A 55,515-nucleotide genomic window follows, 5' to 3' on the forward strand; every position below is an offset into this window, starting at 1 on the left:
TTCCTCGGTCGGCGGGGCCTCCGGCCCCCTGTACGGCAGCTTCTTCATGCGCATGGGCGCTTCCCAGGCGGGTGCCACCGAGCTCGGCGCCACCGAGCTCTCGGATGCCTTCGACGCCGGGGTCGCCGGCATCGTGGCCCGCGGCAAGGCGAGAGCTGGGGAGAAGACCATGCTCGACGCCTGGTACCCCGCCCTGGAGGCCCTGCGCGCCCAGGGCGATGACCTGGTCGCGGCGACGGCCGCCGCCGCGAGCGCCGCCGCCGAGGGCCGCGAGGCCACCAAGCCGATGATCGCCACGAAGGGCCGCGCCTCCTATCTGGGCGAGCGCTCGCAGGGGCATATCGACCCGGGCGCCGCCTCGACGGCGATCATCCTGGGGGCGCTGGCCGACGTCGTCGCCGGGACTGCCGAGGCCCCCGGGGCTGAGGCCACGGCCCCAGTGGTGCAGCCGGTCCCCGCTCCCGCCGCTGAGGAGGGGGGCGGCGCCGTCGGCGCCGGTACGGCGGGCGCCGTCGGCATCGTCCTGGTCTCGCACTCCCGAGCCCTGGCCGAGGCCGCCCGCGACCTGGCCACCGGGCTCATGGCCTCGGTGAGCGCGCCGATCGGGATCGCCGCTGGCCTGGAGGACGGAGGGCTTGGAACCGACGCCGCGGTCGTCGTCGCCGCCATCGAGCGCTTGGCCGCCCAGCCGGGCAATCAGGGCGTGCTCGTCATCGCGGATCTCGGCAGCGGCATCATGAGCGCCGAGGCCGCCCTGGAACGGCTCGGCCCGGATACGGCATCCCGCGCCCGCCTGAGCCCGGCGCCCTTCGTCGAGGGGCTCATCGGCGCCTACGGCGCCGCCGGGATCGGCCTCGACCTGGAGGCGGTGGCCGCTGAAGCCGCCAAGGCCGCCCCCGCCAAGGCCGCTCAGATCTCCTGAGCCCCGCCTGGATCATGGCCCGCCCCGGCAGTGCCTGTGTCTCCGTCTACGGACCCGACCCGCCAGCATCTGCGGCGTGCGCCTTCAAGCCGCAGAAACCGTCTCAGCCCGCCCTTGCGCCCTCATTCTCGTAGTTTGAGGGCGCAAGGGCGGGCTGAGACGGTATATCGGGGGTGAGGGCGCAAGGGGGTGAGACGGTGGGGAACGGACGAGACCCCTGCTCGCGCGCCGACGACTGCATGATCCTGCGTAGGATGGGAGGCGACCGGCGCGCGGAATGCAGCGGCACATGCGGGGAGGAACACCGATGATCAACGGAGAGCTCATCGACGTGCGGGCGGGCGATTACACCGCGCGCATCGCCACCGCGGGGGCCACCCTCGTCAACGCGCGCCGTGGAGGCCGCGACCTCGTCCTCCCCTTCGACGCGGCCTCCGAGCTCCCCCCGGGCTGGCAGGGCAAGACCCTCGCCCCGTGGCCCAATCGGACTGCCGGCGCCGCTTACGCCTACGGGGGCACCGACTACCTCCTGCCCCGCAACGAGCCGGGGACGGACTCCGCCCTCCACGGGCTGGTCGGCTGGCTCGACTGGCAGGTGGCAGGGATCGCCGAGGACTGCGTCACCCTCGAGGTGCTGCTGCCCGCCTCCTACGCCTACCCCTGGGCCCTCGAGCTCTCCAGCCGCTGGGAGCTCGACGCCGAGGCCGGCCTCACGATGACGCTCACCACCACCTGCGTCGGCGCGGCGCGGCCCTCCGACGCCGTCGTCGGCGCCCCGCTGGCCGACGGCGCCCTCCTCCCCGCCCCCTACGGCGCTGCCTTCCACCCCTACCTCCTGCGCGGCGCGGGCGCCGACGACTGCACTCTCACGGTCCCGGCCGCCGCGGTGCTCATGGCCGATGAGCGGATGGTGCCCAGCGCCCTCGCGGACGTGGCCGGCACCGACTGGGACTTCCGCGCCGGGCGCCCCATGGCCGGCGTAAGCGTGGACAACGCCTTCACCGGCCTTCCCGAGGGCACCTGGCAGGCGCGCGTCGAAGGGGAGGGGGGCGCCGTCGTGCTGACCTCCGACGCCCCCTGGGCGCAGGTCTACACCGACGACGGCCTCGGCCGCCGCGCGATCGCCGTGGAGCCGATGACCTGCCCGCCCAACGCCCTCAACTCCGGCGACGGCCTCCTCACCCTGGCCGTCGGCCAGTCCCACGCCCTCGCCTGCTCCCTGCGCGAGGAGCGCTGAGGGGCGCGCTCGGAGATCGCGCGGGGGCGCCGCGCTCAGGAGCGCGGGCTCGCCGGTGGAAGCACCCGCATGCCGGAGCGGCGGCGCACCACGGGACCGGTGGGGATGAGGACGGCGAGCGCGGCCGGGGCGAGCAGCGTCCGCCCCGGCGCCCGCTGTCAGGCCCGGTTGGCGAAGCGCTCCAGGAGGCTGGCGTCCCCGCCGACCACGAGCACGTCATCGGCGGAGACGAGGGTATCGGTGCGGGCGTATTCGAAGGGCTCGCCGGGGCTCATGAGGCCGAAGACCGTCACCCCGTAGCGGGAGCGGATGCGGGCCTCGCCGATGGTGAAGCCGTGCAGCTCGGCCGGTGGGCGCATCTTGACGATCGTGAAGCCGTTCTTCTCCATCTCGATGTAGTCGAGCATCCGGCCCGAGACGAGGTGCGCGGCGCGCTGCCCGGCGTCGAACTCGGGGTAGACCACGTGGTGCGCGCCGATGCGGCGCAGGATGCGGCCGTGCGCCCGGGAGATCGCCTTGGCCCAGATCTGGGGGGTCTCGAGGTCGACGAGGTTGCCGGCGATGAGCACGGAGGTCTCCACTGAGGAGCCGACGCCGACGACGGCCGTGCCGAACTCGGTGGCGCCCAGCTGCTCGAGGGCCTCGGCATCGGTGGCGTCGGCCTCGACCAGGGGAATGCGGCCGGTCCACTGGCGCACGATGCCCGGGTCGCTCTCCACGGCCAGGACCTCGCGGCCCAGACGATCGAGGGTGGCGGCGACGGCCGAGCCGAATCGGCCCAGGCCGATGACGAGGGTTGAGTCCGTTCGTGAGGCGGCGGGTGCCATGTCTGCTCCTGAGGAAGATCGTCGGCGGGATGCCCTGCCCGCGTCCCACGTTAGCGGCTCAGCCGATGAGGGGGCGCTCCTCGGGCATGCGGATGACGCGCCTCCGCTCGCGCATGGCCAGGGCGGAGGCCGCCGTCATCGTCCCGACGCGCCCCACGAACATGAGCGCGATGATGACGTACTTCCCGCTCGGCGGCAGGATCGGCGTGATGCCCGTGGACAGCCCCACCGTCGCGAAGGCACTGATGACCTCGAACAGCACCCGATCCAGCGACAGCCCCGTGATCTCCAGCAGCAGCAGGCAGGCCAGGCCCACCACGCACGAGCCTATGAAGGCCACGGCCACGGACAGGCGCACGGCCTGCGGGGCGATCCGCCGGCCGAAGATCTCGATGTCCTCATCGCCCCGGGCCTCGGCGACGATCGCCATGAGCAGGATAGCGAAGGTGGTCACCTTGATGCCGCCCGCCGTTGACGCCGAGCCCCCGCCGATGAACATGAGCGCGTCCTGGAGGAACCAGGTGGCCTCGCGCATGTGGTCGGTGCTGACGAGGCTGAGCCCCGAGGAGCGCGAGTCCACCCCCATGACCAGGCCGTTGAGGATCTTGCTCCCGATGGGCAAGGGCCCGAGCGTACGGGGATTGGCCCACTCGAGGGCGGTGAGCGTGATCGCCGATCCAGCGGTCAGCAAGGAGTAGGTGGCGAGGGTGAGCTTGGTGTGCAGCGTCCACTGCCGCGGGCGACGGCGGCGCCGGACCATGTCGAGCACCACGGGGAAGCCGAGCGCGCCGACGAAGGTGCCCACCACGATCGGCAGTCCCATCCACCAGTCCGAGGCGTAGGGCGCCAGTCCCTCGGGCATGATGACGAATCCGGCGTTGTTGAAGATCGACAGGGACATGAACACCGAGTGCCACAGCGCCCTGGGGAGGGGCTCTCCCAGCGTGAGGAACCGGGGGAGCAGCACGATGGCGAGGACCGCCTCGGCCCCCAAAGCTGTGATGATGACGGCGCGCAGCAGCGCGGCGACGTCGCCCAGCCGGGACTGGTTCTCGTTGGCGGCGAGCATGCGCTGGGTCAGGCCCACGTGGCGGTTGACGGCGAAGGACAGCAGCGAGGCCAGGGTCATGACGCCCAGGCCGCCGATGGCCGCGCCCAGGATGATGACCGCCTGGCCGAAGGTGGACCAGTAGGTGGCGGTGTCCACGGTGGTCAGTCCGGTGACGCAGACCGCCGACGTCGCCGTGAACAGCGAGTCGACGAAGCTGGCCGCGCGCCCCGATGCCGTCGAGATCGGCAGGGTGAGGAGGGCTGCGACCGCGCCGATGATCGCGGCGAAGATGATGACGGCGAGCCGCGCGGGGGAGAACCGGGCCGCTCGCGCCAGGCGGTCGTAGAGCCCCAGGCGCACCAGCAGGCCCCGCAGTCCGGTGGTGGGACCGCGGTCGGGGGGCATGAGGGCCGCGTCCTCGGGCGCGGTGCTCAGCGCGGAGAGGGGGCCCTGGGGCTGCCGGGGCGACTTGCTGGATGAGGGCACGGGCACATTGTGTCCCCTTCGGCGGGTCTCGCGCGCGATCGCGGCGTCGCTCCCCCGCCCGCGACCCCCGGCGTCATTGTGACCGAAATGTGATCTACAACGAGTGGTGCGTTTGAGAATGCGATGGACGTGTGCGTCTGGTGGGACAGGCGTTATATTGAGCTCAGTCCTGCGCGGCGCCGACCGTCCGAGCGGGAGGGCGCATGCCTCGCGAGTCCTCAGCGCTTTCCGTCGTCCGGGACCGATCGCTGCGCACATATCCGAACCTGACTGACGGGATCCGCATCCATGGCACCTGCCCTTCCCAGTCCTGCCGCCTCCGGCGCCCCCTCCTTCCTCACGGTCGCGGAGGTCGCCGCCATGCTGCGGGTCTCCAAGATGACCGTCTACCGCATGGTCCACTCCGGCGATCTGCCCGCCATGCAGGTGGGGCGCTCTTTCCGGGTCCCCGAGCGCGCGGTGGCCGAGTACCTCTCCGCCGGCCTGGGTGACTGGGGCCACGAGGAGACGGAGGCCTCGGGGTCCTGAGACCCGCTAGACTCGCCGGGTCACATGAGTGGCCGGGTCGAGACATCCCATGAGGGCCCGTTACCGCCCTCGTCATCGCCCGACCATCAGGCCCGTCCGGCCGCGCGCCGGCCCGTCTCCGGATCCCGGGGCGCGGTCGGGCCCCGGCAAGTAAGACTGTGAGGAATGCCCATGGGTTCTGTCATCAAGAAGCGCCGCAAGCGCATGGCCAAGAAGAAGCACCGCAAGCTGCTCCGCAAGACGCGTCACCAGCGCCGCAACAAGAAGTGATGCGCTCCCCGGAGCCCAGTGAGGCTCCCGCCCCGGGCGTGCCCGCGCGCGCCCGGGCGCTGGGCGGCCAGGCGCCGTCCTCCCTCGCCGAGCTCACCACCCTGCGCATCGGCGGCCCCCTGGGCCACTATCTCGAGGCCTCCACGGAGGAGGAGCTGATCGAGGCGGTCCGCCGGGCCGATGCCTCGGGGACGCCTCTGCTCGTGGTTGGAGGCGGCTCGAACATCGTGGCCTCCGACGCCGGTTTCGACGGCCTCGTCCTGCGCGACGGCCGCGAGGAGGTCCGCGTCGTCTCCGAATCCGCCTGCGGCGGCGTCGAGATCACTGCCACCGGTGGCGTCGCCTGGGACGATCTTGTCAGCCGGGCGGTGGCCAGCGACTGGGCCGGATTCGCCCCCCTGTCCGGCATCCCCGGCAGCGTCGGGGCCGCCCCCGTGCAGAACATCGGGGCCTATGGCGCCGAGGTCGCCGAGCTCCTCGCCTCCGTGCGCGCCTGGGACCGCCTCACCGGCCGCATCGTCCACTTGCCGCTGGCGGACCTGCGCCTGTCCTACCGCGACTCCGCGATCAAGCGCTCGCTCACGGACGCCGCCACCGGCGGCGGGCGCATCTGGGGCCCGACGGGCCGCTGGGTGGTGCTCGCCGTGGGCTTCCACGTCCGCCTCGCCAGCCTCGCCGCCCCCATTGCCTACAGCCAGCTCGCCTCCGCGCTCGGGACCGAGCTCGGCGCGCGCGTCCCCGCGGTCGACGTCCGCCAGGCCGTCCTCGGCCTGCGCCGCTCCAAGGGAATGGTCCTCGACGACACCGATCACGACACGTGGTCCGCCGGCTCGTTCTTCACCAACCCGATCCTCACCGCCGAGCAGGCCGCGGGCCTGCCCGACGACGCCCCCCGCTTCCCTGTCGCCGACCACTCCCGCCCCACCGACACGGTGCTGGGCGCCCCCGTCATCGAGGGCATGGTCAAGACGAGCGCCGCCTGGCTCATCGACCACGCCGGTTTCCCCAAGGGCTTCGCCCTGCCCGGCGCGCCGCGCGCCTCACTGTCCACCAAGCATGTCCTGGCCCTGACCAACAGGGGTGGGGCCAGCGCCGCCGATCTCGTCGCCCTGCGCGACGCGGTGGTCGACGGCGTGCGCGAGCGCTACGGCGTCACGCTCGTTCCCGAGCCCGTCCACGTCGGCTGGTGAGCCAGCCAGTCGTCCACCTCGGCCAGCCAGCGCCGCTTGGATGACTCCTCGGCCAGGCTCGCCCGGATCGAGCCGCGCGCCAGTTCCGCCAATGCGTCGTCGTCGAGCCCCTGCGAGCGGGCGATCTCGTACTGGTCCGTCAAGCGCGAGGAGAACAGCAACGGGTCGTCCGCGCCCAGCGCGACCTGCGCCCCGTGGTCGATAAGCGCCCCCAGCGGCACATCCTCGGTGCGGTGGTAGACCCCGAGGCACACATTCGAGGCCGGGCACACCTCCAAGCTGATGCCCGCCGCCACGATCGCGTCCAGCAGGGCCGGGTCCTCGCCGGCCCTGACGCCGTGGCCCAGGCGGTGGGGGCGCAGGGCGGAGACGACGTCGCGCACGTGCTCCGGCCCCAGCAGCTCCCCGCCGTGGGGGAGGGAGGCCAGGCCCGCGCGCCGCGCGATGGCGAAGGCGGGGGCGAAGGCGGAGGTCTCCCCGGCCCTCTCGTCATTGGACAATCCGAAGCCGACCACCTGGCCCGGCCCATCGCCCGCATGCCGTGCGGCCAGTCTGGCCAGGGCTCGGGCATCGAGGGGGTGGCGGATGCGGGAGGCGGCCACGATGATCGCCACCTCCACGCCGGTCAGGGCGGTGGCCTGCGCCGCGGCGTCGAGGATGATCTCCAGGGCCGGCGTGATCCCGCCGACGAAGGGCGCGTAGGAGGTGGGGTCCACCTGCATCTCCAGGCGCCGCGAGCCCTCCGCGGCGTCGTCGAGCGCGGCCTCCAGCACGAGGCGGCGCATGACCCCCTCGGAGTCCACGAGGTGGCGGGCGGTGTCGTAGGCGCGCTGGAAACGGAACCAGCCCCGGTGGTCCGCCGGGACGCGCAGGGGATCGCCGTCCAGGAGCGAGGAGGGCAGGCGCGTGCGCGACGTCGAGGCCAGCTCGGTCAAGGTGCCCAGGCGCATGGAGCCCGTGAAATGCAGGTGGAGGTGCGCCTTGGGCAGGGCGGCGAGATCGCGCTGGCCGGTACCGGGGGGCCGGGCGCCGGTCGGCCCCCCGGTGGAGGCGGGCGCCCCCATCGCAGCGGATGCGGTGGGCACGGTGGGCGCGGTGGGCGCGCTCGGCCCGGGGATCGCTGTGGGCACGGCGGCGATTCTCTCACGAGGACCGCCCGGTGATCGGATGTGCGCCGGTGCTGAGTGCGGCAGACTTATCGGCATGAGTCCATCGTCGGCATCCCGCGAGCCCGAGGAGGTCGCGCTCCTCACCGGGCCCCGAGCGGCCTCCGTCCTGTCCGCGGCCCTCGCCCCCGCGGGCAGGCGCTTGGACTCCTGGGAGGTCCATTCCGTCCACCACCGCCCCGGTGCGGGCGTGTCCGTGGGCTACACCGCCGTCGTGCTATCCGCGGATGGGCGACGCTCCACCGAGTACCTGTGCGCGACGACGGCGCGACTGACCAATCCGCAGGCGCCGGGCCTGACCCGCGTGGCGCCCACCGGCGGGGACGGGCCGGCCGTCCACGTGTGGCGCCACCCCGGGGACCCCGAGCTCCCCGCCCTCCCCGTGGCCTGCACGCCCTCCCTGCTCTCCCAGCGCTTGGGATCCCCGGTCAAGGCGATGATGGTGGCTTACCGGCCCACGCGCCGCGCGGTGGTCAAGGTGACCTTCGCCGATTCCTCCACCGCCTACGCCAAGGTGCTGCGCCCCTCCCAGTCGAGGGCCCTCGCCCACCGGCACCGGATGCTCACCGTGGCCGGGGTCCCCGCCCCCGAGGTGCTGCGGGATGACCCCGATGGCCTTGTTCTGCTGTCCACCGGCAAGGGGAGGTCCCTGTCCGGGCTGCTCAGCCGAGGTATGGATCCCGAGCAGGCCACCCGTGTCTTCAACAACCTCACCGGCCTGCTCGACGCTCTTCCGCGGGCCTGCCTGGACCTGCCGGTACATCCGGCCTGGTCCGACCGCGCCCGCCACTACGCCCACGCCGCCGCCACCGTGCTGCCCGAGCACGCCTCGCGCGCCCGGGCCATCGCCGACGGCGTCGCCCAGCTCATGGCCACCTCGGACCCGGGCCCGGTGGCGCCGGTTCACGGCGACTTCTACGAGGCCAACGTGCTCATGGATGGCGAGTCCGTCTCCTGCCTGCTCGACGTGGACTCCCTCGGGCCCGGGCGGCGCGTGGACGACCTCGCCTGCCTGCTCGGGCACGTCAGCGTCCTCGACCACCTCGCCCCCGCCTCCTACCCTCGCCTGCGCCCGGCCCTGGAGACCTGGACTCGCCTGGCCGAGAAGCGGGTGGATCCCGTAGCGCTGCGGGCGCGGGCCGCCGGCGTGGTGCTGTCCCTCGTGGCAGGCGCCCGGCGCGAGGATGGCGGCCCATGGCGCTCCGACGCCGAGGGACGCCTGGCCCGCGCCGAGACCTGGCTCGCCCAGGCCCGCGAGCTCCAAGCCCGCCGCGGCCCCCACTGACACCGCCCCTCCCTCCCCCCTCACCGAGACCGGTCGAAAACAGCGCCAAGACCGGTTCACATGGCGCACAGGAGCGTGCGCTCATTCCGGCTCGGGCGCCTCCGAGGGATGATCGGGCGGCGCCGGCGGCCTGCTGCCTTCCGCGCAGGGAAACCCGTCCGGCGGACGGGTGCTCAGGCGACCTCGGCCAGAAGCGCCTGGAGGCGCCCCACGCCCTCAGTGATCGCGTCGTCGCTCGTGGCGTAGGACAGGCGCAGGAATCCGGACGGGCCGAAGGCCTCACCCGGCACCACCGCGACCTCGGCGTGCTCGAGGGCGAGCGAGGCCAGCGTGGCGGAGGAGTCGATGACCGTCCCGCGCAGGGACTTCCCGATCAGCGCCTCGATGCTCGGGTAGGCGTAGAAGGCGCCCTGCGGCGTCGGGACGGCGAGTCCGTCGATGGCCGAGAGCATCTCCACCATGACCTTCCGACGACGGTCGAAAGCCTCCCGCATCCGCGCCACGGCGGACAGGTCCCCGGCCACCGCCGCGAGCGCGGCCCGCTGGGACACATTGGCGACGTTGGAGGACAGGTGCGACTGGAAGTTCGTGGCGGCCTTGATGACGTCGCTCGGGCCGATCATCCAGCCCACGCGCCAGCCCGTCATGGCGTAGGTCTTGGCCACGCCGTTGAGGACGATGGTCTGATCGGCCAGCTCGGGGACGAGCGCCACGATGTGGGCGGGCTCGGCGTCGTCGTAGAGGAGGTGCTCGTAGATCTCATCGGTGATGACCCAGATGCCGTGCTCGAGGGCCCACTGCCCGATGGCGGTGAGCTCAGCGGGCGTGTAGACCGAGCCGGTGGGGTTCGACGGCGAGCACAGGAGCAGGAGCTTCGTCCGCTCGGTGCGGGCGGCCTCCAGCTGCTCGACGGTGACCTTGTACTCCTGGTCCGCGCCGGCGAAGACCTCCACCGCGATGCCGCCAGCCAGGGCGATGACCTCGGGGTAGGTGGTCCAGTAGGGGGCGGGCAGGAGGGCCTCGTCGCCTGGGTCGAGGATGGAGGCGAAGGCCTGGAAGACGGCCTGCTTGCCACCGTTGGTGACGAGGATGTCGTCGGGGGAGACCTCGTATCCGGAGTCGCGCAGAGTCTTGGCGGCGATGGCCTCGCGCAGCGCGGGCAGGCCCTTGGCGGGGGAGTACTTGTGGTTGGCCGGGTCCTTGGCGGCGGCGATCGCGGCTTCGACGATGTAGTCGGGGGTGGCGAAGTCGGGCTCGCCGGCGCCGAAGCCGATGACCGGCCGGCCGGCGGCCGTGAGGGCCTTGGCCTTGGCATCGACGGCGAGGGTGGCGGAGGGGGCGATGGCGGACAGGCGCGCGGAGACGCGGCGCGCGGAGGAGGTGCTCACTGTGCTCACAGCACCCATGCTCCCATGGGCCGTGTTATCCGCATGTCACGCGCTCCCTCCCGCCCTCTCGCGAGACCGGTCGATATTAGGAACGAGACCGGTCGATCAGCACGGCAAGATTTGCGCTCGAGATGCCGCCAACCCGCCCCGCGCCTTCATGCCAGGGACATGAAGAGCTTCTCCAGGCGCGTGGCGTCCAAGGTCTGGCCGGACGGGTCCTCCGCGAGGCAGGCGCGCATCCCGGAGGCGATGATGGCAAGCCCCGCGCGGTCCACCGTTTTGCTCACAGCCGCGACCTGCACGACGACATCCTCGCAGTCACGGCCCTCCTCCAACCATGCGGATGGCGGCGTCGAGCTGCCCGCGCGCCCGCTTGAGGCGGGTCAGCGCGGGACGCAGGTCCGTGGGGTCGAGCGCGATGCCCATGGTCATTCCTCCTTCATCGAGGGCGCTGCGGCGTCGTCCCGAGTGCCGGCCCCGCCAGCCGCGGACCAGGTGCGGTAGCCGCCGTCGAGATTGCGCGCCTCACGCCCCTCTTGAAGGAGGATACGGGTCGCGACGCGGCCGCGCAGGTCACCCCGCAACCTGCCGCCGGTTCCCCCATCGAGACCGGTCCGAGAACCGGTTTCGGCCATGATTTCGACCGGTCTCGCTCCTATTTTCGACCGGTCTCGGCGATAAGAAGGGGTGATCGGTTAGATGCGGGTGGCGTCGAGGATGTGGGTGAGGAACGACAGGCGCTGCTCGGGGGCGGCCTCGGTTGGGACCTGGCACTTGGCTCCGAGGTAGGAGACCGGGGCGATGTTCTCCTCGGGGCCCTCGATGGGCTCCAGTGCGGCCAGCGCGCAGGCGCGCACATCCTCAGCGCTCATCACCGAGCCCGGCTCGTCGACATCGAGGGGCAGATGCCCATCCATCCAGGCCTTCGCGTAGCGGGTATCCGCAGGGCCGGCCCCGGAGAACATGACCCCCTCCAGCACCCCGGCGGCGCGGGCGAGGCGCACATGCTCCAGGGCGGTGGCAGCGTCGCGAGCCTCGAGGGCCGAGCGGCCCCAATTGAGGGACATGCGCGCGCGGGGGTGGTTGAGGACGTGCAGGACCTCCAGCTCCTCGTCGATCCCGAGCAGCCGCTTCTCTCCCAGGTCGGGCGCCACGAAGGCGTCGCAGTGCTCCACCAGGAGGAGCGCGCCGCCCCAGTCGTAGTCGATGATCTGCGACAGCGACTCCCCGAAGGCCTCGGCGCTGTGCGCCACCCCGGGCTCGCCCGAGGGCGCGGAGTGGACCTCGACGGCGGCCACGACGTCGCGACCGGCCGCCTCCCGCAGCGCCTCGACGCCGTCGCGTACCGAGCGGGTGAAGGCGAGGGCTGCGGCGCGGCCCTGGCGATCGGTCGAGGCCAGGCCGAAGGTGCCGGTGGTCCACACGCGCATCATGGTCCCGGGAATCGCGGTGATGATGTTGCGGTCCCAGTGGGGTGCGAGCTGGGAGGCCAACCAGGGCAGGCCGGCCGTCCCGCCGAGGTCGTCCCTGAAGGGGATCTCGAGCCCGCGGACGCCCGGGATCCGCGCCAGGAGCCGGTAGTACTCCTCCTGATCCTCCTGGGGCTCGGGCAGTGAGGCGTAGGCGCCGAGGATCGCGTCTGGGGCGGGATGCGATTCGCCGGGCGTTCCGGCGTCCGATCCCGGCTTCCGGGCGGGGCCGTCGGCGTCGGCGCCGTCGCCGGTGGGGCCGGGCGCCCCGGCTATCGGGAGGGTTGTGGCGGTGTTCCGGGCGGTGGTCATGGCGGCTTCCTCTTGCGAGGTCGAGTGGGGCCGGGGCGGTTCGGGCGCGGTGCGCGGGGGTGTGCGGTCACGAGCTGCCAGCGGTACCTATCGTCGGATATCAGACAACGGTGGCTATAGTACCGGATTTCTCCAGGTTGTATCGCGTTGTCCCAGGTTTTGGAGAGGTGGCAGTGGTGCAGCCCACCTCCGCGCTGTTTCCACTCCCGAGGGAACCTGTGGCAGGATGGGTCACCGCTGAAGGGCAGTGGCGCAATTGGTAGCGCACCGGTCTCCAAAACCGGCGGTTGTGGGTTCGAGTCCCGCCTGCCCTGCTGAGAACGGCGGATCTGTCGGGAGATCCCGTCGGTTCGTCTTCTCATCCCGTCAGGGATGGTAAGGATTCGGACCGTCGAGCCCCCGAGGATCGTGAGAATGAGCGAGAGTGCCGCCAAGGATGCATCCACGCGCAGTGGCAACCCTATCAAGCGTGTCATGCGATTCATCCGCCAGGTCATCGACGAGATGCGCAAGGTCATCTGGCCCACGAAGAACGAGCTGTGGACCTACTTCGTCGTCGTCGTGGTCTTCATCGTCGCGATCATGGCCTTCACCGGTATCCTCGACACCATCTTCGACCGCCTGGTCCTGTGGGGCCTCGGCTGAGTCCCGCCGCGCCCAGCGCCCACCCGTCAGCCTGAAGAAGCCAGTGGAAAGCAGGTACACCGTGTCCGAAGAGACGCTCGAGGAAACCGCTGTCGAGGAGAGCGGTGGGGCCGCCAGCGCCGCCGCCCGGGAGGCCGCCGAGGGGTCCGCCGCCGCGCCCGGGGCCGTCGACGACGCCCCTGTCGTCGACCCTTTGGAGGACTTCCGCAAGGAGATGTCCTCCCTGCCCGGCCAGTGGTACGTGCTGCACACCTACTCCGGCTACGAGCGCCGCGTGGCCGCGGACATCAAGGCCCGCGCTGAGAACTTCGAGATCGAGGACTACGTCTTCGACGCCGTCGTCCCCATGGAGACGGTCATCGAGATCAAGGCCTCCAACAAGAAGAAGGAGGTGTCCCGGGTCCGCATCCCCGGCTACGTGTTCGTGCGGATGGACCTGGACGACCCGGAGACCTCCGACCACGTCTGGCGCACCATCAAGGACACCCCGGCCGTCACCGGCTTCGTGGGGGACCGCTACAACCCGGTGCCGCTGACCTTCGAGGAGGCCGTCTCCCAGCTCGGCCCCACCCCGGAGGAGGTCGCCGCCAAGCGGGCCGCCAGCTCGAATGCGAACCCCGAGGAGGGCGCTGCCGCGCAGGTTGTCGCCGGCGGCCAGGTCTACGAGGTCGCCTTCTCCGTGGGCGAGTCGGTCATCGTCACTGACGGCCCCTTCGAGTCGCTGCCGGCCACGATCTCCGAGATCCACCCGGACACCCAGAAGCTCCAGGTGCTCATCTCCCTGTTCGGCCGCGACACCCCGGCCGAGCTCTCCTTCACGCAGGTCTCCAAGATCTGAGGCAGGCCGCCTCGCCGCCCCCGCGGCGAGCAGCGCCGGTGCCCGGTATCACAGCGCGAATGCTTGTGATGCCGGGCACCGGGCGTGATCGGGGTGCCGCGCGGGAGCTAGGATAGGCCCTCGTGCGCCCTCCTGCGCACCGCCGTGCGGCAGGCGCGCGGCATCCGGACAAGAAAGACCCATACACATGGCACCCAAGAAGAAGGTCTCTGGGCTCATCAAGCTCCAGATCCAGGCCGGCGCCGCGAACCCCGCGCCGCCGATCGGCCCCGCGCTCGGCCAGCACGGCGTCAACATCATGGAGTTCTGCAAGGCGTACAACGCCGCCACGGAGTCCCAGCGCGGCAACGTCATCCCCGTTGAGATCACCGTCTACGAGGACCGCTCCTTCACCTTCGCCCTCAAGACCCCTCCGGCCGCCGAGCTCATCAAGAAGGCCGCCGGCGTGGCCAAGGGCTCCTCGACGCCGCACTCCGCGAAGGTCGGCTCGATGACCGCCGCTCAGGTGCGCGAGATCGCCGAGGCGAAGATGGCCGATCTCAACGCCAATGACGTCGAGGCGGCCTCCAAGATCATCGCCGGCACCGCCCGCTCGATGGGCATCACCGTCGAGGCCTGAGGCCCCGGCACCCCGATCAAGACCCCGTGGAAGGGCCATGCGCGGCCCGTTCACCACGACTGCCAAGGAGAATGCAGATGACCAAGCGCAGTAAGGCCTACCGCGCCGCCGCCGAGAAGATCCAGTCCGGGATCCTCTACACTCCGGCCGAGGCCGTGAAGCTGGCCAAGGCCACGTCCGTGACGAAGTTCGACTCCACCGTGGACGTCGTCCTCCGCCTGGGCGTCGACCCCCGCAAGGCCGACCAGATGGTGCGTGGCACCGTGTCCCTGCCGCACGGTACCGGTAAGACCGCCCGCGTCATCGTCTTCGCCCAGGGCGAGCGGGCCGAGCAGGCGCTCGCCGCGGGCGCCGACGAGGTCGGCGGCGACGAGCTCATCGAGAAGGTCGCCAAGGGCTGGACGGACTTCGACGCCGCCGTCGCCACCCCGGACCTCATGGGCAAGGTCGGCCGCCTGGGCCGGGTGCTGGGCCCTCGCGGCCTCATGCCCAACCCCAAGACCGGCACTGTGACGATGGACGTGGCCAAGGCCGTCACCGACATCAAGGGCGGGCGCATCGAGTTCCGGGTCGACCGCGCCGCGAACCTCAACTTCATCATCGGCAAGTCCTCGTTCACCGAGGCCCAACTCGAGGACAACTTCAAGGCCGCCCTCGAGGAGGTCCTGCGCCTCAAGCCGTCCACCTCCAAGGGCCGCTACATCCTCAAGGCCACCATGGCCACGACGATGGGCCCCGGCATCCCGATGGATATCACCAAGGCCTGAGCGCCTGACCGACCGCGTACGCCGGCCGTCCCCCACCGGGGCGGCCGGCGTCGTCGTCGGTACGCGCGCCGGGACCCCGGGGTAGCCTTGCGACGCCGCCGCCCCGAAGGACCCCCCATGAGCGAGGCACCCCGCAATGACGCCCGCAGGCTGGGCAGCTCCTACGTCCTGGACTCGCGCATCGGCTCCGGGGCGCAGGGGGAGGTCTGGCGTGCGCACGCGGTCACCGCCCCCACACGAGCCCCTGGCCGTCAAGCTCCTGCGTGCGGACCTCGCCGCCGACGAGCGGGTCCTCGAGCGCTTCCTCAAGGAGCGCGCGACCCTCATGCGCGTGCGCTCTCCTCACGTCGTCGGTGTGCGGGACATGGTCGTCGAGGGAGCCACCTTCGCCATCGTCATGAGCTACGTCGGCGGCGGGATCTGCGGGGCTGCTGTCCACCACCGGACCGCTCGTGCCGGCTGACACGGCGCGCGTGGGCGCGCCCGCTTCGTGCCGCGCCTGGCCGACTTCGGCGTCGCCCGCCTCTCGCAGACCGTCGGCTCCTCCCACACGACCGCGGCGGTCGGCACACCCTTGTACATGGCGCCGGGGGTCCTCGGACCGCAGGCGCCGACCTCGGCGGCCGACGTCTACTCGCTGGGCGTCGTTCTGTACGAGATGTCCTGCGGCATCACCCCTTTCGTCGGCTCGCCCGGCCAGGTGCTGGCCCAGCACGCACGCCGCGACCCCGGCCGCCCGGACGGGCTGCCCGAGCCGTTGTGGGCCCTGCTCACGGCGGTGCTCGCCAAGGACCCGGCGGCCAGGCAGAGCGCCGCCGCCGAGCGTGAGGGACCGCATAGCGGCAAAGGCGGCGGAGTCCTTCAGCGTGCCGGCCGGCGCATAGGCTGTGACGCGCGGGTCCTGGTCGCCCGCCTCCTCCCAGGTGAAGGGGTTGACGACGACATCGAGGAGGCCGAAGTCGTCGTCCTTGTAGTACAGCCAACGGGTCTGACCGTTCTTGGTGCTGGCGGCGGCGACGGCGGCGTTGGGGCGCTTCCCCTCCGGTGGTGCGTTGGCGATTACGGGTCATACGGATGATGTGGATTCTGAAGCGCATAATCAGCAGTTGTCTGAGCGTCGTGCTCAGGCTGTGGGTGACCGGTTGGCGCAGTTGGCTGATCTGTCGGGGTGGCAGGTGTCGCTTGCGGGTAAGGGTGAGTCTGAGCCTCGTGTTGCTAATGACTCGGATGAGAAGCGGGCGGTCAACATGCCGCCCAGGTGGCAGAGATACTGGGGCATCGGCGCTACGAACGCCTGCTCCCTGTCCCTGCTCAACGGGGCGACTCGTTACCTGCCGATGCAGAGAGTTGGTGGCTCGGGTGTGGTGTGGCCGATGACCAACCGGTCCGTGTTCCCCGTGCGGGGCCGGACGCCCCTGTCCTCGTGCCCGTCGTGTGGCCCGATACCGGTCAGGACACGGCGACGCTCGACCTGCCCGGCAACGGCAAGGACGAGAAGGCCATCGTCCTGCGCCTCACCGACATCCCCGTGATCGAGGAGTGAGAGACGCCGGACGCAGGACCCGCTCCTGCCTGCTCACGCTCTGTCACCGCGCACGTGACGAGGACGGCGCCGCCATGACCAGCGTCATCGTCACGATGATCATCGGCCTGCGGCTCACACGACCGCGAGAGCCCACACGGTGAGGGCGCCGCCGATGAGATAGGGGCCCATCGCGATCATCGTGTCTCGGCGCGCCCGGCGCACCGCCATGAGCACGATCGCCACCGTGCCCGCGAGGAACAGGCCGAGGACGGTGCCGACGACGGGCACCGCCCAGCCGAACCGTCCGAGCCACAGGCCGACGAGTGCGAGCAGCTTGACGTCCCCCATGCCGAAACCGGAGGGCACGAGGGACAGCAGCAGCCCCACCCCTCCCAGAGCGGCGGCGGCGCCCAACGAACCGACGACTGGGGCCAGCACCCGCGCGCCCTGGCCGCCGGCGGCCAGGGCGAGGCCGACGGCGGCGGCGATACCGACGCCGGCCCCCACCGCCGCCAGGCCCAGCAGGACATTGGGCAGACGATGGCAGACGGCGTCCGTGCTCCCCGCGACCGTCAGCGCCGCCACCACCGGCAGGGCGAGGGCCGCCTCAAACCACTGTCCGGCCACGAGCGCGACCGCGCAGGCCAGGCCCCCGACGACGAGGAACAGGACCGTCTGCGGTGCGCTGAGCAGGAGATGTTGCCGGCGCACGGCACCGGGCACGATGGGGTCCACCGGCTGCCCGCTGCCCGTCACCGCCTCGGTCAGCAGCTCGCCGACGTAGTGGCGAGCGATCCGGGAGACAGGGCCGTGGACGGCGACGGCGCACACGGCGAGGGCGGCGAGGACGACGACGGACGTGAGAACCACGCACGACACTGTCTCACGACCCCGCCGCGCAGCACCGGCACGGGCGCCCCGTCGTGCGGGGCGAACGCCCCTGGTCGCAGGTGCGGAGCCGCCGGTAGCGCGCTGTGCGCCCAGACTGTCCCTCGGCAGCCCTACCGTGCCCCCACAGTCCTGTGAGGAGCCCCTATGCCACTGTCGCGACGTCTCCTGCTGTGGTCCTGCGGCAGCCGCCGCGCTCACCGCGGCCGGTGCGTACGTCCTCGCCGGCTGCTCCGACGACGGCTCGGGCGGCGGTGGGCAGGCCCAGGTCCCCGAGGACTGGGCGCAGGAGGTCATGGAGCCGCTGACGATCCCGCTGCCGGCCGCGATGAGCCTCTTCGCCCAGGAGAGCAGGTCCACCGACTTCTACTGGGACCGCTGCTGGACCACCTCCGCGACCGAGATCCCCACCTCCGACCTCGTCCTCGCCCGCCTGTGGGGGCCCGGCGCTGAGGACAACGCCTCCGTCACCCTCGGCGTCGCCTCGCTCGGCCAGATCGTCGGCGGGGATGTCACGGTCGGTGAGGTCAAGGAGAACGACGGCGGCTCGCGTCAGTCGCTGACGTCCTCCGCGGGCGCGGGCAGCGGTGCCGTGTGGTCGCTCACCAACGGTTTCACCGCGGCCGTCGTCGTCCTGTTCGGCCCGTCGGTGGACGAGGACATGATCGCCTCCTTCGACGCGGGCCTGACCCTGGCCGATGAGCCAGCGCTCGCGGCACCCGCCGAGGGCTGGCAGCGCCGTCAGGCCGCCGGCCTGTCGCTCCTCGTGGGCGAGAGCTGGAACGACGTCGGCCGGCCGGAGAAGCGCAACGGAGCCAACCCCTGGACGAGGGCGTGGACCAACCGTATCCCGACCGAGCCCCAGTGCGCCGTCATGGCCGGGGACGGGCTCACCGGTGCCTCACTGTCCGAGGCCGTCACGGGCTTCCTCAACGACCCGGGGTTGACTGCACTGCGCGACTCGGCGGTCTCGGCCTTCTCCAACGACTCGCTGGAGGGCCAGCGCGTCGACTTCCTGTGGAGCTGGGACGGCGACTTCCCCGGCTGCATGTGGGTCGTGCGCGACGGCGACGTCAACCGGGCGGTCATCCTCATGCGCTGGGAGGCCTCCGGCGACCTTGCGCAGTACCGCGCCGCCGTCGAGGCTGGGCTCACCCTCCTCTAACGCCCGTCTCCCCGGCGCCCGCCGGGGAGACGGCCAGCACGCTGCCGGGTGCGATCCCCGCCTCCCGCGCTGCCCCCGCGGGCATCTCGACGACGGCGGTGGCGGTCGGTCGGCGCCCCGAGGCGACCTGGCCGGATGGTGCGCCCCGCGCGTGTGCGCGCCCGGATACGTGACCGATCGCACTGCGCAGGCCCGACCGCAGCGCTTGCGGTGCCCGGGAGCGTGACCGGTAGTGTGGCACCTGCCAAAGACCGCAGGTCTCCCGCGCGAGCGGGACCAAGTCCGCCATGGGCGGGGCCGGCGCAGGTGAGACGAGACCGCTCCAGCATCGCTGGGCCGCGAGCCCCGTGCCCACCGGCGCGGGGCTTCTTCCGTGAAGGGCGCTGCGGCAGACCACGGAAGGAGGGCCCATGGCACGGCCTGACAAGGAAGCGGCTGTTGCCGAGCTCGCGGACAAGTTCCGCGACTCCGGCGCCGTGCTGCTGACTGAGTACCGCGGGATGAGCGTCGCCCAGCTGAAGACGCTGCGCCGCTCGCTCGCCGGCAACGCCGAGTACACCGTGGTGAAGAACACGCTTGCCGCGATCGCCGCCCGCCAGGTCGGCTTCGAGGCATTCGCGGAGGACCTCAAGGGCCCCACGGCCCTGACCTTCGTCACCGGTGAGCCGGTGGAGGCCGCGAAGGCCCTGCGTGACTTCGCCAAGGACAACAAGGAGCTCGTCATCAAGGGCGGTGTCATGGACGGCTCCGTGCTGTCCGCCGACGGCGTCGACAAGCTCGCATCTCTCGAATCCCGCGAGGTTCTGCTCGCCAAGGCCGCGGGCGCTATGAAGGCGTCCCTGTCCAAGGCCGCGTACCTCTTCGCCGCGCCGGCCTCCAAGGCCGTGCGCACCGTCGACGCCCTGCGCGACAAGCAGGAGGCCGCGGCCTGATCCGGGCCGCGCGCGTCATCCCCCATCCTGCCCGCGCAGGAACCACTTAACCAGGAAGGAACGCCCATCATGGCGAAGCTGACCACCGACGAGCTCATCGAGGCCTTCAAGGAGCTCACCCTCATCGAGCTGTCCGAGTTCGTCAAGGCCTTCGAGGAGACCTTCGACGTCACCGCCGCCGCCCCGGCCGCCGTGGCCGTGGCCGCCGCTCCCGGCGCTGCCGCCGCCGGTGGCGAGGCCGCCGAGGAGAAGACCGAGTTCGATGTCATCCTCGAGGCCGCCGGCGACAAGAAGATCCAGGTCATCAAGGAGGTGCGCGCCCTGACCTCCCTCGGCCTGAAGGAGGCCAAGGACCTCGTCGACGGCGCTCCGAAGCCCGTCCTCGAGGGCGCCAACAAGGAGGCCGCCGAGAAGGCCAAGGAGCAGCTCGAGGGCGCCGGCGCCACCGTCACCCTCAAGTGAGCCCATCCCCGACGTCGGCGCGCGGCCACGCGGCCTGAGCTGACGCGGGGACTCACTGATCGCCCTGGGCCCCGGCCACCGTCTGGTGGCCGGGGCCCAGGCGCGTGCTGCCACGTCAGCCCCTGCCGTTCCCCGGTGGGTCTCAGATCCCGTCGATGACCGCGTTGAGAGCGGCACTGGGGCGCATGACGGCGGCGGTGAGGTCGGCGTCCGGGTGGTAGTAGCCGCCAATATCCGCGGCGTTTCCCTGGACAGCGAGCATCTCGGACTGGATCGTGCCCATGACGGCCTCCAACTCCTCGGCGACGGGGCGGAAGACGTCGGCCAGCTCGGGGTCCTCGGACTGGGCGGCCAGGGCACGCGCCCACTCCAGGGCGAGCCACGCGGAGGAGCCGCGGTTGTCGATCTGGCCGCGCTTCCGGCCCGGGGAGCGGTCGGCCTCGAGGAAGGCGGTCGTGGCGGTATCGAGAGCATTGGCGAGGATAGCGGCGGCCGGCTTCCCACCGCGGTCGGCCACGTGGCGCAGGGCCTCGGCCAGGGCCAGGTACTCGCCCAGGGAGTCCCATCGCAGGTGATTCTCCGCCAGCAGCTGGGCGACGTGCTTGGGGGCCGAGCCGCCCGCGCCCGTCTCGTACAGGCCCCCGCCGCTCATGAGGGGCACCACGGAGAGCATCTTGGCGCTCGTGCCCAATTCCAGGATCGGGAAGAGATCCGTGTTGTAGTCGCGCAGGACGTTGCCGGTCACGGAGATCGTGTTCTCGCCCCGGCGTGCCCGCTCCAGTGACAAGCGCGTGGCCGCCACCGGGTCGAGGATGCGGATGTCGAGCCCTGCGCCATCCGCCGAGCCCTCCACGGGGTCGTCATCGCCGTCGGCCTTATCAGCGCGCTTATCGGCGCCGTCGCCGCCCTCGGTGAGGGCCAGGCCCTCCTCGGCCAGGTAGCGCGTGACGAGCGAGATGAGGACGGCGTCGTGGGCGCGATCCGGGTCGAGCCAGAACACTGCGGGAGCCCCGGTGGCGCGGGCGCGGGCGATGGCCAGGCGCACCCAGTCGCGGATGGGGGCGTCCTGCGTCGTGCAGGCGCGCCAGATGTCCCCGGCCTCGACCTCGTGGGAGAGCAGCACGGTGCCGGGCTCCACCCCCGCTCCCTCGATCGCGACTACCTCCACGGTGCCGGCGGCGTCCATGATGAAGGTCTTGTCGTGGCTCCCGTACTCCTCGGCCTTGCGGGCCATGAGCCCCACGTTCGGGACCGTGCCCATGGTGGCGGGGTCGAGGGCGCCATGGGCCTTGCAGTCCTCGATGACGGCCTCGTAGACGCCCGCGTAGGAGGAGTCGGGGATGACGGCGAGGGTGTCGCGCAGCTCGCCGTCGGCATCCCACAGGGTCCCCCCGCGGCGGATCATCGCCGGCATGGAGGCGTCGATGATGACATCGGAGGGCACATGGAGGTTGGTGACGCCCTTGTCCGAATCGACCATGGAGATCGCGGGGCCATCGGCCAGCTCGGCGGCGATCGCCTCGCGGATCGCCTCCCCGTCCGCGATCCCCTCGAGCCCGGCGAGGATCGAGGCGAGCCCGTCCTCGACCCGCAGCCCGGCGGCGGCGAGCGCGTCCCCGTGCTCGGCCAGCGTCCTCGGGATGACGGAGGCGACGGCGTGCCCGAAGATGACCGGGTCGGAGACCTTCATCATCGTGGCCTTGAGATGGACCGACAGCAGCAGACCCTCCTCCTTGGCGGCGGCCGCCTGCGCGGCCAGGAAGGAGTCGAGGGCGGCGGCGCTCATGCGCGTGGCGTCAACGACCTCGCCCGCCGTGACGGCCAGGTGGTCGCGCAGCACGCGGGGCTCGCCACCGCCCGCGGGCGCGAAGCGGATCTCCAGGGCGCCGTCCTCGCCAACGACGGTGCTGCGCTCGTTGTGCTTGAAGTCGCCCTCGTCCATCGTGGCCACGCGGGTGCGCGACTCAGGGGACCACTCGCCCATGGAGTGCGGGTGGGAGCGCGCGTAGGCCTTGACGGAGGCGGGGGCGCGCCGATCGGAGTTGCCCTGGCGCAGGACGGGGTTGACGGCGCTGCCCTTGACCGCGTCATAGGCGGCGCGGACCTCCTCCGCCAGGGGCGAGGCCGGGGCGTCCGGGTACTCGGGGATATCGAAACCCTGCTCCCGCAACTCGGCGATTGCGGCCTTGAGCTGGGGCAGGGAGGCGGAGATGTTGGGGAGCTTGATGATCGTGGCGCTCGGGCAGGATGTGAGGTTCCCCAGGCGGGCCAGGTCGTCGTCAGCCAGCCCGAAGGCCGCCAGGATGCGCCCCGCCAGGGAGATATCGGCGACGCCGACGCTCACCCCCGCCGCGCGCGTGTAGGCCTCCACGATCGGCAGGAAGGAGGCCGAGGCCAGCATGGGGGCCTCATCCGTGCGGGTCCAGACGATGTCGGGCTCGGTGGCGGTGGTCTGGTGGTCGGTCACTGGAACGGCTCCTCGGGTCGGCGCAGCGGCGGTGGACGTAAGACGGGGCGGTGCGGGCCGGCGCTGGACAGCGCCGACCCATGGGATGGTTCAGGCGGAGGCGCCCTCGTAGCGCTGGCGCACCGCGGCCTTCGCGGCCTGGATCGCCCGGCGCTGCTCCCGCTTGTTCGCGGCGCGCCAGGCCAGCGAGGGGCGGCCGGCGCGGTCCACGGAGGCCAGCAGGAGGCCCGCGCCCAGCGCGCCCCGGCGCAGGAGCCCGGAGACGGCGTCAAGGCGCGCCTCCCTGCCCTTGACCGCCCACACCGGGTGGTTGACGACGGCGAGCGGCACGTTGATCGCGGCCAGCACGGCGGCGCTTGTGCGCGGCGCGCGGCCAGTGGCCAGGCCCAGGCCCGCGGCGACGCTCACGGCGCCGAGGGCGCGGGCGGCCAGGGCGGCGTCGGAGTCCATCACCGGCGGGACGCCCACGCGCTCCAGGGCGGGCGTCACCCTCCTCATCCTCTCGACATGGCGCTTGGGGCGGGCGATCGCGTCGATGCCATCGACGACGAAGCTCGCGGCGAGCAGGGGACGGGCAACGGCGCGCAGAAGATCCATGCCCTTATCCTGGCCCACCTCGGCGGCGCGGGCCAGGCTCAGGGCCCCGCGAGTCCGCGCCACGCGCGCAGCGTTCCGCGCAGACCAGGCCGCACCCCGCCCCGCCAGCAGGCCGGGGAGCCGTCGGGCTGGGGGCGCCGCCCGGATCGTGGGGCCATAACCGCTCATCGGGGCCTCAACCTCTCGCTCGGCCCTTAGATATCGGCTACGGCGTTCTCGATGGCGCCCGGGGCCCGCTCCGCGCGGGGCGCCTCGACCGCCGTGGCCGGCACGCGGCCCGCCACGAGGAAGGCGATCGGCCCCACCATTGACAGGCACACGATGATCGCCAGCCACGCCCGGCGGCCCAGGGCGAAACGCTCCTCGGGGGTTGTCCACCATCGCCGCAGCGCCGCGATGAGGAGACGGACGATCTCGATCGTCAGCGCGCTGGCCAGTGCCGCAACTGTCGTGCTGCTCGGGACTACTCCTGGCCGCTCGCGGCGGTGGTCCTCACGGCGCGGCGGATCGCGGCCCGGGTCGCGGCGATGGCGAGGCCCGTGGCCGCGGCGGTCGCCCCGACGACGACCGCCGCCTGCTGGGCGCGGCCGACCCGTCCCCGTGCTTGGAGGGCGCCGGCGATCCCTGCGCCGGTGAGCAGGAGCGAGGTGGTGGCGTGGCCGAGGCGCTGCGGGAGGTGCGCGTCGAGCGCGAGGTCTACCGCGCCCAGTGCGGTGGCCGCGAGCACGGCTGGCGCGAGGCTCGACGCTGATGTCGCCCGGACCCTCGGCGGAGTGCTCCTGCTAACGGCACCGGCGCCAATGGCCGCTCCCGCGGCGAGCGCGGCCGGCGCCAGGCTGAGCGCGCTCATGCCCGCCGGGCCCAGGCGCAGGTCATCGCCCAGGTCATCCGGGTTGGTCCAGCCCGCCCTTGCCGCGAGGGCCCCGAGATTGAGGTCCCAGCCGATGCCCCAGGCGCGCGGCACGAGGAGGGGGTCGGTGGGGGAGTAGTGGCGGGCGGCCCGCTCGCGCAGACCGCGGGGATCGAGCGAGATGGGGATCCCGAGGATCCTGGGGGCCTCGGCCGGTGCGGCGTCGTCCCACTCGGCGTCCTCCCATGAGGTCGGCATGTCGGTGCCCGGGGTCCGGGTAGGCGAGGGCGCGGCGCGCGATTCAGCGGTGCTCACGAGTCTTCTCCTTCGTCGTTCTCGTCGTTGCCTGTGGGGATCTCGTGGGGTGGCCGGGCTGCGCGGACCTCGTGGATCGTGCGGGGCGATCGGGGCGCGTGGTGCCGCCCAGGAGGGCGGTCATGTCGCGACTCAGGGCCAGCCATACCCGGCGTTGTGCGGCCAGGCGCTCGCGCCCGGCCTGTGTGAGCAGGTAGTAGCGCCGAGGCGGCCCGCTGGGGGATTCCTGCCAGGTGGTCTCCACGACCCCGACTGCGCGCAGGCGGGACAGGAGCGGGTAGACGGTCCCCTGCGGGGCGGCGAGGGCGGGAAAGGCGGCGAGCTCCTCGATGAGGGCGCCGCCATAGATGCCGTCGGGCTTGGCGCGCTCGACCAGTGCCAGGACGGCGAGCTCGAGCGCGCCCTTGCGCAACTGTGGCTCCGCGGTGCCAGCCGCGGTCGTCTTCGAGGCTCTCGCTGGTCCGGTCATCCCCCGCTCAACTCCTCCGCCCCGTCTTCCTGGTCCCGCCATATATCTTGCAATGCAAGGTACCTGGTGTCAGCATCTCCATGAGGTCGTCGCGGGCGTCGGCCCGGCCTGCTCCGGCTTGGCCCCACCGTGTGTCGTCGGACTCGGATGTGCGCCCTGAAGCCGCAGAAACCGTCTCGACCCGCTCTTGCGCCCTCAAACGACGAGAATGAGGGCGCAAGAGCGGGTCGAGACGGTATATCGGGGACGAGACCGCGGTTGCGGCGCGCCGCCGGACCGGGAACAAGTGAGCCCGGACCGGGAACAAGCGCGTCGTCGTCGTCGTTGGAGGAGGCGATGACTGTGATGACCGAGACGGCCGCGCTGCCCAGCCCTGTGGCCCTGATGACCCCTGTTCTCGCCTCCCTGACGGGCGGGGCCCCGCGCCGGCCTTCCCGCGCCGCGCGGCGCATCGCGCTAGGCTCGCCGGTGATGACCCACCAGCAGACCCAGCGCGGCGAGCGCTCCGTGAGCACGATCGACCACGAGGACCGCCTCACCGGCGAGTCCTCAGCCGCACCGACTCCTGCGGACTCCGGGAGCGTCATCCTCGACGACACCCAGGAGCTCGGGGACCACCGCGACACTCCGATGCGAGCCCCTGCCGAGGAGGACGCCGAGGCCCGTGCCGCCCGATTCGAGGCCGAGGCCCTGCCCTACCTCGACCAGCTCTACGGCGCCGCCCTGCGCATGACGCGCAACCGCTCCGACGCCGAGGACCTCGTCCAGGACGCCTACGCCAAGGCCTTCGCCTCCTTCCACCAGTACCGCCCCGGCACCAACCTCAAGGCCTGGCTCTACCGGATCCTGACCAACACCTTCATCAACTCCTATCGCAAGAAGCAGCGCGAGCCCCTGCAGTCCGACGCCGACGCCGTCGAGGACTGGCAGCTCCACCGCGCCGCCTCCCACGATTCCGTCGGGCTGCCGAGCGCGGAGTCCCTCGCGCTGGACGACATGCCTGACGAGGAGATCAAGGCGGCCTTCAACGAGCTGACCGAGGAGAGGCGCCTGGCCGTCTACCTCGCCGACGTCGAGGGCTTCGCCTACAAGGAGATCGCCGAGATCATGGGCACCCCGATCGGCACCGTCATGTCCCGCCTGCATCGCGGGCGCCGTCAGTTGCGCGAGCTGCTGGCCGACCACGCCCGCCAGCTCGGCTACCTCCCCGGCGACGACGAGGAGGGCGAGTGATGGGCGCGCCCGATGCCAGCGCCGCCGCTCGCGGTGCCGCGAGCGGTGAGACCGAGACGCCCTCGTCCCCGGAGAGCGGCTGTATCTCCTGCGAGGAGATGATCGCCCACCTTCAGGCCTTCCTCGACCATGAGTGCGAGCACTCCGTCGCCGAGCGCCTGGCGCGGCACGTGGCCGAATGCGAGCACTGCGCCCAGATCGCCGACGCCGAGCAGCACCTGCGCGCCATCATCCGCTCGCGCTGCGCCGAGCAGGCGCCACCCGAGCTCCGCGCCCGGGTCCTGGGGCGCCTCGCCGTCCTGCGCGGGACGAGCGGCGTCGCCTCCGTGTCCCGGACGACCTCCACCATCGTCTCCAGAGATGGCTCCCGGGTGACCGTCACCCGGACGAGCTCGATGCGCATCGAGCGGGAATGAGCCCAGGAGCCCGCGCTGGTTCGCGGTCCTCCGGGCGTGCGCGCTCGGCCTGTGGCCAGGCGCACGCCGACGGGGCCGCATCCGATTGGTCGGGCCTTGGCGCGGTGTGGGAGGATGGTGCGCGTTCCTTGCCCCCTCGTGGGGCGGATCCGACACGAGGAGGCAACCATGAGCAAGCGCGGTCGCAAGCGCAGGGCCCGGGCCAAGAGCGGGGCCAACCACGGCAAGCGCCCCAACGCCTGAGCCGGGCGGTCACGCCCCGAGCATCGAACGGCGGCGGCCGATCACCCTTGTGATCGGCCGCCGCCGTGCTGCGGCCATCCTCCAGGGCGCCGCTGCGCCCCGGCCTTCGGGCGGAGCACGACGCTGATCCCCTGGCGGTCCCCGCGAGGCTCCAGGTCTCCTGGCCCGCCGTCGAACGATGGGCCGACCGCTAGCGGGCCGGCAAGCCCATGACGGACCGTTCGTCGCGGTCCCACCGCAGCCCGAGCAAGAACACCACGATGCCGCAGGCCTCAGGCGGGGGCCTCAACCCCCAGCCACTCGTACCAGCCGCGGTGCAGCACCAGCCAGGCCATGAGACCGTAGCCGGTCTGGGCCGGGTGCCCGGCGCCCCCGGCCACGTCCGTGAGCCACTGGTCATGGTGGCGCAGCGGGTCGAAGACCTCCACGTAGGGCGTGGAGCGGCGCCGGCACACCTCGGCCGCCGCATGCGACAGCGCCGCCGTCGCATCGGTGTCCGCGTGGGGGAGCGGCGGCGGGCCGACGACGAAGCAGGGCCGGTGCTCGCTGGAGGCCTTGTCGAGGATATTGGCCAGGGCCAGGCGCGACCGCGCGGCGGACATGCCCGCCAGCACATCCCCGACGCCGATGCCGATGACGAGCCGGTTGGCCCGGGTGTGGGTGGAGCGCGGCACCACCTCGGCGTGCCAGCGCTCGGCGAGCTGGGCGAGGGTCTCCCCGGGGATCGCCAGGGCGGAGGGGAGCAGGTCCGCCTCGCGGGGTGTGCGCGCCAGGACGCGGCCGGTCCAACCCAGTGCCCGGGCATCGCCGTATCCGGCGACGATCTCATCTCCGATGAAGTGGATCCTGTTGGCGTCGGCTGCTCCAGGGACGGTTGCTGCGCTCATTGACGGTCTCCTGTTCGTGCGGGAGTCCTCCCGACCAATGGCCCCAGACTACCGATCCGGTCCTCCCGAGCCCGGCGGCGCGCTGCCGGCGCGGCGTCCGCGCCCCGGGGCCGGCGCCGTCAGGAGCGGTCGAAGGCGGCCGTCACCAGCGCCTCCTGCTGGCGCTTGTACAGGCCCGCCGTGCCGGGCGCGGGGGAGGCCGCCGCCGGGCGCGACACGCAGTTGGCCGCGCCGTCGTCGAGACCGCCCCGATGGCCCGCGGGCCAGAGGCGCCGGGCCAGCCCGGCGGGGGCGGTGAGCGCCAGGAAGGGCCAGACGCCCAGGTTCCTCGGCTCGTCCTGCACCCAGACGACCTCCGCGCCGCGGAAGGGCGCCAGCGCCGCCTCGATCGCCTCGCCGTCGAGCGGGTAGAGCTGCTCCAGGCGCACGATCGCCGTGGAGGCGTCCCCACGGCGCTGCCTCTCGGCGACGAGGTCGTAGTAGACCCTGCCCGAGCACAGGAGCACCCGGTCCGCGCCGCCCCCGCGCGAGATCGCCGCGTCGGTCTCCCCGATCACGGGCCGGAAGGCACCGGAGGTGAAATCCTCCACCGGGCTCGTGGCGGCCTTGAGGCGCAGCAGCTGCTTGGGGGTGAACACGATGAGCGGGCGGCGCGGCCGGGAGTAGGCCTGCTCGCGCAGCAGGTGGAAGTGGTTGGCCGGCGTCGACGGCATGACCACGCGCATGTTCTCCTGCGCGCACATCTGCAGGTAGCGCTCGATGCGCGCCGAGGAGTGGTCCGGTCCCTGGCCCTCCTGCCCGTGGGGGAGGAGCATGACCAGGCCCGAGCGCTGCCCCCACTTCTGGGTCGCGGAGGTGACGTACTCGTCGATGACCGACTGCGCCCCATTGGCGAAGTCCCCGAACTGGGCCTCCCACAACGTCAGCCCCTCGGGCCGCTCCACCGAGTAGCCGTACTCGAAGGCCAGGGCCGCGTACTCGCTGAGCAGGGAGTCGTAGATCTCCAGGGGCGCCTGGCCGGGGGTCAGGAAGTTCAGCGGCGTCCACTCCGCGCCCGTGCCGTGGTCGTGCAGGACGGCGTGCCGCTGGGCGAAGGTGGCGCGGCGCGCGTCCTCCCCGGCCAGGCGCACCGGCACGCCCTCCATGAGCAGCGAGCCCAGGGCGATGAGCTCGGCGAAGGCCCAGTCGATGCCGCCGTCGCGGCTGGAGGCCTGGCGGCGGCGCAGCATCGGCTCCAGCCTGGGGTGGACGGTGAAGGTCTCGGGCCAAGCCACCTGGGCATCCCCGATGCGCTCGACGACGCCCGGCTCGACGGCGCTCGTCCAGCCGATCATCATGCCGGCGCCGGCCTCCTGGGAGGCCGGGACCCCCAGGCCGCCGGGGAATCGGCCCACCGTCGTCGGGTCCGCCAGCGAGGCGTCCTCGCCCAGGAGCGGGGCCGGCGGAGCGGCCTCGGGCCCGCCCCGCGCCTGGGCGCGCGTGGAGGCGAAGATCCGCTCCAGCTCGTCGTGGAAGGAGGACTCGATCCGCTCGGCCTGCTCAGCGGTGATCTCCCCGCGCCCCAGCAGGTCGGTGGTGTAGACGGCGCGCGTGGAGGGCAGTGAGTCGATGAGCCGGTACATGACCGGCTGGGTCATCGAGGGGTCATCGCCCTCGTTGTGCCCGCGGCGCCGGTAGCAGATGAGGTCGATGATGACGTCCTTGTGAAAGGCCGCCCGGTACTCGTAGGCGTGGCGCACCGCGCGGGCCACCATCTCGGGGTCATTGGCGTTGATGTGGAAGATCGGCACTTGCAGACCCTTGGCCAGATCCGTGGCGTAGTTGGTGGAGCGCGCCGAGGCCGCCCCCGTGGTGAAGCCGATCTGGTTGTTGACGATGATGTGCACCGTCCCGCCGACGCGGTAGGCGGGCAACTGGCTCATGTTGAGGGTCTCGTAGACCACGCCCTGGCCCGCGAAGGCCGCGTCGCCGTGCACGAGCACCGGCATGACCGTGTACCCGCGCTCGCCCAGGCCGATCCGATCCTGCTTGGCGCGCACGATCCCCTCGACGACGCCGTCGACCGTCTCCAGGTGGGAGGGGTTGGCGGCCAGCGACACCCGGATGCTCACGCCGTCGGTGCCCGAGAAGACGCCCTCCGTGCCCAGGTGGTACTTCACATCCCCGGTGCCCGCCCCCACGATGACGCCGTTGCCCTCGAACTCGTCGAAGACCTGGCCGTAGGACTTGCCGGCGATATTGGTCAGCACGTTGAGGCGCCCGCGGTGCGCCATGCCGATGACCACCTCGTCCAGGCCGTCGTGGGCGGCGGCGTCCAGAAGACGGTCGAGGGCCACGATGAGGGACTCCCCGCCCTCGAGACTGAAGCGCTTCTGCCCGACGTACTTGGTCTGCAGGAAGGTCTCGAAGGCCTCCGCCTGGGCGAGCTTGGCCAGGATCCGGTGGCGCTCATCGGCGCTCATCGGCGCGCGGGGGCCCTCGAGCCGCTCCTGCCACCACGCCCGCTGGGCCGGGTCCTGGATATGCATGTACTCGATGCCGGCGGTGCCGCAGTAGGCCTCGCGCAGCAGGGACAGGATCTCGCGCAGCGTGCCCCTCCCAGCCCCTCCCAGCCCCCGGGTGGGGAAGGATCGGTCCAGGTCCCACAGGCTCAGCCCGTAGGCGGTCAGGTCCAGGTCCGGATGGTGGCGCTGACGGTAGGTCAGCGGGTCGGTGTCCGCGGCGAGGTGCCCGCGCTGGCGGAAGGCGTGGATGAGCTCGGCCACGCGCGCGGGCTTGCCGGTCTCGAGCTCGGGATCGTAGGTGGTGTCGCGCTGCCAGGCGACCGGCTCGTGCGGGACGCGCATTGAGGTGAAGGCGCGGTCCCAGAAGCCGTCGAGCCCCATGAGCTTGCGCTCCACCAGGCGCAGGAACTCCCCGCTCGTGGCTCCCTGGATGACGCGGTGGTCGTAGGTGGAGGTCAGGGTGAGGACCTTGCCGATGCCCTGTCTGGCCAGGGTCTCCTCGCTCGCCCCGGCGAAGGCCGCCGGGTAGGCCATCGAGCCCACGCCCACGATGAGCCCCTGGCCGCTCATGAGCCGGGGCACCGAGTGCAGGGTGCCGATCATGCCGGGGTTGGTGAGCGTCACCGTGGTGCCGGCGAAGTCCTCGACGCCCAGCTCCCCGGCGCGCGCCCTGCGCACCAGCTCCTCATAGGCGGTGATGAACCCGGCCAGGTCCATCAGGTCCGCCTCCTTGATGGAGGGCACGAGCAGCCGCCGCTCGCCCTTGGACGACGGCGCATCGATCGCCAGCCCGAAAGCCACATGCGCTGGGGAGCGCAGGGTGGGGCGGCCGTCGTCGTCGAGCCGGTACGAGACGTTCATCGCCGGCATCTCCGCCAGCGCCTCCACCACGGCCCAGCCGATGAGATGGGTGAAGGAGGCCTTGCCGCCCCGTGTGCGCGCCAGGTGGGCGTTGATGATCGCCCTGTTCTCGATGAGGACCTTGGCCGGCACAGCGCGGGCCGATGTCGCCGTGGGGATCGCCAGCGAGGCCTCCATGTTCCTGGCCGTCCGGGCCGCCGCGCCCTTGAGGCGGATGTCGGTGTTCGAGGCCGGGACCTCCTGCGGGGAGCGGGGGCCGGCCGCCAGGCGCTGGGCGTACGGGGATGTCGGTGGCTCCGTGCTCGACGGCGGGGCCGGGGGCAGGTCCGAGCGCGTGACGTCCTGCAGCGCCCCGGAGGACTCCGGCCCGGGCCCGCCGACGGGGCCAGCCGCCTCGAAGAACTCGCGCCACGGTGCGCTCACCGAGGAGGAGTCGGCCAGCCAGGCCTCGCGCTTCTCCTCCACCATCCACTCATTGGCGCCGAAGTCTGCGGTCTGCGGGGTGGTCACGGCTCATCTCTCCTGATAGAGGGGACGGCGGCGCCGGGGCGCGATACGCGTGGTACCGGCCGGGCTCCGGCTCAAGTCTACGGGCTCATGAGGCTTTGGTCCCGGGAAACGGTGGGCGAGCCGGGATCGCGCCGGCATGCGATGCGACTGCCGGATGAGAACCGTCCCCCGCGCCCCGCCCGGGCGAGCACCGGGCGCGGTGGTAGCGTGCGGCCCACCACCACAGGAAAGGGAAGACGTGCGCGACGCGCTCATGATCCTTGTCGGCATCCTCCTGACCGCGGGCACAGCGGTCTTCGTCGCCGGGGAGTTCTCCCTCGTCGCCCTCGACCCCTCCACCGTTGAGACCCGCGCCGCCGCGGGCGACCGCCGCGCCGAGAGGGTCCGTCTCGCCCTGGGGCGCCTGTCCACGCTCCTGTCCGGCGCGCAGGTGGGCATCACGCTGACCACGATCCTGCTGGGCTACACGATGCAGGACGCCCTGGCCAATATCCTCGACGGCCTCCTGTCCGGCTGGCCGGCCCGGTCCGTGGCCGCCGGCGCCGCCGTCACCCTCGCCCTCATCCTCGTCAACGCCTTCTCCATGCTCGTCGGCGAGCTCATCCCCAAGAACGCCACCCTGTCCGACCCCCTGCGCGCCGCCGGCCTGGTCACCCCGCTGCTGTCCGGCTTCACCACGATCCTGTCCCCGGTGATCCGCGTCCTCAACGGCACGGCGAACATCGTCCTGGGCTGGTTGGGTGTCACCCCCGCCGAGGAGCTCAGCGGCGCCCGCTCCGCCGGCGAGCTCGCCGCCCTCGTGCGCCACAGCGCCCAGGAGGGGGCGCTGGACGCCTCCACCGCCACCCTGCTCACCCGCTCCATCCGGGTGGTCGACCTGAGCGCCGTCGACGTCATGACCGACCGCGGCCGCCTCCACACGCTGCCCGCCGACGCCACCGCCGCCGACGTCGTCGACCTTGCCCGCGCCACCGGGCACTCCCGCTTCCCCGTCACCGGGGACGACGTCGACGACATCCTGGGAATCGTCCACCTGCGCCGCGCCATCGGCGTGCCCTACGCCAAGCGCGCCGAGGTGCCCGCGGCCTCCTCCTCGCTCATGACACCCGCTCCCCGCGTGCCCGAGACCATGCCCCTGGCCTCCCTGCTCGTCGAGCTGCGCGCCCAGGGCGCCCAGATGGCCGTCGTCGTCGACGAGTACGGCGGCACCGCCGGGGTGGTCACGCTCGAGGACGCCGTCGAGGAGATTGTGGGCGATGTCGCCGACGAGCACGACCGGCGCCGCGGGGGCGCCCACCTGGAGGCCTCCGGGGACTGGATCGTCCCGGGCTGGATGCGCCCCGACGAGCTCGCCACCCGCGCGGGCGTCCACGTCCCCGACGAAGGGCCGTACGAGACCCTCGGCGGCCTGATCATGACCGAGCTGGCCCGCATCCCCGCCATCGGGGATCGCCTCGTCCTGCCGCGGGCCGAACTCGTCGTGGAGGCCATGGAGGGGCGCCGGATCACCCGCCTGCGCGTGCGGCCCACGGAGCCGGCCGCCGGCTCCGGCGAGGAGCCCACTGAGCGGGGGGCGCGCGCATGAGCACCCCCCTCGCCCTCGCCATCGCCGTCTCCCTCCTGGTGGGCAACGCCTTCTTCGTCGGCGCCGAGTTCGCCGTCACCTCCTCCCGTCGCGCCGCCCTGGAGCCCCTGGCCGAGGCCGGCGACGTCCGCGCCCGCACAGCCCTGTGGGCCCTCGAACACGTCTCCGCCATGCTCGCCACCGCCCAGCTCGGCGTCACCCTGTGCTCGACGGGACTGGGCGTCATCGCCGAGCCCGCCCTGGCCCACCTGCTCGCCGGGCCCCTGCTCGCCGTCGGCGCGGGGGAGTCCGGCGCCCACGCGGCCGCCGTCGTCGTGGCCCTCGTCATCGTCGTGTTCCTGCACGTCGTGGCCGGTGAGATGGTCCCCAAGAACCTCTCCATCGCCGCGCCCGAGTCCGCCGCGCGCTGGCTCGCCCCGCCACTCGTGGCCCTCTCCCGGCTGTTCGGGCCCGTCATCACCGGGCTCAACGGGATCGCCAACGGGGTGCTGCGCGCGCTCGGCATGGAGCCGCGCGACGAGGTGTCCGCCGTCTACACCGTCGAGGAGGTCGCCGCGATCGTCGAGCGCTCCACCGCCGAGGGCGTTCTCGACGACGACTCCGGCCTGCTGAGCTCCACGATCGAGTTCTCCGAGGAGACCGCGCGCTCGGCGATGGTGCCCCTCGGCGAGCTCGTCACCCTGCCCCCGGACTGCACCCCGGAGGACGTCGAGCGCCAGGTCGCCTCCACCGGATTCTCCCGCTTCCCGATCACCCGGGCGGCCGGGCCCGACGGCGCCGCAGCCGCCCGCGAGGAGGCCGCCGATCCGATCATCACCGGATACATCCACCTCAAGGACATCCTGGGGGCCGAGGAGCGCGAGCGCCGCGAGCCCGTGCCCGCCTGGCGCTCGCGGGCGCTCGTGCCGGTGCGCGCCGACGACGAGGTCGAGGACGTGCTCGCCGCCATGCAGCGCACCGGTGCGCACCTCGGGCGCGTGCTCGAGCCGGCCGGGCAGGGGCGCGGTGAGCGGACCATCGGCGTGGTCTTCCTGGAGGACATCCTCGAGGAGCTCGTCGGAGAGGTGAACGACGCCATGCAGCGCGAGGAGCACCAGCGCAGGGACCGGGATCGACCGCGGCTCAACGCCGTAGAGGATGAGTGATCGCCTTACTGAAGCGGTATTGGCCTGCCCGGATACGCTCGTGCCATACCCCATGTGGCGCTCGCGTCGTCGGCTCGCTAAGGTGAATGAGGCCGAGCCGATCGTCGGCCCGACCCGATCTCTGCCGCCCCCCGGTAGTGACCGGGGATGTCCCCGAAACGATCTGGAGAATCCCGCGTGAGCCAGCCTCCCCTGACACGCCGCCAGCGCCGCGATGCGGAGCGGGCTGCCCAGGCCGCGCTCGCGGAGGCCGCGGGGAGCGGCCGGGTCGAGGGCGCCATCCCCGACGCGGGCGGCTCCCATCGCGCACCCATGGCGTCCCCCTCCCGGGTGCCAGCGGCGCCTTCCCCCGGCGTCCCCACTCTCACCGCCGCCTCCGGGCCGAGCGCTCCAGCCCATGCCGCCGCGACGCCCCGGGCCCCTCTCACCCGCAGCGAGCGCCTGCGCCAGGCGCGTCTCCAAGCCGAGCGGGAGGCCGCGAACGGAGCCCTCAGCGCCGCGGGCGCACTCCGCACCGCGCGTACCGCCGACGTCGCCCTCCAGTTCCCGGATCCGCCCCCGCACGTCGGCGCGATCGGGCCCGTCGCGGCGCTGCCCGAGAGCGCGATGCCCCGGGCGAGGGGGCCCGTCGCGGCCGAGCCCGCGTCGCCCGCCCCCCGGGCGCTCGAGCACGAGGCGCCGGAGCTCTGGGATCGCGGTGCGGAGGTCGAGCGCCCGAGCCGACGCTCGCTGTCCGCTGTCGCCGACGCCCCCGCGATGGTCGTCCACAACGATGCCCGCGAGTCCACTGCGCACGAGGTGCTCAAGCCCTTCGGCGAGCCCGCCGCGGATGCCGGGGTCGCCGTCCCCGAGACCCCCGCGCCGCGCCCGCGCCGCGGCTCCGATGGGCCCACGGTGGAGATCCCCGCCTCCGAGCAACCCACCCCCGCAGATTTCGACACGGACCCCGAGGGCGCTGAGGCGATCGTCGCGCCAGCGCCCGCCCGCCGCCGCACCCTGCGCGGTACCACCAGCCGGGTCGCCGTGCTCGCCGTGCTCGCCGTCGCCACCGTTGTCGCGCCCCTCCAGGCCCGTGTGCTCGGCAATGGGGACGGGCCCTCCTCCGCCTCCGCGGCGGCCTCCACCTACGCGGGCACCGCGATCGGCACGCCGTCCTCCGTCTCCGCCGGAGTGCTGGGCTCCGACGCGGGCTTCGAGCCCGGCACTGACGCCGGGCTGTCCAACGCCCCCGACGCCGCCACCCTGGCCCGTATCCGCGAGGCCTACGACAACGCCGCCGTCACCTGCGCCGCCCGGTCCTCCGGCGCCTCCGGGAACACCAGCGCCTTCACCAAGGCTCCCGAGCTCTTCTACCCGATGGTCTCGGGGACCTACGAGCTGTCCTCCGACTACGGCTACCGCATCCACCCGACCCTGGGCTACCAGAAGCTCCACGCGGGGCAGGACATGTCCGCCCCGGTCGGCACGCCCATCTACGCGATCGCCTCGGGAACCGTGGTCGAGGCCGGCATGGTGGACGGCACCGGTACCGTGACCATCGAGCACAACATCAACGGCACCACCTGGTACTCCTCCTACCTGCACATGTACGGGGACGGGATCTACGTCAAGAAGGGCGACACCGTCGGGGCCGGCAAGCTCATCGCCGGCGTGGGCTCCACCGGCTACTCCACAGGACCGCACCTCCACTTCGAGATCCGCACCAAGAACGACACTGCGGACTCCTCCACCGTCAACCCGTGGACATGGCTTCAGGGCAACACGGCCGCCGAGCTCACCACGAACTGCTCGTGAGAGCTGCCCGTCGGCGCCGCTGCGCCGTCATCGCCCACCGGGGAGGGGGCGGGGAGGTCCCGGAGAACACCTGGTCCTCCCTGGAGTACACGGCCGGGCTCGGACTGGACTGGATGGAGACGGACCTGCGCGCCACGGCGGACGGCGTCGTCGTCCTGTCCCATGACCCGGATCTGGAGCGCACCACGGGCGACCCCCGTATGGTCGGGCAGACCCGTTGGGCGGACCTGGCCATGACCGACGCCGGTGACGGGCGCCCGCCCGTGCGCCTCGACGAGGCCCTCGAGGCGCACCCGGGCCTGTTCCTCAACACCGATCTCAAGGACGACCGCGTCGTCGAGGCGGCGATCGCTACGGTGAGGCGCGCGGGTGCGCTGGAGCGGGTGCGCTTCTCCTCCTTCTCCTCGCGCAGGCTCGACCGGGCCCGCGCCCTGGAGCCCTCCATCCGCTCCTCCCTGGGAATGCGGGACATCATCGCACTGCTCCTGTCCGCCGAGGCCTCCCCGCCCAGGCGGCTGCTCCAGCGCGCGCTCCTCGAGCGCCTCTCCCACGGCGGCCGGGTCGACGCCGTCCAGATCCCCGTCGCGCAGTGGGGTGTGACCGTGGTTACCCGTCGTCTCATCGCCGCCGCTCACGCCGCGGGCATGGAGGTTCACGTGTGGACTGTCGACGAGCCGCGGGAGATGCGGCGACTGGCGGGTCTCGGCGTGGACGCAATCATCACCGATCGCCCCACCCTGGCTCTCCACTCCCTCTGATCGAGACCGGTCGAAAACAGCGCCGAAACCGGTCGAAATGAGGAGTGAGACCGGTTCACCTCCACTGGCAGGGCGCTCAGCCCCGCGTGAGAGCGCCTGTGGTCCCGCGTCCGGGCGCCACTGGACGCGCCCGTCGCCACCCGCCGTCATTTCCCAGGCGCTTCCCAGTGCAACAGGGGGTGTGCTCCCAGGTCCGGCGAGTTACATAGTGACTGCCGCCGAACGGTGCGGGGCGTGAGGGTTGGGGAACCCGGTGACCGCTTCGTATCGAGATCGGTGCGGGTTTTAGGGAGCCCGTTCCGGTCGCTTCGGTGAAGGGGGACCGCTCCTCCCTTGTCATGGGAACCGGGGGAGTCGAGCGGCCTCGTGAGCGAAGGGCCCGTGGGCCCGGGTGAGAGCCCGGGCCCACGGGCCCTCGACTCTTCTCTCGCCCGTCGCCCTGCCCGGCCTCCGGTGGGCAGGGCAGGGGGTTGACAGGTGTCCACGCCACCTTCTCTAATACAGGCATTGCTCCCCACCGCCTTCACGGGTTGGTGGGGATTTTTTTCAACCCAAGGAACCCCATGCGCCAGGCCATACCCTGTCCGCCGTCCTCGTCATCGACTACCAGAACGTCCACCTCACCGCCCGCGACATCTTCAACAAGAGCGGCGAGACCCACGACTCCCTCATCCACCCCAGCACTTCGCCGAGACGGCCATCAGGGTCCGCAACGAACGACGGTGTCGATCTAACGGGCCTGATCCGCTCACTTCGACCGCGCGGTGCAGTACCGCGCTATCCGCTACGGGCAGGGTCTGGACGAGGCCGACGCCGTGGCCATGGTCGGCTCCACAGGCGACTCTTACGACAACGCGATGGCTGAGGCTCTCGACTCCCTGTACAAGGCCGAGCTGATCCGCAACCGCGCTTACCCAGACAGCCCGGCCCTGGCAGGGTATCGACGTCGCTCGTGATCGCCACCACCGAAGCGGGCCCGCTGCTGCAACACCATGCGTCCTCACCCCGCCATCGCCATGCACACCCCTATCGAGCGCGAGAGCGCCCGGCAACCGGCCGCCGGCAAGCAGACCACCAACCACCCCCAGCCGACGACCACCGACATCAGACAAAACCCCACCAAACCCGGGGCTTGACACAGGATGTCCCGGGCGCGCTCGACGAGGCCGTGCGCGGCCAAGAGGTTCCGGCAGCCGTGATCCCACAGGGTGTCGATCGACTCTATCCACTCCGCTACCGGCGCCAAGTACTGGGGCCGGCTGTCACCGGTCGGAGCCAGGTCGTACCGGAGACGCCCATCGGTGGTGATGCCGAACGTCGCAGGCCCTGAGAAGGCCTCGCTCGCGAATGGGCTGGGAGGACGCCTCAACCCATCGAGATAGGCCCGCAGCTCCTCGGGCAGGGGCTGATCGCAGCGATCAGCCCACCACCTGCGATCCAATGACAGATCGCGGTACTCCAGCGCGACTCAATCGGCGTGCTCAGCGATGTCGTTGTCCATGTCTGCCTCCTCTGTGACGGTCCCGATGTGACGGTCCCGACGCCGGGGCCTGTCGTCGTTGTCGTGGGGCGTGTGAGCACGCCGGCGACCGGGGCAGGAGGCTGGCGGAGCCACGCGCGAAGAGAGGGGCTGTCCACCATTCATGGTGGCCGGTCCCTGTCGCTCGGGATTGTGGCGCGGGGGGTCGGTGGTGTCTGCGCGCGGTGGACAGTGCGGTGGCCGGGATGCTCCAGGAGCGTCCGACGCGCAGGGCGGGCAGGGAGCCGGTGCTGATGCGGTGGCGCACGCCCTGGGGGGGGGGCGATGCCCAGGCGCTGGGAGGCCTGGGCGACGCTGCCATCTACACCGGGCGCGCCCGTGCCCTGAGCGAGGCGGATATCGAGCGGGCCAGGGCGCGCGTGGCCGCGGGCGTGCCCAAAGCCCACGTCGCCCGCGATCTGGGCGTGCACCGCTCCACCCTCCACCGGGCACTCAGCCGGCAGGCCGAGTGAGGGCTGCGGAGCCGGTTGGCGAGTCAGGCGCTGGCGAGGTAGGCCTCGACGGCGTCGCGGATGACGGCGCTGGGGGTGGTGGAGTGGGCGGCGGCGTAGGCGTCGAGGGCGTTGTTGGTGTGCTCGGGCAGACGGACCTGGCGGCGCGGGGAGCGGCCGCGTCCGGTGGCGCGGGTGTGTCCGAGGCTGGGGCGACCGCGCAGGATGACGTCGAGCTCGTCGTCGCTGACGGCCGAGCCGTCGCGGTGGTGGACGGATCCGACTCGCTGGACCCGGCCGGCGGTGACGTCCTCGTCGAGCTGGTCGTAGTAGGCCTGCTCGGCCTCGGTGAAGGTGCGGTTGTCGGTCATCGGCGTGCCTTTCTCAGCGGTTGTCGTCGGTGGGTGGGATGAGGTCGCGGTAGAGGTCGGTGACCTCCATGACGTGGAAGATGATGCGGGTACCGCGTCCGTCGACGCTCACGCCGACCTCGAGGTAGCGCATGGCGTGGGGGTGGGGCAGGCCGACGAACATGAAGGAGCGGGTGCCGCGGCGGCGCGCCGTGATCTCGATGTAACCGACGTTGTGGACGACGGCGTATTCGGCGTCCACGCGGGAGATGCCGTGCTTGTCGGCGCTGGTCGTGAACTCGAACCCCACACCATTATGGTACTACCCATTATGTTGTGGGTCAAGTCCTCCGGTCGGAGCGGGCTTCGGCACCCACCACCACACCCCAAGCGCGAGGCCAGGCAGTGCGTCGACGCGGGGGAGGCCGTGCCCGGGCCGCCACCCCTGCCCCTCTCCCTCCCCCACGCCCCAAGCGCCCGTCTTGGTTTTGGGGGGTTAGTGGCGCCCGTCCACAGTCCGGAACGCGATTCATCCAGCAGTAAGTGCGCGTGGCGAACTGATCCAGTGAGCGGTGCTCGTGCGGGTGACGCGGGTGTCGTCTGGGAGAGTGAGTGTCGGGCCGTAGACGATAGTCTCGCTGCCCACGTGCTGGATCCCGGCGGTGTGGGGGATGTCGAAGCGGGCGCAGCGCTGCTGGGCGTATAGGCCGTCCCAGATGGTTTCCAGGTCGTCGTAGGTCAGCACCCAGGGCCACGGGGCGGCGGTCAGGGCGGTGGCCAGGCGTTGGTGGGCTTCGTTGTCGAAGGCGTGCAGGTAGAGGTCGCGGGCCTTCTCGACGTAGGGGGGGTCGGCGTAGACCAGGACCTGGGGGCCCAGGGGGGCCAGGGAGTCCAGGAAGGCCATGCCGTCGGCCTGGGTGACGTGGATCCTGCCCTCGTGAGCGGCGATGGCCTCGATTCGCTGGCGCAGGGCGGTTTTGTTGAAGCGGGCGTCGATCTTCCACTTGCCCGTCTGGTCGAGGCCGCCGATGGGGCGGGCGTCGAGGATGCCGGAGCGGTTGGTGCGGTTGAGGAAGAAGGTTGCGAAGCCCAGTGTGAGATCATCGCTGCCGGTCTCGTCGTTCATGTAGACGCGGTGCTGGCGGTGCCACTGCCGGACGGTGATGGGGGTGGCGTCCATGAGGGCGCAGAGCTCGGCGGCGCCGTCCTTGGTGGTGATGGTGCGCCAGAAGGCGGCGATGCCGGGGTTGAGGTCGTTGAGGTGGATGTCGGTGACGACCTGGTCGGCCAGGAGTCGCAGGGCCGCGCCGGCGCCGCCGGCGTAGGGCTCGGCGTAGTGGGTGGGAGTGGGGTCCTGGCAGGTCGCGATCCTGGCCAAGAGCGGCGCGAGACGGGCCTTGCCCCCGGGGTAGCGCAGCGGCGAGAGATACCTCATGGGGCTAAGACTGCCCGTTCTCCTGGCCCGTGGACACCCTGGTGGAGCCTTGCGCGAGCAGGTTGGACATCGCGGTGAGTAGGGGCTCGTACCGCGCGGATTCCTGGCGGATTTCGCTCTCAGTGGTGACCCTGGTAGGGGAGTGAACCATGTCGTGCAGACGCGGCGCGGCGAACCCGTGATTCTCGGCCTTGGTGGTGAACTCCCAGTACAGGATGGCCAGGGCGCTGTTCTTTTGTTTCTTCAGGTTCTTAATCTTCGGGTCGAGGATCTCGATTGCCGCCTGGACCTGGTCGGCGAAATAGGAGGGCTTTTTCTGGTCATACTTGGCGATGAGCTGGGTGGTGGTCAGGTCGATCAGGACACGCAGCATGACCCCGCATATGTCCCGGTGCCTGCGGATGGATAGCTTCTGAGCCTGCTCGCCGATGGCGGCGATGCGGGGCCCGAAGGGGGTGAAGTTGACAGTGGGGAAGATGTGGTCCTCTGACGGCTTGGGCATAGGGTTCGTCTCGACCGGATGCGGGGATTCATCACGACGATCCTGAGGGTGTGGGGTGGTCGAGATATCGCGCTCCTGGTCAATGGTTTCCTTGGAACTCGATCCGGCCGGCCGGTCGGCTGACTTGACTCCCGTGCCGTCCGAGCGATTGGCAGTTCTCCCTGTTCCGCCTTTGTCGGAGTTGGATGGGGGACGCGGGCCAGGGGCGGAGGGGAAGAGCTCGTCCTGGCACTGGATGAGTGGGTTGAGGGTGTTCAGGATGTAATCCTTGATCTGCTCAGTGTCCCTCAGGGATCTGGCGTCGATCCTCTTGTTAGCGATATCGGTGAGCATCCGCCGCATCGGCGCCCGTACCTCGATGGCCTTGTAGCCGCATTCGATGCCGTTGGCCCCCATGGACACTCTGAGGGTCTCACGGAACGCCTTTTTGGTGGCGATCCGGGTCATATAGGTGTACTGCGTCTCCTCCGCCTTGAGGACTAGGTCGTGCATCTCCTTGTCGGACTTATAGACCCTGCGCAGCCATCGCCACATCTCTGGTCCGTATTTCCGGGGGTCGCCGCGCTTCACGCTGCGGTTGTATTTGGCCTTGGGGTCCCATCGATAGGTGCCCTCGCCGCCGCCCGGGCCCATGTGCTTGATATCGATCCACATCTCCGCCGCCTGGCGCGAGGGATAGATGTAGCAGGCTGCAGTGCTTGGCGCTTGGACGCCGGGGTCTCTTCTCACCAGGGCCGCGAAGGCCTGGCGGGCCTCTTGCGCTCTGGCGCTGATTCTCGGTGGGTCGGCCAGGGATCGTAGTGCCAGAAGCCGACGATTGCCCTCGATGACGGTGTAGCCTCCGGCGGGGCGCGGGATGACGTAGAGGGGGTCGGCATTGTTGAGGCCGTTCTCGCTGATGTGGCGTCCCAGGCCGCAGATCGACTTCTCCGCCTCCTCCCAGAGGAGATCGGTTGCCTCCTGCTCATCGGCGGCTTCACCGGTGCGCGGGTTCTCCAGATCCAGGTGCAGGTCCGTGATCGGCAGGTCCCGGTGTTGAAGGTCGGATGGCGGGTCGGCCGGGTCGTTGGGGGCGGGCATGGCGCTCTCCTGGGGCGGGGTGGTGATGGGAGGTCTGTGGGGTCAGGCTGCGTTGAGGTAGGCGGTCAGGGCGTCGCGGATGACGGCGCTGGGGGTGGTGGAGTGGGCGGCGGCGTAGTCGTCGAGGGCGGTGTTGAGGTGCTCGGGCAGGCGGACCTGGCGTCGGGCGGAGGCGCCGGCGCCGGTGGCGCGCGGGGAGTCGAGGTTGGGGCGCCCGCCCATGATCGCTCGGAGTTCGTCCTCGTCGGCGATGTCGCCTCCGCCGAGCGGCTGGCCGATAGGGCGCAGGGCGTCGAGCTCGTCATTGGTGGTGGTACGGGTCATCGTTCCTCCCATTCGGTGTGGCCGGGCGCGTACTCGATGTCCTGGTGCGCGATGCGGTGCTTGTCGGCGCTACTCGGTGTAGTGGATGGGCATACCGGTATTGTGCTACAGAACTTGGGGTGGTGGGTTATTCGGGGGCGTCGTCGTTGGCCCCGTGGCCTCTGCTAACGCGACTAGTGATGGTGGTGATGCTAGTCGCGCGAGTGGTGCTGTGCCCGGTCTGGTGGGGGCGCGGCGCGCTCGCACCAGACCGGGCGGGGCTGAGTGGAGGGCCGTGATGGCGGCGCATGAGGGTCTGGACGATGCGGCTTTCGGCGCCGGCAGTGCGCCGGGCGGGGGCTCGATGGTGCCCCGGACAGGATTCGAACCTGCGACCTTCTGCTCCGGAGGCAGACGCTCTATCCACTGAGCTACCGGGGCCCGCTGCGCGACTGTACCAGCGCCCGGCCTCGGGGAGAAACCGACGGGCGGCTCGTGGCGCTCCTGGCCCGCCGACCGGTGTCGGCTCATATGAGCGTCAGGACGATAAGGGCCCCGTTGAGCGCGATGATGAGCCCGGCGATGGCGCGGGAGGACCAGCGCAGCGCTGCGCCATCGCGCCAGGGGCCCATGACCTCCTCCGAGCCGGTCAGTCGCATGAGGGGCACGATCGCCAGTGGGATGCCGAAGGACAGCGCCACCTGGCTGAGCACGAGCGCCCAGGTGGGCTCGGCCCCCGCGCCGATGATGAGCAGCGAGGGCGCCAGGGTGATGGCGCGCCGGGCGAGCAGCGGGACCCGCAGCCGCAGCAGCCCCGCCATGATCTCGCTGCCCGCGTAAGCGCCCACCGATGTCGAGGCCAGGCCCGAGGCCAGCAGGCCGACGGCGAAGACCGCGCCGACCACGGGCCCCAGGTTGGCGGCGATGGCGGCGTGCGCCCCCTCGATGGTGTCGGTCCCCCGCTCGCCCGCCAGTGCCGAGGCGGCCAGGAGCAGCAGGGCGATGTTGACCGTCCCCGCCACGGCCAGCGCCCATACAACGTCGATGCGTGTGGCGTGGATGAGGCGGTGCGTGCGGGGGCCGCGGTTGGGGCCATCGTCCGCGCCGGTCAGCGCGCGGTTGTGGTCGCGCACCAATGAGGAGTGCAGGTAGATCGCGTGGGGCATGACGGTGGCCCCCAGCATGGAGGCCGCCACCAGCAGGCTCCCGCTTCCCTCCAGGCGCGGAACGATCCCCGTGGCCGTGGCGCCCCAGTCTGGCGGCGCCACTACCAGTCCCCCCATGAAGCCGATGGTCACCAGCGCCAGGAGCCCCACGACGACGCCCTCGAAGGTTCGCTGTCCGCGCCTGTCCTGGAGGGCGAGCAGCGCCATGGAGACCGCGCCGATGCACACGCCGCCGACGAGGAGGGGCATCCCGGTGAGCAGGTGGAGGGCGATGGCCCCGCCGATGATCTCCGCGAGGTCCGTGGCGGCGGCCACGAGCTCGGCCTGCGCCCAGTAGGCCAGGCGGGCGGGGCGCGGGAGCCGGGCGCCCAGGAGCTCGGGCAGCGAGCGCCCGGTGACGATGCCGAGCTTGGCCGACTGGTACTGGATGAGGATGGCGGCGGCGTTGGCCGCCAGGAGCACCCACACCAGGAGGTAGCCGTAGCGCGCTCCCGCGGTGATATTGGCGGCCACGTTGCCGGGGTCCACGTAGGCGACCGCCGCGACGAAGGCAGGGCCCAGCAGGGCCAGGAGCCGGTGGCGCGCCGCGATCGCGTCGACGGCGTTATGGCCCACCGCGACGCGCGCGGCCGCAGCGGGCAGGGCGGTGCGGTTGGTCGGGTCGGGGGGAGTGCGGATGTCCATCGTGCGCCAGAAGGGGTTTCGGTTCTCCGAAAGTCTACTCGGATCGGCGCGCTCGGGCGCGTCCCCGCTCAGGTCCCGGTTCTCCCGGGGGCGCCCGGACTCGGGTCCGGTACTCTTGCGGCCGTGACCCCAGAAGAGCTCGCCGCAGCAATCCGCACAGTCCTCGCCTCCGCCGTCGATGACGGATCCCTGGCCCTCGCGCCGGAGGACATCGGGCTCCCCAAGGTCGAGCGCCCGCGTAACCGCGACCACGGGGACTGGGCCACCAATGTCGCCATGCAGCTGGCCAAGCGGGCCGGGACCGTCCCCCGCGCCCTCGCCGAGCTCCTCGCCCCCCGCATCGAGGCCCTCGACGGCGTCGCCTCCGCCGAGGTCGCCGGCCCCGGCTTCCTCAACATCCGCCTCGACGCCGCCAGTGCCGGCGAGCTCGCCCGCACGATCGTTACCGCGGGCGAGGCCTACGGCCGCAATGAGACGCTGGCCGGCCAGCACATCAACCTCGAGTACGTCTCCGCCAACCCGACCGGCCCGGTGCACCTCGGCGGCGCCCGCTGGGCCGCCGTCGGCGACTCCCTGGCCCGCATCCTCGCCGCCTGCGGTGCCTCAGTCACCCGCGAGTACTACTTCAATGATCACGGGACCCAGATCGACCGCTTCTCCCGCTCCCTGCTGGCCTCGGCCCGCGGCCAGGAAACCCCCGAGGACGGCTACGGCGGCGCCTACATCGCGGAGATCGCCGAGCGGGTCACCCGCTCCGAGACCGCCGCCGGCCGCCCCGCGCCCGCCGGCCTGCCCGACGCCGAGGCCGCCGAGGTCTTCCGCTCCCGCGGCGTCGCCCTCATGTTCGACTCCATCAAGGCCGAGCTCCACGCCTTCCGCTCGGACTTCGACGTCTTCTTCCATGAGGACTCCCTGCACGCCTCCGGCGCCGTGGGCCGCGCCATCGAGCGCCTGCGCGAGCGCGGCGTCATCGACGACCACGACGGCGCCGTCTGGCTGCGCACCACCGACTTCGGCGACGACAAGGACCGCGTCCTGATCAAGTCCGACGGCGACGCCGCCTACTTCGCCGCGGACCTGGCCTACTACCTGGACAAGCGCGAGCGCGGCGCCGACTGCGCCATCTACCTGCTCGGCGCCGACCATCACGGCTACATCGGCCGCATGATGGCCATGTGCGCGGCCTTCGGGGACACGCCCCAGGTCAACATGCAGATCCTCATCGGCCAGCTCGTCAACCTCGTGAGCAAAGGGCAGCCGGTGCGCATGTCCAAGCGCGCCGGCACGATCGTCACCCTGGAGGACCTCGTCGACGCCGTCGGCGTGGATGCCTCCCGCTACGCCCTGACCCGCTCGTCCATGGACTCGATGATCGACATCGACCTGGACCTGCTGGCCTCCTCCTCCAATGACAACCCGGTCTACTACGTCCAGTACGCCCACGCCCGCACTCGCAATGTGGCTCGCAACGCCGCCGAGCACGGGGTCGCGCGGGAGGCCGGCTTCGATCCCGCCGCCCTCGACGATCCCGCCGACGCCGCGCTCCTGGGCGCGCTCGCCCAGTACCCGGCGGTGGTCGCCCAGGCGGCCGAGCTGCGCGAGCAGCACCGCGTGGCCCGCTACCTGGAGTCCCTCGCGGCCGCCTACCACACCTGGTACGGCGCCACCCGCGTCACCCCGCGGGGGGATGACGCCATCACCCCCGGCCACGTCGCCCGGCTGTGGCTCAACGACGCCGTCAGCCAGGTGCTCGCCAACGGCCTCGCCCTCCTGGGCGTCAGCGCACCGGAGCGGATGTGAACGCCCCCGCCCCCGGCTCCCAGGAGGCCGTGGTGCCCGCTGCGTCCGGCCGGACCCCAACCCCCACCGGGCGGCCCGCCCCCGGCCAGAGCCTTGTGCCCGCCGGTGAGCCGCCCCTGGGCGCCCTCGTCGCCCCCGAGCCCGCCGAGCGCCCCGATCTGTGGCCCACCACCGCCCGCCGCGGCGACGATGGCCAGCTGGTGGTCGGCGGGCGCTCTGTGTCCGAGATCGTCGCTGACGCCCCCACTCCCGTCTACGTTCTCGACGAGGCCGATATGCGCGGGCGCGCGAGCGTGTGGGCCTCCGTCATGGCCGAGGAGTTCTGGCCGGACTACGGCATGAATGGCGGCGATGCCTTCTATGCCGGCAAGGCCTTCCTCACCACTCGCGTGGCCCGGTGGATGCTCTCCGACGGCCTCGGCATCGACACCGCCTCGCGCGTCGAGCTCGCCATCGGCCTGGCCGCCCTCACCGGGGAGGGGGACGGTTCCGAGTCCTTCCCGCCCTCGCGCCTGGGGCTGCACGGCAATGGCAAGACCGCCGCCGAGGTCGCCATGGCCGTCCAGCAGCGCCTCGGGCACCTCGTCGTCGACTCCCCCGAGGAGATCGCCTACGCCGCCGAGGCCGTGCGCCGCCTGCGCGCTGAGGGGATCTACGGCCCCGATGAGCGCGCCGGGCTCATGGTGCGCCTGACCACCGGCATCCACGCCGGCGGGCATGAGTTCATCTCCACGGCCCATGAGGACCAGAAGTTCGGCCTGTCGGTCCACACCGGCGCCGCCCGCGCCGCCATCGACGCGATCATCGCCGCGCCCGAGCTCGAGCTGCGCGGCCTGCACTCCCACATCGGCTCACAGATCACCGATCCCGCGGGCTTCGAGGCCGCCGCCGAGGCGGTCCTGCGCCTGCGCCACGAGGTCGCGGCCGACACCGGCGTGCTGTGCGAGGAGATCGACCTGGGCGGCGGGCTCGGCATCGCCTACACCGGCGCCGACGCCCCCGCGCCCTCGCCGGCGGCGCTCGCCCGCGCCCTGGCCGCCGTGGTGCGCCGCCTGTGCGACGAGCTCGGCGACGCCATCCCGCATGTCTCGGTGGAGCCCGGCCGTTCCATCGCCGGCCCCGCCCAGGTGACCCTCTACACGGTGACCGGCCTCAAGCGCGTCGAGTTGGGGCAGGGCGCGAGCCGCCTCTACGTGAGCGTCGACGGCGGCATGAGCGATAACCTGCGCCCGGCCCTCTACGGCGCCGACTACACCGCGCTGCTGGCGGGCCGCCGCCCCGACCCCGCCGTCGGCCTCGTGCGCTCCCGCCTGGTCGGCAAGCACTGCGAGAGCGGGGACATCGTCGTGCGCGACGTCGACCTTCCCGCCGACCTCGCCATCGGTGACGTGCTGGCTGTGCCCGCCACCGGCGCCTACGGGCGCTCGATGGCCATGAACTACAACCTGTTCACCCGCCCCGGTGTCGCCTGGGTGCGTGACGGACGCCAGGGATGGATCCTGCGCCCGGAGACGGTGGAGGACCTCATCGCCCTCGAGGGGGAGTAGCCCCTCCACCGCCCCTGCCGCAGCAACGGCAGGGGCGCATGGGCAAGGGCTGTCCCCCACAGGGCCCGCCATGCGCCGGGACGGCCGCGCGGCACCTGGGCGGCCCCGTCTATGCTGACCCTGCCCCGCCCGCCGCACGAGAACAAGGTGGTCCCATGACCCAGCAGGCTCCGCCCGCAGCCCCCGCTTCCCGGGCCGCGCACCCCGTCCTCAAGGTCGGCGTCCTCGGCTCCGGAACCGTCGGCACGCAGGTCGTGCGCCTGCTGGGCGAGCAGGCGGAGGAGTTCGCCGCCCGCAGCGGCGCCCGCCTGGAGGTCACCGGCATCGCCGTGCGCGACCTCGACGCCCCCCGCGACCCGGCCGTGCCCCGTGAGCTCCTCACCGACGACGCCACCGCCGTGGCCACCGGCAACGACCTCGTCGTCGAGCTCATCGGCGGCATCGAGCCCGCTCGCACCCTCATCCTGGCCGCCTTCAGGGCCGGCGCCTCCGTCGTCACCGGAAACAAGGCCCTCATCGCCGCCCACGGACCCGAGCTCTACGCCGCCGCCGCGGCCGCCGGCACTGACTTCTACTACGAGGCTGCCGTCGCCGGCGCCATCCCCGTGGTCTACGCCCTGCGCGAGTCCATGGCCGGGGACCGCGTCACCTCCGTGCTCGGCATCGTCAACGGCACCACCAACTACATCCTCGATGAGATGAGTACCAAGGGCCTCGGCTTCGAGGAGGCCCTCGCGGCCGCCCAGGCCCTCGGGTACGCCGAGGCGGACCCCACCGCCGACGTCGACGGCCTCGACGCCGCCGCCAAATGCGCCATCATCGCCTCGCTCGCCTTCCACACGCGGGTGGGCATCGATGACGTCGACGTCACCGGCATCCGCTCCATCACCGCCGACGACATCCGCGAGGCCCGCGCCTCGGGTTGCGTCCTCAAGCTCCTGGCCGTCGCCCAGCGCCGCGAGGACGACCACGCCAACGGCGTCTCCGTGCGCGTCCACCCCGCCCTCGTCCCGGCCGACCACCCCCTGGCCGGCGTCCACGGCGCCTTCAACGCCGTGCTCGTCGAGGCCGAGTCCGCCGGCCGCCTCATGTTCTACGGTCAGGGCGCGGGCGGGGCGCCCACCGCCTCCGCCGTGCTCTCCGACGTCGTCGCCGCCGCCTTCCACCGCATCGGCGGGGGGCAGGCGCCCCGCGAGCTCGCCTACGCCGACCTGCCGATCCTCGGCCCCGAGTCGGCGCTGACCCGCTACCAGGTCCAGCTGCGCGCCGTCGACGCCCCCGGCGCGCTCGCCGCGATCATGCGGGCCATGGCCGACCACGGCATCTCCATCAACTCCGTGCGCCAGGCCTCTTATGTCTCCGACGGCGTCGACCCGCTCGTCACGATTGTCACCCACCCGGCCGCCGTCCTTCACCTCGACCGGGCGGTTGAGGCCCTGCGCGGCATGGAGCAGGTCCGCGAGGTCGTCTCCGTCCTGCGCGTCGAGGGGGAGTGACGATGCGCATCGCCCACGAGGAGGCGCGGGTCCGAGTCCCCGCCACCACCGCCAACATGGGGCCGGGCTTCGACTCCTTCGGCATGGCCTTCCGCTTCTACGACGAGGTCAGCGTCCGCCCCATCATCGGCGTCACGAGCGTGCGCGTCGAGGGTGTGGGCGAGGGCGTCGTTCCCACGGATGACGACAACCTCGTCGTGCGGGCCCTGCGCGCCGGGCTCGAGGCCGCAGGCGCCCCCCAGGCGGGCTTCGAGATGCGCTGCATCAACCGCATCCCCCACGGCGGGGGGCTCGGCTCCTCGGCGAGCGCCGCCGTCGCCGGCCTCATGCTCGCCCGAGGCCTGCTCTCGGACCCCCGGGCCCTGCCGCTTGACTCCGTCTTCTCCCTGGCCACGAGCTTCGAGGGGCATCCGGACAACGTCGCCCCCGCCGTCTACGGCGGCGCCACGGTGGCCTGGATCGAGGCCGACGGGAACCCCCGCTCCGCCCCCATGCCCGTGGACGGCTCCCTGCCGGTGACGATCCTCGTGCCGCCCCCGGCCACGCGCCTGTCCACCGAGGAGGCCCGCAGGGTCCTGCCGAACTCGGTGCCCCGCGCCGACGCCCTGTTCAACACCTCCCGGGCCGCGGTCCTCATGCTGGCCCTCGCCGGTCGCCCCGACCTGCTCATGGCCGGCACCGAGGACCGCCTCCACCAGGAGTACCGCCGTGACGTCCTGCCCGGCTCCATGGCCGTCATGGACTCCCTGCGCGAGCAGGGCTACCCGGCGGTCATCTCGGGGGCCGGCCCCACTGTGCTGGTCCTGGCGCGCCTGGCCGATCAGACCCGCTTCACCCTGGAGCAGCACGGCTGGCGGGTCCTGGTCCCCGGCATCGACACCCAGGGCGCCCGTCTCCTGTGACCGGCCCCGTCGCTGACCGCGCTCGGGACCCTCCTCCCCCCCCGATCGAGACCGGTCGAAAACAGCGACGAGACCGCCCGCGCTCCGGCACCGGATGCGCTTCGGCATCCTCGCCGTCGGCGAGATCGTCGCCGTCCACGCGGGCCCGTCGAAGGCGCCGACCCCCGCGAAGTCGCCGAGCGCCTCGTGGAGGCCGCGCCTCCCCATCCCCATGGGGTACCGGGGCGGTGCGGGGCAGTCGGTCCCGGCCCGCCGTGTGTCGGCGGTCGCACTGGGGAAGGTCGTGGATCCCTGCTATGCTGCATGCAGCGGCCGAGCAGTAGCGCCTCCCCGTGGCGACGCAGCCAGCCCGCCGCGAGCACTGAACCACCGGACCGAGGGAGCACCCTGGCGCCGCGCAGTGCAGCACCTCTCCCGTGAATGAATCCGGGTTTTTCCCCATCCGCGCGCAGTCATCGCGCGCGCCACACCATGAGGACACTCGTGACTGAAACTTCCAGCGCCCCCGCCCTGACTGCCATGCGCTTGGCCGAGCTGCAGCGGCTCGCCTCCTCCATGGGCCTCAAGGGCACCTCCCGTATGCGCAAGAGCGAGCTCATCGCTGCGATCCGCGACGGCGATCCCTCAACGTCGCGAGGATCGACCGCGCCCGGCGCCAAGGACGGTGCGGCCCCTGCTCCCGAGCCCGCCGGTGCCCCCGCCCAGACTCCCGCGCCCACTGAGGCCCCCGCGCAGGGCGCCTCCCGCCCGCGCCGTCGTCGCGCCACAGCCGCCGCCGGTGCCCCGAGCGATGTCCCCGCATCCCTCGAGCTCGACCTCCCCGCCCGATCGGAGCACGGTGAGGATGCCCCCGCTCAGGGCTCCGACAGTGGGTTCCGTCCTCGTCGCGAGCGCACCGACCGTTCTGACCGGTCCGAGGAGGGCGTGCGCCGCCGCCGCCGCGCCGAGCGCGACTACCGCCCCGCCGACGCCCCCGATTCCCCCGAGGACCACCTCGACGCCAAGGCCGCCCTCATGCGGGACCTGGCCGACGTCACCGGCACTGCTGCCGTCGAGCCCGCTGAGCGCGGCCGCCGCGACGATCGCCCTGAGCGCGAGGGCCGCGATGGGGAGGACGAGGGCCGCCCCGGGCGCCGTCGTCGGGGCCGCAAGCGCGGCCGCGACCGCTACGACGACGAGGGGGACAACCGCAACCAGCAGCAGGGCAGGCAGCGCGCCCCCCGCGAGGACGAGGTCCTGCTCCCCGTGGCCGGCATCCTCGACGCCTCCGACCCCAACCACGCCTACCTGCGCACCTCCGGCTACCTGCCCGGCCCGAAGGATGTCTACGTCTCAGCCGCCCAGGTCAAGGAGCACGGCCTGCGCCCGGGCGACGCCGTCTCGGGCTGGGTCCGCGAGGGCGGCGAGTCGGCTCAGTTCGCGGGTGGTCACGGCGGGCGCCAGAATCGGCGGCAGAACCGTGCGGGTCGCGTCAAGTACAACCCCCTGGTCTCCGTGGAGACGATCAACGGCATGGACTCCGAGCGATCCAAGCGCCGCCCGGAGTTCGCCAAGCTGACCCCCCTCTACCCGCAGGAGCAACTGCGCCTGGAGACCACGCCGAAGGCCGTCACACCGCGCGTGATCGATCTCGTCTCCCCGATCGGGAAGGGCCAGCGCGGGCTCATTGTCTCCCCGCCCAAGGCCGGTAAGACGATCGTCCTCCAGCAGATCGCCAACGCCATCGCGGTGAACAACCCGGAGGCCCACCTCATGGTCGTGCTCGTCGATGAGCGCCCCGAGGAGGTCACCGACATGCAGCGCACGGTCAAGGGCGAGGTCATCGCCTCCACCTTCGACCGCCCCGCCTCGGATCACACGATCGTCGCCGAGCTGGCCATCGAGCGCGCCAAGCGCCTTGTGGAGCTCGGGCAGGACGTCGTCGTGCTCCTGGACTCCATCACCCGCCTGGGCCGCGCCTACAACCTCGCCGCCCCCGTCTCCGGGCGCATCCTGTCCGGTGGTGTGGACGCCGCGGCGCTCTACCCGCCCAAGCGCTTCTTCGGCGCCGCGCGCAATGTTGAGAACGGCGGGAGCCTGACGATCCTGGCCACTGCCCTGGTGGAGACCGGCTCGAAGATGGACGAGGTCATCTTCGAGGAGTTCAAGGGCACCGGAAACATGGAGCTCAAGCTCTCCCGCCAGCTCGCCGATAAGCGCATCTTCCCGGCCGTGGATGTGGCCGCCTCGGGCACGCGCCGCGAGGAGCTGCTCATCGACCCGGCCCAGCTGAAGATCATGTGGCGCCTGCGCCGCCTCTTCGCGGGCCTGGAGCAGCAGCAGGCCCTCGAGCTCGTGCTCTCCAAGCTCAAGGACACCCAGTCCAACGCCGAGTTCCTCATGGTCATCTCCAAGACGACGCCGTCGGGCACCTCCCTGGCGGACGCCGACGACGAGTGACGCACTGACGAGTCCCCCCGGCGATGGCGTGCGCGGATGGGCCGGCAGCCTCGACATGGAGGCTGCCGGCCCATCCGCGCACGCGCCATGCGGGCGCCGCGCTCGGGCATCGCGGAGGGAGCTCGGATACGAACCGTCCCGTGGGCCTTGCCTCACCGCTTCTCAACGCGCTGCGAGGGGGGTGCCGGTGTCCGGGGATCATCCCGTAGCGCGAAGGAGGGTGGGAGCCTCACCCCCTCGGCGGCGAGGTGGCGCCGTAGGGCGATCTCGCCACCGAGGATCACGATGACGCCCGCCACTCTGATGATGATGTTGACGACCCCCGCGGTCCCGAGCTTGGCCAGCTCACTCAGGTTCATGAGGAACGCGATGCAAACGCCCAGCGTGAACGGGAATCGAGATCGCAGGAACCACCTCAGTAGCATCCGTTCCTCCCGTATTCGACTTCAGTCGGGTACAGCCAATAGTGAATCTTGATGCGATTTCCATGGCCGTAATAACTGGAAGCCGCAGCGGCCCAGCTCCCCTCGATAAAGCTACCTACCGTTGCGACGCTCACTCCCATTGCTGTTGCGAGCGGCCGGCAAGACATGATCCCTCCCGAGATGAAGCGCCTCTGCTCACACCTTATATTATACGACCGACCTGCGGATTCATCAAGGGGTGCGGAGGGAGGTCGAGAAGCGAGACTCTGTCGAGCGGTTCCAAGGAAAAGTCCCAATGGCGTTGTGGTGATAGTGGAGATGTGGTTAGGGGGCGATGGGGCCTTCCCGAGGATCGCTTGGCCGTCTACCGCGCGCTCACCACGAAGCGGCGTCAAAGGCGGCGGGCGACGCGGATGCGGATGAGCGCCGCCCTGAACGCGATCAGCTGCCGGATCGCCCGCCCGGCGCACCGGGGACCCGGCCATGGACGAGCATGGTCAACCGCCCGAGAGGAGCGTTGCAGAACCGTCGGCTCCGGGTGCCCGGCGTCACTGGCCGCCGCGTTGTGCCGCCGGGGCTCGCGGCGGCATAATCGCTCACGGCCTCCGGTTCACCTCCGCGCCCGCGGGGGACCCGGGACCCTCTGATCGCTGAAGGAGATTCCTATGAAGCAGGGCATCCACCCCGATTACGTGGACACCACGGTCACCTGCACCTGCGGCAACACCTTCGAGACCCGCTCCACCGTCACCTCCGGTGAGATCCGCGTCGATGTGTGCTCCGCCTGCCACCCGTTCTACACGGGCAAGCAGAAGATCCTCGACACCGGCGGCCGCGTCGCCCGCTTCGAGGCCCGCTACGGCAAGCGCAAGAAGTAAGCATCCTGACCGGCGCCGGCGCCCGGCTCCCCGAGAGCCCGGCGCCGGCGCTGCCGCATTCCAGCAACCGCCACCAGGCCGGCCCGTCAGCGCGAGCCCCACGAGAGGACCACTATGAGCGAGGACTTCAGCGCCGTCGAGCCGCTGCTCGCCGAGTACGCCCAGTTGGAGGCGGAGATGGCCGGGCCGGCCGCGGCCGATCCCGCCGTCATGCGGCGCCTCGGGCGGCGCTACGCCGAGCTCGGGCGGATCGTCGCAGCGCACCGCGCCTGGGCGGGCGCGCGGGCTGACCTGGACGATGCCGTCGAGCTCGCCGCCGCAGACCCCGACTTCGCCACCGAGATCGCCGATGAGCTGCCCGCGCTGGAGGCTGCCGAGGCCGAGGCCGCCGACCGCCTGCGCCAGGTCCTCGTTCCCCGCGACCCCGATGACGCCCGCGACGTCATCATCGAGGTCAAGGCCGGTGAGGGCGGGGAGGAATCCGCTCTCTTCGCCGCCGACCTCGCCCGCATGTACACCCGCTACGCCGAGCGCATGGGGTGGAGCGTCACCATCATGGACGCCACCGACTCCGAGCTCGGCGGCTACAAGGACGTGCGCCTGGCTGTCAAGGCGCGCGGCGCCGTCGAGCCAGCCGACGGGGTATGGGCCCGCCTGAAGTACGAGGGCGGCGTCCACCGCGTCCAGCGCGTCCCCGTCACTGAGAGTCAGGGCCGCATCCATACCTCCGCTGCCGGTGTGCTCGTCATGCCCGAGTCCGATGACCCCGGTGAGCTCGAGATCGACCCCGCCGATCTGCGCATCGACGTCTTCCGCTCCTCCGGCCCCGGCGGTCAGTCCGTCAACACCACCGACTCCGCCGTGCGCCTGACCCACCTGCCCACCGGCATCGTCGTGTCCATGCAGAACGAGAAGTCCCAGTTGCAGAACAAGGAGGCGGCGCTGCGGGTCCTGCGCTCGCGACTGCTCGCCGAGCGCGCCGCCGCGGCGGCCGCCGAGGCCGCTGAGGCCCGCCGCTCCCAGGTGCGCACCGTGGACCGCTCCGAGCGCATCCGCACCTACAACTTCCCCGAGAACCGCATCGCCGACCACCGTACCGGCTACAAGGCCTACAACCTCGACGCCGTCCTCGACGGCGACCTGGGGCCTGTCATCGCCTCGGCGATCGCCATGGACGAGGCCGAGCGCCTGGCAGTCGTCGGGGACCGGGAGTGAAAGGCAGCTCGGGGGGCGGCTCGGGGGCGGGGGCCCCCCTCAACTGGTCGCAGGCTCCTTCACGCCTGTGGGGCGAATCCCCCCAGGAGCCGTTGGACCGCTTCGCGCTGCGCCGCCTGGTCCGTGAGGCGGGCCGCAGGCTGGAGGAGGCGGGGGTGAGCTCGCCGGAGCATGACGCCCGCCTCCTGGCCGAGCACGTGGTGGGGACCTCACTGGTCATGTGCGAGGGGGCCGACGGCGAGCAGGTTGCGCACTACCTGAGCCTCATCGGGCAGCGGGCAGAGCGCGTGCCGCTCCAGCACCTCACGGGCGTCATGTGGTTCCGGGGGCTGGAGCTGGAGTGCCGACCGGGCGTGTTTATCGTCCGTCCCGAGACCGAGGTCGTGGCCGGCGCCGCCATCGAGGCGGCTCGGCACATGAGCGCCGACGGCGTCGCCGCGCCCCTCGTCGTGGACCTGTGCACCGGCAGCGGGGCCATCGCGCTCGCCGTCGCCGCCGAGGTGCCGCGCTCGCGCGTCGTCGCTGTCGAGGTGGCCGACGACGCCGTGGACCTGGCACGCGACAACTGCGAGCGCCACGCACCCGGGCGGGTACGACTCGTCCAGGCTGACGCCGCCGCCCCCACCACGCTCGCCGAGCTCGACGGGCAGGTCGACGTCGTCGTCTCCAACCCGCCGTACGTGCCCGACGGCGCGCTCGAGGATGCCGAGACCGCG

53 protein-coding genes, 2 tRNA genes and 2 pseudogenes (2 of these 57 running past the window's edge) are annotated in these 55,515 nt (G+C 71.9%); 35 read left to right on the forward strand and 22 right to left on the reverse strand.

Annotated elements, in window-relative coordinates; genetic code table 11:
* The 3 genes and pseudogenes from dhaL to B6G06_RS01830 all read left to right on the forward strand — a co-directional run.
* Positions 1-409 (forward strand): annotated as a pseudogene (gene dhaL, locus B6G06_RS10300) (dihydroxyacetone kinase subunit DhaL) (its annotated part extends 293 nt beyond the left edge of the window); the annotation flags it as partial.
* Positions 410-442: 33 nt separating this feature from the next.
* On the forward strand, positions 443-922 hold the full coding sequence (locus B6G06_RS10305) for a PTS sugar transporter subunit IIA domain-containing protein (RefSeq protein ID WP_198939972.1): 480 nt from the start codon (positions 443-445) through the stop codon (positions 920-922).
* Positions 923-1,229: 307 nt separating this feature from the next.
* Positions 1,230-2,159: an aldose epimerase family protein gene (locus B6G06_RS01830; RefSeq protein WP_080462534.1), complete on the forward strand. Its 930-nt coding sequence runs from the start codon at positions 1,230-1,232 to the stop codon at positions 2,157-2,159.
* Between the two features lie 158 nt (positions 2,160-2,317).
* Here B6G06_RS01830 and B6G06_RS01835 read toward each other — a convergent pair whose 3' ends face one another.
* Positions 2,318-2,986, reverse strand: coding sequence for a potassium channel family protein (locus tag B6G06_RS01835; protein ID WP_080462533.1), 669 nt, complete (start codon positions 2,984-2,986; stop codon positions 2,318-2,320).
* A gap of 58 nt (positions 2,987-3,044) precedes the next feature.
* Entirely contained in the window at positions 3,045-4,442 is a 1,398-nt protein-coding gene (locus B6G06_RS01840) for a TrkH family potassium uptake protein (RefSeq protein ID WP_240494112.1), read from the reverse strand.
* Between the two features lie 369 nt (positions 4,443-4,811).
* Between B6G06_RS01840 and B6G06_RS01845 the strand changes: the two genes are divergently transcribed.
* The 3 genes from B6G06_RS01845 (at position 4,812) to B6G06_RS01855 (ending at position 6,511) form a co-directional block, all read left to right on the forward strand.
* Complete coding sequence (locus tag B6G06_RS01845; protein ID WP_073451475.1) at positions 4,812-5,051, forward strand: helix-turn-helix domain-containing protein; 240 nt, start codon at positions 4,812-4,814, stop codon at positions 5,049-5,051.
* Between the two features lie 171 nt (positions 5,052-5,222).
* Positions 5,223-5,321 (forward strand): 30S ribosomal protein bS22, encoded by a 99-nt coding sequence (locus B6G06_RS01850; protein WP_003792170.1) that lies wholly within the window; start codon positions 5,223-5,225, stop codon positions 5,319-5,321.
* Positions 5,321-6,511: a UDP-N-acetylmuramate dehydrogenase gene (locus B6G06_RS01855; RefSeq protein ID WP_240494076.1), complete on the forward strand. Its 1,191-nt coding sequence runs from the start codon at positions 5,321-5,323 to the stop codon at positions 6,509-6,511. Before B6G06_RS01850 ends, B6G06_RS01855 begins: the two co-directional genes overlap by 1 nt.
* On the opposite strand, the gene B6G06_RS01860 is transcribed toward B6G06_RS01855, so the two are convergent.
* Positions 6,466-7,575 (reverse strand): adenosine deaminase, encoded by a 1,110-nt coding sequence (locus tag B6G06_RS01860; protein ID WP_081172141.1) that lies wholly within the window; start codon positions 7,573-7,575, stop codon positions 6,466-6,468. The genes B6G06_RS01855 and B6G06_RS01860 overlap by 46 nt on opposite strands.
* A gap of 139 nt (positions 7,576-7,714) precedes the next feature.
* On the opposite strand from B6G06_RS01860, the gene B6G06_RS01865 reads away from it, so the two are divergent.
* On the forward strand, positions 7,715-8,962 hold the full coding sequence (locus B6G06_RS01865; protein WP_081170676.1) for a phosphotransferase: 1,248 nt from the start codon (positions 7,715-7,717) through the stop codon (positions 8,960-8,962).
* A gap of 173 nt (positions 8,963-9,135) precedes the next feature.
* Here the strand turns inward: B6G06_RS01865 and B6G06_RS01870 are convergent, their stop codons facing one another.
* The 3 genes from B6G06_RS01870 to B6G06_RS01885 all read right to left on the reverse strand — a co-directional run bounded on the left by B6G06_RS01870 (position 9,136) and on the right by B6G06_RS01885 (position 12,131).
* Positions 9,136-10,368, reverse strand: coding sequence for a pyridoxal phosphate-dependent aminotransferase (locus B6G06_RS01870; RefSeq protein ID WP_081170678.1), 1,233 nt, complete (start codon positions 10,366-10,368; stop codon positions 9,136-9,138).
* Between the two features lie 137 nt (positions 10,369-10,505).
* Positions 10,506-10,652 carry a metal-sensitive transcriptional regulator gene (locus B6G06_RS10755; protein WP_229657951.1) on the reverse strand — a complete coding sequence of 49 codons (147 nt, stop codon included), beginning with the start codon at positions 10,650-10,652 and terminating at the stop codon, positions 10,506-10,508.
* 393 nt (positions 10,653-11,045) lie between these two features.
* On the reverse strand, positions 11,046-12,131 hold the full coding sequence (locus tag B6G06_RS01885) for a DUF4862 family protein (protein WP_081170682.1): 1,086 nt from the start codon (positions 12,129-12,131) through the stop codon (positions 11,046-11,048).
* Positions 12,132-12,372: 241 nt separating this feature from the next.
* Here B6G06_RS01885 and B6G06_RS01890 point away from each other — a divergent pair.
* From B6G06_RS01890 to B6G06_RS10665, 8 genes and pseudogenes are all read left to right on the forward strand, one after another.
* Positions 12,373-12,445, forward strand: a tRNA-Trp gene (locus tag B6G06_RS01890).
* Between the two features lie 100 nt (positions 12,446-12,545).
* Complete coding sequence (gene secE, locus B6G06_RS01895; protein WP_073451469.1) at positions 12,546-12,776, forward strand: preprotein translocase subunit SecE; 231 nt, start codon at positions 12,546-12,548, stop codon at positions 12,774-12,776.
* A 61-nt stretch (positions 12,777-12,837) separates the two neighbouring features.
* The gene (nusG, locus tag B6G06_RS01900) at positions 12,838-13,614 is read left to right on the forward strand and encodes a transcription termination/antitermination protein NusG (RefSeq protein WP_081170684.1); all 777 of its coding nucleotides are present in this window, start codon (positions 12,838-12,840) and stop codon (positions 13,612-13,614) included.
* 187 nt (positions 13,615-13,801) lie between these two features.
* Positions 13,802-14,233, forward strand: coding sequence for a 50S ribosomal protein L11 (rplK, locus tag B6G06_RS01905; RefSeq protein ID WP_080462526.1), 432 nt, complete (start codon positions 13,802-13,804; stop codon positions 14,231-14,233).
* Between the two features lie 77 nt (positions 14,234-14,310).
* Complete coding sequence (gene rplA, locus B6G06_RS01910) at positions 14,311-15,000, forward strand: 50S ribosomal protein L1 (RefSeq protein ID WP_080462605.1); 690 nt, start codon at positions 14,311-14,313, stop codon at positions 14,998-15,000.
* A 211-nt stretch (positions 15,001-15,211) separates the two neighbouring features.
* Entirely contained in the window at positions 15,212-15,463 is a 252-nt protein-coding gene (locus B6G06_RS10410) for a protein kinase (protein ID WP_240494078.1), read from the forward strand.
* Positions 15,464-15,490: 27 nt separating this feature from the next.
* The gene (locus B6G06_RS10415; RefSeq protein ID WP_240494079.1) at positions 15,491-16,078 is read left to right on the forward strand and encodes a protein kinase domain-containing protein; all 588 of its coding nucleotides are present in this window, start codon (positions 15,491-15,493) and stop codon (positions 16,076-16,078) included.
* Position 16,079: 1 nt separating this feature from the next.
* A pseudogene (locus B6G06_RS10665) lies at positions 16,080-16,187 on the forward strand (hypothetical protein); the annotation flags it as partial.
* Positions 16,188-16,657: 470 nt separating this feature from the next.
* On the opposite strand, the gene B6G06_RS01925 reads toward B6G06_RS10665, so the two are convergent.
* A complete protein-coding gene (locus B6G06_RS01925) occupies positions 16,658-17,395 on the reverse strand; it encodes an A24 family peptidase (protein WP_081170688.1) in 738 nt (245 codons plus the stop codon).
* Between the two features lie 136 nt (positions 17,396-17,531).
* Between B6G06_RS01925 and B6G06_RS01930 the strand changes: the two genes are divergently transcribed.
* The 3 genes from B6G06_RS01930 to rplL all read left to right on the forward strand — a co-directional run bounded on the left by B6G06_RS01930 (position 17,532) and on the right by rplL (position 19,972).
* Positions 17,532-18,578 carry a hypothetical protein gene (locus B6G06_RS01930; protein ID WP_125898867.1) on the forward strand — a complete coding sequence of 349 codons (1,047 nt, stop codon included), beginning with the start codon at positions 17,532-17,534 and terminating at the stop codon, positions 18,576-18,578.
* Positions 18,579-18,988: 410 nt separating this feature from the next.
* Positions 18,989-19,510, forward strand: coding sequence for a 50S ribosomal protein L10 (gene rplJ / locus B6G06_RS01935; protein WP_080462522.1), 522 nt, complete (start codon positions 18,989-18,991; stop codon positions 19,508-19,510).
* 69 nt (positions 19,511-19,579) lie between these two features.
* Positions 19,580-19,972, forward strand: coding sequence for a 50S ribosomal protein L7/L12 (gene rplL / locus B6G06_RS01940; RefSeq protein ID WP_073451464.1), 393 nt, complete (start codon positions 19,580-19,582; stop codon positions 19,970-19,972).
* Positions 19,973-20,114: 142 nt separating this feature from the next.
* Here rplL and B6G06_RS01945 read toward each other — a convergent pair whose 3' ends face one another.
* The 4 genes from B6G06_RS01945 to B6G06_RS01960 all read right to left on the reverse strand — a co-directional run bounded on the left by B6G06_RS01945 (position 20,115) and on the right by B6G06_RS01960 (position 24,670).
* The gene (locus B6G06_RS01945) at positions 20,115-22,439 is read right to left on the reverse strand and encodes an NADP-dependent isocitrate dehydrogenase (protein WP_081170692.1); all 2,325 of its coding nucleotides are present in this window, start codon (positions 22,437-22,439) and stop codon (positions 20,115-20,117) included.
* A 90-nt stretch (positions 22,440-22,529) separates the two neighbouring features.
* Entirely contained in the window at positions 22,530-23,036 is a 507-nt protein-coding gene (locus B6G06_RS01950) for a DoxX family membrane protein (protein WP_080462604.1), read from the reverse strand.
* A 463-nt stretch (positions 23,037-23,499) separates the two neighbouring features.
* Positions 23,500-24,201, reverse strand: coding sequence for a DUF5808 domain-containing protein (locus B6G06_RS01955; protein WP_081170694.1), 702 nt, complete (start codon positions 24,199-24,201; stop codon positions 23,500-23,502).
* Positions 24,188-24,670, reverse strand: a complete 483-nt coding sequence (locus B6G06_RS01960) for a PadR family transcriptional regulator (RefSeq protein ID WP_081170697.1) — start codon at positions 24,668-24,670, stop codon at positions 24,188-24,190. The genes B6G06_RS01955 and B6G06_RS01960 overlap by 14 nt, the downstream gene beginning before the upstream one ends.
* A 630-nt stretch (positions 24,671-25,300) precedes the next feature.
* On the opposite strand from B6G06_RS01960, the gene B6G06_RS01965 reads away from it, so the two are divergent.
* The 3 genes from B6G06_RS01965 (at position 25,301) to B6G06_RS10715 (ending at position 26,562) form a co-directional block, all read left to right on the forward strand.
* On the forward strand, positions 25,301-25,903 hold the full coding sequence (locus B6G06_RS01965) for a sigma-70 family RNA polymerase sigma factor (RefSeq protein ID WP_167370992.1): 603 nt from the start codon (positions 25,301-25,303) through the stop codon (positions 25,901-25,903).
* Positions 25,903-26,319, forward strand: coding sequence for a mycothiol system anti-sigma-R factor (gene rsrA, locus B6G06_RS01970; RefSeq protein ID WP_081170699.1), 417 nt, complete (start codon positions 25,903-25,905; stop codon positions 26,317-26,319). Before B6G06_RS01965 ends, rsrA begins: the two co-directional genes overlap by 1 nt.
* 168 nt (positions 26,320-26,487) lie before the next feature.
* Positions 26,488-26,562: a 50S ribosomal protein bL37 gene (locus B6G06_RS10715; RefSeq protein WP_373284822.1), complete on the forward strand. Its 75-nt coding sequence runs from the start codon at positions 26,488-26,490 to the stop codon at positions 26,560-26,562.
* A gap of 272 nt (positions 26,563-26,834) precedes the next feature.
* On the opposite strand, the gene B6G06_RS01975 is transcribed toward B6G06_RS10715, so the two are convergent.
* A complete protein-coding gene (locus B6G06_RS01975) occupies positions 26,835-27,449 on the reverse strand; it encodes a GDSL-type esterase/lipase family protein (protein ID WP_081170701.1) in 615 nt (204 codons plus the stop codon).
* A 119-nt stretch (positions 27,450-27,568) separates the two neighbouring features.
* Positions 27,569-31,282, reverse strand: a complete 3,714-nt coding sequence (locus B6G06_RS01980) for a multifunctional oxoglutarate decarboxylase/oxoglutarate dehydrogenase thiamine pyrophosphate-binding subunit/dihydrolipoyllysine-residue succinyltransferase subunit (RefSeq protein ID WP_240494114.1) — start codon at positions 31,280-31,282, stop codon at positions 27,569-27,571.
* A gap of 280 nt (positions 31,283-31,562) precedes the next feature.
* Here B6G06_RS01980 and B6G06_RS01985 point away from each other — a divergent pair, with 280 nt between their 5' ends.
* From B6G06_RS01985 to B6G06_RS02000, 4 genes are all read left to right on the forward strand, one after another.
* Positions 31,563-32,909: a hemolysin family protein gene (locus B6G06_RS01985; protein WP_205635463.1), complete on the forward strand. Its 1,347-nt coding sequence runs from the start codon at positions 31,563-31,565 to the stop codon at positions 32,907-32,909.
* Entirely contained in the window at positions 32,906-34,054 is a 1,149-nt protein-coding gene (locus B6G06_RS01990) for a hemolysin family protein (protein WP_081170705.1), read from the forward strand. Before B6G06_RS01985 ends, B6G06_RS01990 begins: the two co-directional genes overlap by 4 nt.
* Before the next feature lie 177 nt (positions 34,055-34,231).
* Positions 34,232-35,848, forward strand: coding sequence for a peptidoglycan DD-metalloendopeptidase family protein (locus B6G06_RS10430; RefSeq protein ID WP_240494080.1), 1,617 nt, complete (start codon positions 34,232-34,234; stop codon positions 35,846-35,848).
* On the forward strand, positions 35,845-36,606 hold the full coding sequence (locus tag B6G06_RS02000) for a glycerophosphodiester phosphodiesterase family protein (RefSeq protein WP_338025868.1): 762 nt from the start codon (positions 35,845-35,847) through the stop codon (positions 36,604-36,606). Before B6G06_RS10430 ends, B6G06_RS02000 begins: the two co-directional genes overlap by 4 nt.
* Before the next feature lie 523 nt (positions 36,607-37,129).
* Here the strand turns inward: B6G06_RS02000 and B6G06_RS10175 are convergent.
* Complete coding sequence (locus tag B6G06_RS10175; protein ID WP_164505179.1) at positions 37,130-37,267, reverse strand: hypothetical protein; 138 nt, start codon at positions 37,265-37,267, stop codon at positions 37,130-37,132.
* 103 nt (positions 37,268-37,370) lie between these two features.
* On the opposite strand from B6G06_RS10175, the gene B6G06_RS02005 reads away from it, so the two are divergent.
* Together B6G06_RS02005 and B6G06_RS02015 are read left to right on the forward strand one after the other, a co-directional pair.
* Positions 37,371-37,562 (forward strand): hypothetical protein, encoded by a 192-nt coding sequence (locus tag B6G06_RS02005; RefSeq protein ID WP_081170709.1) that lies wholly within the window; start codon positions 37,371-37,373, stop codon positions 37,560-37,562.
* 817 nt (positions 37,563-38,379) lie between these two features.
* Positions 38,380-38,598: a helix-turn-helix domain-containing protein gene (locus B6G06_RS02015; RefSeq protein WP_205635464.1), complete on the forward strand. Its 219-nt coding sequence runs from the start codon at positions 38,380-38,382 to the stop codon at positions 38,596-38,598.
* 23 nt (positions 38,599-38,621) lie between these two features.
* On the opposite strand, the gene B6G06_RS02020 is transcribed toward B6G06_RS02015, so the two are convergent.
* The 7 genes from B6G06_RS02020 to B6G06_RS02050 form a co-directional block, all read right to left on the reverse strand.
* Positions 38,622-38,948 carry a ribbon-helix-helix domain-containing protein gene (locus tag B6G06_RS02020; RefSeq protein ID WP_081170715.1) on the reverse strand — a complete coding sequence of 109 codons (327 nt, stop codon included), beginning with the start codon at positions 38,946-38,948 and terminating at the stop codon, positions 38,622-38,624.
* Between the two features lie 13 nt (positions 38,949-38,961).
* Positions 38,962-39,237 (reverse strand): hypothetical protein, encoded by a 276-nt coding sequence (locus B6G06_RS02025; protein ID WP_081170718.1) that lies wholly within the window; start codon positions 39,235-39,237, stop codon positions 38,962-38,964.
* Between the two features lie 219 nt (positions 39,238-39,456).
* Positions 39,457-40,362, reverse strand: coding sequence for a DNA adenine methylase (locus tag B6G06_RS02030; protein ID WP_081170720.1), 906 nt, complete (start codon positions 40,360-40,362; stop codon positions 39,457-39,459).
* Between the two features lie 4 nt (positions 40,363-40,366).
* Positions 40,367-41,944 (reverse strand): ParB/Srx family N-terminal domain-containing protein, encoded by a 1,578-nt coding sequence (locus tag B6G06_RS02035; RefSeq protein ID WP_081170722.1) that lies wholly within the window; start codon positions 41,942-41,944, stop codon positions 40,367-40,369.
* A gap of 42 nt (positions 41,945-41,986) precedes the next feature.
* Positions 41,987-42,268, reverse strand: coding sequence for a ribbon-helix-helix domain-containing protein (locus B6G06_RS02040; protein WP_081170724.1), 282 nt, complete (start codon positions 42,266-42,268; stop codon positions 41,987-41,989).
* Positions 42,269-42,612: 344 nt separating this feature from the next.
* Positions 42,613-42,688: transfer RNA gene (locus B6G06_RS02045), tRNA-Arg, on the reverse strand.
* An 86-nt stretch (positions 42,689-42,774) separates the two neighbouring features.
* Positions 42,775-44,097, reverse strand: a complete 1,323-nt coding sequence (locus B6G06_RS02050; protein WP_081170726.1) for an Nramp family divalent metal transporter — start codon at positions 44,095-44,097, stop codon at positions 42,775-42,777.
* A gap of 123 nt (positions 44,098-44,220) precedes the next feature.
* On the opposite strand from B6G06_RS02050, the gene argS reads away from it, so the two are divergent.
* The 5 genes from argS (at position 44,221) to rho (ending at position 52,281) form a co-directional block, all read left to right on the forward strand.
* Positions 44,221-45,897: an arginine--tRNA ligase gene (gene argS / locus B6G06_RS02055; RefSeq protein ID WP_081170728.1), complete on the forward strand. Its 1,677-nt coding sequence runs from the start codon at positions 44,221-44,223 to the stop codon at positions 45,895-45,897.
* Positions 45,898-45,992: 95 nt separating this feature from the next.
* Entirely contained in the window at positions 45,993-47,444 is a 1,452-nt protein-coding gene (lysA, locus tag B6G06_RS02060; RefSeq protein WP_080462601.1) for a diaminopimelate decarboxylase, read from the forward strand.
* A gap of 155 nt (positions 47,445-47,599) precedes the next feature.
* The gene (locus B6G06_RS02065; RefSeq protein ID WP_081170730.1) at positions 47,600-48,940 is read left to right on the forward strand and encodes a homoserine dehydrogenase; all 1,341 of its coding nucleotides are present in this window, start codon (positions 47,600-47,602) and stop codon (positions 48,938-48,940) included.
* A gap of 2 nt (positions 48,941-48,942) precedes the next feature.
* Positions 48,943-49,842, forward strand: a complete 900-nt coding sequence (gene thrB / locus B6G06_RS02070) for a homoserine kinase (RefSeq protein ID WP_080462503.1) — start codon at positions 48,943-48,945, stop codon at positions 49,840-49,842.
* A gap of 483 nt (positions 49,843-50,325) precedes the next feature.
* Positions 50,326-52,281, forward strand: coding sequence for a transcription termination factor Rho (gene rho, locus B6G06_RS02075; RefSeq protein WP_080462502.1), 1,956 nt, complete (start codon positions 50,326-50,328; stop codon positions 52,279-52,281).
* A 152-nt stretch (positions 52,282-52,433) separates the two neighbouring features.
* Here the strand turns inward: rho and B6G06_RS02080 are convergent, their stop codons facing one another.
* Entirely contained in the window at positions 52,434-52,640 is a 207-nt protein-coding gene (locus B6G06_RS02080; protein ID WP_125898868.1) for a hypothetical protein, read from the reverse strand.
* Between the two features lie 731 nt (positions 52,641-53,371).
* Here B6G06_RS02080 and rpmE point away from each other — a divergent pair.
* From rpmE to prmC, 3 genes are all read left to right on the forward strand, one after another.
* Positions 53,372-53,584, forward strand: coding sequence for a 50S ribosomal protein L31 (gene rpmE, locus B6G06_RS02085; RefSeq protein ID WP_080462500.1), 213 nt, complete (start codon positions 53,372-53,374; stop codon positions 53,582-53,584).
* Between the two features lie 114 nt (positions 53,585-53,698).
* Positions 53,699-54,799, forward strand: a complete 1,101-nt coding sequence (gene prfA / locus B6G06_RS02090; protein WP_081170732.1) for a peptide chain release factor 1 — start codon at positions 53,699-53,701, stop codon at positions 54,797-54,799.
* Positions 54,800-54,891: 92 nt separating this feature from the next.
* Positions 54,892-55,515: the 5' portion of a peptide chain release factor N(5)-glutamine methyltransferase gene (gene prmC, locus B6G06_RS02095; protein WP_081170734.1), read on the forward strand. 252 nt of this gene lie beyond the right edge of the window; only the first 624 of its 876 coding nucleotides appear in the window; it begins with the start codon at positions 54,892-54,894; its stop codon lies beyond the right edge, outside the window.

Origin of the sequence: Actinomyces gaoshouyii (genome assembly GCF_002076915.1) — a bacterium.
GTDB lineage: Bacteria > Actinomycetota > Actinomycetes > Actinomycetales > Actinomycetaceae > Actinomyces > Actinomyces gaoshouyii.

Coding starts and splice junctions, on each gene's coding strand:
- rplL (WP_073451464.1), top strand. CDS start 19,580: ATGGCGAAGCTGACCACCGACGAGCTCATCGAGGCCTTCAAGGAGCTC.
- B6G06_RS02035 (WP_081170722.1), bottom strand. CDS start 41,944: ATGCCCGCCCCCAACGACCCGGCCGACCCGCCATCCGACCTTCAACAC.
- B6G06_RS01830 (WP_080462534.1), top strand. CDS start 1,230: ATGATCAACGGAGAGCTCATCGACGTGCGGGCGGGCGATTACACCGCG.
- rsrA (WP_081170699.1), top strand. CDS start 25,903: ATGGGCGCGCCCGATGCCAGCGCCGCCGCTCGCGGTGCCGCGAGCGGT.
- B6G06_RS02065 (WP_081170730.1), top strand. CDS start 47,600: ATGACCCAGCAGGCTCCGCCCGCAGCCCCCGCTTCCCGGGCCGCGCAC.
- B6G06_RS02050 (WP_081170726.1), bottom strand. CDS start 44,097: ATGGACATCCGCACTCCCCCCGACCCGACCAACCGCACCGCCCTGCCC.
- B6G06_RS01960 (WP_081170697.1), bottom strand. CDS start 24,670: ATGACCGGACCAGCGAGAGCCTCGAAGACGACCGCGGCTGGCACCGCG.
- prfA (WP_081170732.1), top strand. CDS start 53,699: ATGAGCGAGGACTTCAGCGCCGTCGAGCCGCTGCTCGCCGAGTACGCC.
- B6G06_RS02030 (WP_081170720.1), bottom strand. CDS start 40,362: ATGAGGTATCTCTCGCCGCTGCGCTACCCCGGGGGCAAGGCCCGTCTC.
- B6G06_RS02020 (WP_081170715.1), bottom strand. CDS start 38,948: ATGACCGACAACCGCACCTTCACCGAGGCCGAGCAGGCCTACTACGAC.
- thrB (WP_080462503.1), top strand. CDS start 48,943: ATGCGCATCGCCCACGAGGAGGCGCGGGTCCGAGTCCCCGCCACCACC.
- B6G06_RS01950 (WP_080462604.1), bottom strand. CDS start 23,036: ATGGATCTTCTGCGCGCCGTTGCCCGTCCCCTGCTCGCCGCGAGCTTC.
- rplJ (WP_080462522.1), top strand. CDS start 18,989: ATGGCACGGCCTGACAAGGAAGCGGCTGTTGCCGAGCTCGCGGACAAG.
- B6G06_RS01840 (WP_240494112.1), bottom strand. CDS start 4,442: ATGCCCCCCGACCGCGGTCCCACCACCGGACTGCGGGGCCTGCTGGTG.
- B6G06_RS01860 (WP_081172141.1), bottom strand. CDS start 7,575: ATGGGGGCGCCCGCCTCCACCGGGGGGCCGACCGGCGCCCGGCCCCCC.
- B6G06_RS01855 (WP_240494076.1), top strand. CDS start 5,321: ATGCGCTCCCCGGAGCCCAGTGAGGCTCCCGCCCCGGGCGTGCCCGCG.
- rpmE (WP_080462500.1), top strand. CDS start 53,372: ATGAAGCAGGGCATCCACCCCGATTACGTGGACACCACGGTCACCTGC.
- B6G06_RS01850 (WP_003792170.1), top strand. CDS start 5,223: ATGGGTTCTGTCATCAAGAAGCGCCGCAAGCGCATGGCCAAGAAGAAG.
- B6G06_RS02015 (WP_205635464.1), top strand. CDS start 38,380: ATGCGGTGGCGCACGCCCTGGGGGGGGGGCGATGCCCAGGCGCTGGGA.
- B6G06_RS01975 (WP_081170701.1), bottom strand. CDS start 27,449: ATGAGCGCAGCAACCGTCCCTGGAGCAGCCGACGCCAACAGGATCCAC.
- B6G06_RS01965 (WP_167370992.1), top strand. CDS start 25,301: ATGCGAGCCCCTGCCGAGGAGGACGCCGAGGCCCGTGCCGCCCGATTC.
- B6G06_RS01870 (WP_081170678.1), bottom strand. CDS start 10,368: ATGGGTGCTGTGAGCACAGTGAGCACCTCCTCCGCGCGCCGCGTCTCC.
- B6G06_RS01835 (WP_080462533.1), bottom strand. CDS start 2,986: ATGGCACCCGCCGCCTCACGAACGGACTCAACCCTCGTCATCGGCCTG.
- B6G06_RS01845 (WP_073451475.1), top strand. CDS start 4,812: ATGGCACCTGCCCTTCCCAGTCCTGCCGCCTCCGGCGCCCCCTCCTTC.
- B6G06_RS01865 (WP_081170676.1), top strand. CDS start 7,715: ATGAGTCCATCGTCGGCATCCCGCGAGCCCGAGGAGGTCGCGCTCCTC.
- B6G06_RS01990 (WP_081170705.1), top strand. CDS start 32,906: ATGAGCACCCCCCTCGCCCTCGCCATCGCCGTCTCCCTCCTGGTGGGC.
- B6G06_RS01980 (WP_240494114.1), bottom strand. CDS start 31,282: ATGGTGGAGGAGAAGCGCGAGGCCTGGCTGGCCGACTCCTCCTCGGTG.
- rplA (WP_080462605.1), top strand. CDS start 14,311: ATGACCAAGCGCAGTAAGGCCTACCGCGCCGCCGCCGAGAAGATCCAG.
- B6G06_RS01885 (WP_081170682.1), bottom strand. CDS start 12,131: ATGACCACCGCCCGGAACACCGCCACAACCCTCCCGATAGCCGGGGCG.
- B6G06_RS02040 (WP_081170724.1), bottom strand. CDS start 42,268: ATGACCCGTACCACCACCAATGACGAGCTCGACGCCCTGCGCCCTATC.
- secE (WP_073451469.1), top strand. CDS start 12,546: ATGAGCGAGAGTGCCGCCAAGGATGCATCCACGCGCAGTGGCAACCCT.
- rplK (WP_080462526.1), top strand. CDS start 13,802: ATGGCACCCAAGAAGAAGGTCTCTGGGCTCATCAAGCTCCAGATCCAG.
- B6G06_RS02080 (WP_125898868.1), bottom strand. CDS start 52,640: ATGAACCTGAGTGAGCTGGCCAAGCTCGGGACCGCGGGGGTCGTCAAC.